Below are 55171 nucleotides of genomic sequence, written 5' to 3' on the forward strand. Positions count from 1 at the left end.
GCTGTGAGGCGTTGAGCTAACCTGTACTAATTGCCCGTGAGGCTTGACCATATAACACCCAAGCAATTTGTAACTCCAAGCCCAAAGGCAAAGAGACCAGATTGCGGTGTGTGAAGACGAAACGAACCGAAAGTTCGAGATACTCACAAGCAGCACACAAACTATCGCATACCCATTCGCTGGCACGTGACCGCAAGGCACGCACCGGCTACCGAATTTCTTGACGACCATAGAGCATTGGAACCACCTGATCCCATCCCGAACTCAGTAGTGAAACGATGCATCGCCGATGGTAGTGTGGGGTTTCCCCATGTGAGAGTAGGTCATCGTCAAGATTAAATTCCGAAACCCCTATCTGCTGATGCAGGTAGGGGTTTTGTTTTGCCCGCAGGAAAGTCATTTTGTGTTTCTATGCAACTGTCTTGTGCATGGCTATCATGCGGGCCTCATTATCAGGGCGCAGTCCGCATGCTCACGTTGCTAAAACTTCTGAAGGATGGCCGCTTTCATTCGGGGCAGGCGCTGGGTGTCGCATTGGGCATCAGTCGTAGTGCTGTGTGGAAGCAGTTGCAGCATTTGGAGGCGGATTTAGGATTGTCTGTACATAAAGTTCGAGGCAGGGGGTATCAGTTGGCTAAGCCCCTGTTGCTTTTGGATGCGGCAGAAATCTGCGCAAAAGGCCTTCATGAATGGCCTATCCATATATTTGACTCCATCGATTCCACTAACGCCGAGGCGCTGCGTTTCATCGAGCGTGGGGGGGCTGCGCCGTTCCTGGTCTTGGCTGAGCGACAGATAGCGGGTCGCGGTCGCCGCGGTCGTAAGTGGGTCAGTCCGTTTGCTGAAAACCTCTATCACAGCCTGGTGTTACGCATTGATGGCGGCATGCGGCAGATCGAAGGCCTTAGCCTGGTTGTCGGGCTTGCTGTCATGCATGTCTTGCGCGACATGGGCATCGCAGGGGCAGGGTTGAAATGGCCCAATGATGTCCTGGTGGGTGAGAAGAAGATTGCCGGCATTCTGCTCGAATTGGTGGGAGATCCTGCAGACGTTTGCCATGTCGTCCTGGGTGTAGGGATTAATGTAAACATGCAAGCGACTGATGAGGTTGATCAGCAATGGACGTCCATGTGTCTTGAGGCGGGCAGGGATTTCGATCGAAATGAGCTGGTGGCGCTATTGAGTGTGAAGCTACAACAATATCTGGAGCTTCATCATGCATCGGGGTTTGCTGCGATCCAGTCGGAATGGGAGCAATACCATCTTTGGCAGGGCCGAGCTGTGTCTCTAATTGCCGGTGTTAATAAAATTGACGGCATCGTGCTGGGCATTGATCACCAGGGTGCGCTGCGTTTGAAGGTAGATGGTGTGGAAAAAAACTTTAGCGGTGGTGAGCTCAGTTTGAGGTTGCGTGATGATTCTTGAGCTCGACTGCGGCAACAGCTTCATCAAATGGCGCGTGCTTCGCCCTGACGGAATAACACCGGTCGAGGGTGGCGTAGTCAGCTCTGACGACGATCTGCTGGCGAGTCTGACTGATGCAGGGAAATTCCAGCTCAAGAAGTGTCGTCTTGTTAGCGTGAGGACCTTGGCGGAGACGGACTCATTGGTTGCTTCGCTGGTTGATGTGTTCGGGGTGTCGGTGGTTCGTGCTGTGCCTGCCCGGGAAATGGCGGGTGTGAGGAACGGCTACGAGGATTACGAGCGGTTAGGTCTCGATCGATGGCTGGCCCTGCTTGGCGGTTTTCATCTCGCTTCAGGGGCGTGCCTGGTCCTTGATTTTGGTACTGCTGTTACGGCTGATTTCGTGGCGGCGAATGGGGAGCATCTCGGAGGATTCATTTGTCCTGGTATGCCGCTGATGCGCAATCAATTGCGTACCCACACGCGAAAAATTCGCTATGACGATATAGCGGCCGAGCGAGCCCACGAGAGCCTCGCTCCAGGTCGTGCGACTGTCGAGGCGGTCGAGCGCGGTTGCATGCTGATGCTCAGGGGATTTGTCCTGACTCAGCTTGAATTGGCGCAGCAATATTGGGGAAAGGATTTCGTGGTGTTTCTTACAGGGGGGGATGCCAATCTGGTTTCTGGGGTTGTTCCAGACGCCAGGGTGGTGCCTGACCTGGTTTTTGTTGGCTTGGCGATGGCCTGTCCTTTGTCTTGAGGTTTCTATGCGGTGGCTGTTTCTGTTGTTGCTGGTTTTGAATGTCTTCTACTACATCTGGCATCAGCAGGAGGCTCCGCTTCGCGCCAAGGATGTTACGCCGCTGAGTTTGTATCGCGGTTCGCAGCAGGATATTCATCTCTTGAGCGAAACGGCTGACGCCCTTGTCAGGCGTGATTCAGCCAGGCCCGGTGAGACGCCCCAAACCTGTGTCTACCTGGGTGGTTTTGCCCGTCCGGAGCTGGCCAGGCAGTTGGAGCAGCGTTTGGCAGCTTCGAGTGTCCTTGGTCGTTTCGTGGCGTCGGGTTCACAGAATGCCCCTGAGGGGGGAGGGTTCTGGATTCAGGTTTCCCAAGAAAGTACGGCAAAGGTGAATGAAACGCTGCTTCAAAACCTTTCTAAAGAATTCAATGAGTTAAAACATAAAATAATGCCATGCGAGGGGGTTGCACCCGCAGGGTAGTTTGCATAGAATGGCGCCCGCTTCGCAGCGAAGACCTTTCCAGGTAAGCGATACGAAGCGACGTCAACGCAGCTAACCTCAGGTTTTTAATGAGAAAATGCTTGACAGAAGGCTGGCATGATATAGAATGCCGGCTCGCTTAGGAGGGGTTCCCGAGCGGCCAAAGGGATCAGACTGTAAATCTGACGTCTACGACTTCGAAGGTTCGAATCCTTCCCCCTCCACCATTTTTAGCGTGAGCTGCAAGCTCCGCGGGTATAGTTTAGTGGTAGAACCTCAGCCTTCCAAGCTGATGATGCGGGTTCGATTCCCGCTACCCGCTCCAAGTTTGCAGGTTGTGCAAAGTGTTTTGCTCTTGTAGCTCAGTTGGTAGAGCACACCCTTGGTAAGGGTGAGGTCAGCGGTTCAAATCCGCTCAAGAGCTCCATATAACAAGGCAGATATGCAAATATCTGCCTTTGTTTTAATGGCTTGTGTGACTCGCTAAATTCTTCTCCTAGGGGTGATTTCGATGGCTAAGGAAAAGTTCGAACGTAATAAGCCGCACGTCAACGTTGGTACCATTGGTCACGTTGACCACGGTAAAACCACGCTGACCGCAGCTCTGACCCGCGTCTGCTCCGAAGTTTTCGGTTCGGCCAAGGTTGACTTCGACAAGATCGACAGTGCCCCGGAAGAGAAAGCTCGCGGTATCACCATCAACACCGCTCACGTTGAATACGATTCGGCCGTGCGTCACTACGCACACGTTGACTGCCCAGGTCACGCCGACTACGTAAAAAACATGATTACCGGTGCTGCCCAGATGGATGGCGCGATCCTGGTTTGCTCGGCCGCTGATGGTCCGATGCCGCAAACCCGTGAGCACATCCTGCTGTCCCGTCAGGTAGGCGTTCCGTACATCGTTGTCTTCCTGAACAAGGCTGACATGGTTGACGATGCTGAGCTGCTGGAACTGGTTGAGATGGAAGTGCGCGATCTGCTGAGCACTTACGACTTCCCAGGTGATGACACTCCAATCATCATCGGTTCGGCTCTGATGGCTCTGAACGGCCAAGATGACAACGAGATGGGCACCACTGCTGTCAAGAAGCTGGTGGAGACTCTGGATAGCTACATCCCAGAGCCAGAGCGCGCTATCGACAAGCCGTTCCTGATGCCAATCGAAGACGTGTTCTCGATCTCTGGTCGCGGTACTGTTGTGACTGGTCGTGTTGAGCGTGGCATTGTCCGTATCCAGGAAGAAGTTGAGATCGTTGGTCTGCGCGATACTCAGAAAACTACCTGTACTGGTGTTGAGATGTTCCGCAAGCTGCTCGACGAAGGTCGTGCTGGCGAGAACTGCGGGGTGCTGCTGCGTGGTACCAAGCGTGACGATGTTGAGCGTGGCCAGGTTCTCGTCAAGCCAGGCACCGTCAAGCCGCACACCAAGTTCACAGCGGAAGTTTACGTTCTGAGCAAGGAAGAAGGCGGTCGTCATACTCCGTTCTTCAAAGGCTATCGTCCACAGTTCTACTTCCGTACAACTGACGTGACTGGTAACTGCGAGCTGCCAGAAGGCGTTGAAATGGTAATGCCTGGTGACAACATTCAGATGACTGTTACCCTGATCAAGACCATTGCGATGGAAGACGGTCTGCGTTTCGCTATCCGTGAAGGCGGTCGTACCGTCGGCGCTGGTGTCGTAGCTAAAGTCATCGAGTAAATAGTTGTAATGTCTTTTTCGGGCCGGCATAATGGTCGGCCTGATTTTGTTTTAGGTCAGTAGCTCAATTGGCAGAGCGACGGTCTCCAAAACCGTAGGTTGGGGGTTCGATTCCCTCCTGACCTGCCAGATTCACTTGGTGTGTCTGGCTTTCTTTTCACAGGATCTTCATAGATGACTCCTAAAGCTGAAGCTCAAGGCTCTCGCTTCGATCTGCTCAAGTGGCTAGTGGTAGTCGCTTTGGTGGTTATTGGCGTTGTTGGCAATCAGTATTATTCTGCTTCGCCGATCCTGTACCGCGTACTTGCATTGCTCGCCATTGCTGCTGTAGCTGCCTTTGTAGGCCTGCAGACAGCCAAGGGCAAGTCTTTCTTTGTACTCGCTAAGGAAGCTCGCACCGAGATTCGTAAAGTCGTATGGCCGACTCGCCAAGAAACCACGCAGACCACGTTGATCGTTGTGGCTGTTGTTCTGGTAATGGCGTTGCTGTTGTGGGGGCTTGATTCCCTGCTCGGCTGGCTTGTTTCCTTGATTGTTGGCTAAGGGTGTCCCGTGGCTAAGCGTTGGTACGTTGTGCATGCTTACTCGGGTTACGAGAAGCATGTCATGCGCTCGCTGGTAGAGCGCGTAAAGCTGGCTGGCATGGAAGATGGCTTTGGCGAGATTCTGGTCCCCACTGAAGAAGTGGTTGAGATGCGTAATGGCCAGAAGCGCAAAAGTGAACGTAAGTTCTTTCCGGGCTACGTGCTGGTACAGATGGACATGAACGAAGGGACTTGGCACTTGGTCAAGGATACCCCTCGGGTGATGGGTTTCATTGGCGGTACTGCCGATAAGCCTGCGCCGATCACGGATAAAGAGGCGGAAGCGATTCTGCGTCGAGTCGCTGATGGTAGCGACAAGCCGAAGCCGAAGACTTTGTTTGAGCCGGGTGAGGTTGTACGTGTCACCGACGGTCCATTCGCTGATTTCAATGGCACGGTTGAAGAAGTTAACTACGAAAAGAGCCGGATCCAAGTGGCAGTGCTCATTTTCGGTCGCTCTACTCCGGTAGAGCTAGAGTTCAGTCAGGTCGAAAAGGTCTGATTGAGCAGGCATCCCAACCCCGCAGCCCAAGGCTGTGGGGTTTTGTCGTCACTGGGATAAACGCGCAAGTAACCGGGGAGCCTTTCGAGGCGTTCGAACCCGTAATTGGAGTGCCTCATGGCCAAGAAAATTACCGCTTACATCAAGCTGCAAGTGAAGGCCGCTCAGGCTAACCCAAGCCCACCTGTTGGTCCTGCACTGGGTCAGCACGGCGTGAACATCATGGAATTCTGTAAGGCCTTCAACGCCCGTACTCAGGGTCTTGAGCCAGGTCTGCCGACTCCAGTGATCATCACTGTCTACAGCGACCGTAGCTTCACCTTCGAAACAAAAAGCACCCCAGCTTCGGTTCTGCTGAAGAAGGCTGCAGGTTTGACCAGCGGTTCCGCTCGTCCAAACACCGTTAAGGTTGGCACCGTTACCCGTGCACAGCTGGAAGAAATCGCGAAAACCAAAAACGCGGATCTGACTGCAGCTGATATGGATGCAGCCGTGCGTACTATCGCCGGTTCTGCTCGTAGCATGGGCCTTAACGTGGAGGGTGTGTAATGGCTAAGCTGACCAAGCGTCAAAAGGCTATCGCCGGCAAAATCGAAGCAGGCAAGGCCTACAACTTTGTAGACGCCGCCGCTCTGCTGGCTGAGCTGTCGACTGTCAAGTTCAGCGAGTCGTTCGACGTTGCTGTAAACCTGGGCGTTGACCCACGTAAATCCGACCAGGTCGTTCGTAGCGCTACCGTGCTGCCACACGGCACTGGCAAGACCGTTCGTGTAGCTGTCTTCACCCAGGGCCCAGCAGCTGAAGCTGCTCTGGCTGCTGGTGCTGACCGCGTAGGCATGGACGATCTGGCTGCTGAAATGAAGGGCGGCGACCTGAACTATGACGTAGTGATCGCATCCCCGGATGCCATGCGCGTTGTGGGTCAGTTGGGTCAGATCCTCGGTCCACGTGGTCTGATGCCTAACCCTAAAGTCGGCACCGTAACGCCAGACGTAGCCACTGCGGTCAAAAACGCCAAGGCTGGTCAGGTTCGTTATCGCACCGACAAAAACGGCATCATCCACACTTCCGTTGGCAAGATCGGCTTCGACGCCGTCAAGCTGAAGGAAAACGTTGAGGCCCTGATCGCTGATCTGAAGCGTATCAAGCCAGCTTCTTCGAAAGGTATCTACGTCAAGCGCGTTACCCTGAGCACCACTATGGGCCCAGGTCTGGTCATCGATCAGAGCTCGCTCGACGCGTAAGACTCAGGTTGGCGCGAGCAATCGCGCCAATCAAAAAATTGGGGTCCCTGCCTGGCGGGGGCTGTCCAAGACCGTAGGCGACGCAAGTCTTAAACCACAAGCCTACGCAGATGGTGCTCCCGGTTCCTTACCGAATCAGACACCAAAACGACATTCGGTTTCGATCGGATGAAACGGTAACAAGCAGGAGTTAAACCCGTGGCAATTAATCTCGAAGACAAGAAGGCCATCGTCGCTGAAGTCAACGAGGCTGCCAAAGTCGCTCTGTCCGCTGTCGTGGCTGATGCCCGTGGCGTAACAGTAGGCGCAATGACCGGACTCCGTAAAGAGGCCCGTGAAGCTGGCGTTTACGTACGTGTCGTACGTAACACCCTGCTCAAGCGCGCTGTTGCTGGCACTGAATACAGTGTTCTCAACGACGTGTTCACCGGCCCGACCCTGATCGCGTTTTCCAAAGATCATCCAGGCGCTGCTGCCCGTTTGTTCAAGGAGTTCGCCAAGGGTCAGGACAAGTTCGAGATCAAGGCAGCTGCGTTCGAGGGCAAGTTCCTCGCAGCTAATCAGATCGATGTACTGGCAACACTGCCGACCCGCAACGAAGCCATTTCGCAGCTGATGAGCGTGATTCAAGGCGCCACCAGCAAGCTGGCTCGTACTCTGGCTGCAGTTCGCGAGCAAAAAGAAGCTGCCGCAGCCTAAGGCTGAGCACTTTCTTTCGCGCTTTTTTGTTTATTTCGATGGCCGCGTAGGCCGTCCCCCAATTCAGGAAATACAGTAATGTCTATCTCCCAAGACGATATCCTCAACGCCGTAGCTGAAATGTCGGTTCTGCAGGTTGTTGAGCTGATCAAAGCTTTCGAAGAAAAATTCGGCGTTTCCGCTGCTGCTGCTTCCGCTGGTCCAGCTGCTGCTGCCGCTGTTGTTGAAGAGCAAACCGAATTCAACGTCATGCTGACCGAAGCTGGCGAGAAGAAAGTAAACGTGATCAAGGCAGTACGTGAACTGACCGGTCTGGGCCTGAAAGAAGCCAAGGCTGTAGTTGACGGCGCTCCTGCCATGGTTCTGGAAGCTGTTGCCAAAGACGCAGCTGACAAAGCCAAAGCAGTTCTGGAAGAAGCAGGCGCTAAAGTCGAGCTGAAGTAAGCATCGACTTTGCGTCTCCAGCCCGAGCGTTAAGCGACAGGCTGATGGCTGGTGGCTCTTGCCACCGGCCTTTTTCCGTTATTGGCAGCCGACTGGGTCGGTGCTGATCGCGAGCTGTAACCACCCGATGTGGTGGCGCAAACCATGGGGTTTGCACGATTTTCTGGCTGCTCCCGTCGGGAGGGGCCAAACAAGCAGGTGACCAAGCTGGGGAACGCTGATGGCTTACTCATATACTGAGAAAAAACGTATCCGCAAGGACTTTAGCAAGTTGCCGGACGTCATGGATGTGCCGTACCTCCTGGCCATCCAGCTGGATTCGTATCGTGAATTCTTGCAAGCGGGAGCGACTAAAGATCAGTTCCGCGACGTGGGCCTGCATGCGGCCTTCAAATCCGTTTTCCCGATCATCAGCTACTCCGGCAATGCTGCGCTGGAGTACGTCGGTTATCGCCTGGGCGAACCGGCATTTGATGTCAAAGAATGCGTATTGCGCGGTGTGACTTACGCCGTACCTTTGCGGGTAAAAGTGCGCCTGATCATTTTCGACAAAGAATCGTCGAACAAAGCGATCAAGGACATCAAAGAGCAAGAAGTCTACATGGGTGAAATCCCCCTGATGACTGAAAACGGTACCTTCGTAATCAACGGTACCGAGCGTGTAATCGTTTCCCAGCTGCACCGTTCTCCGGGCGTGTTCTTCGACCACGACCGTGGCAAGACGCACAGCTCCGGCAAACTGCTTTACTCCGCGCGCATCATTCCTTACCGCGGTTCGTGGTTGGACTTCGAGTTCGACCCGAAAGACTGCGTATTCGTGCGTATCGACCGTCGTCGCAAGCTGCCTGCATCGGTACTGCTGCGCGCGCTCGGCTATACCACCGAAGAAGTGCTGGACGCGTTCTACACCACCAACGTCTTCCACGTGCAAGGTGAAAACCTCAGCCTGGAACTGGTGCCTCAGCGCCTGCGTGGTGAAATCGCTGTCCTCGATATCCAGGATGACAAAGGCAAGGTTATTGTCGAGCAAGGTCGTCGTATCACCGCTCGCCACATCAACCAGCTGGAAAAAGCCGGGATCAAAGAGCTGCAGGTGCCTCTGGACTACGTCCTGGGCCGCACCACGGCCAAGGTCATCGTGCATCCGGCCACCGGCGAGATCCTGGCAGAGTGCAACACCGAGCTGAACACCGAGATCCTGGCAAAAATCGCCAAGGCCCAGGTCGTTCGCATCGAGACGCTGTACACCAACGACATCGACTGCGGTCCGTTCATCTCCGACACGCTGAAGATCGACTCCACCGGCAACCAACTGGAAGCCTTGGTCGAGATCTATCGCATGATGCGTCCTGGCGAGCCGCCAACCAAGGATGCAGCCGAGACCCTGTTCAACAACCTGTTCTTCAGCCCTGAGCGCTATGACCTGTCTGCGGTCGGTCGGATGAAGTTCAACCGTCGTATCGGTCGTACCGAGATCGAAGGTTCGGGCGTGCTGAACAAGGATGACATCGTTGCGGTCCTCAAGACCCTGGTCGACATCCGTAACGGCAAAGGCATCGTCGATGACATCGACCACCTGGGTAACCGTCGTGTTCGCTGTGTAGGCGAGATGGCCGAGAACCAGTTCCGTGTTGGCCTGGTGCGCGTAGAGCGTGCGGTCAAGGAACGTCTGTCGATGGCTGAAAGCGAAGGCCTGATGCCGCAAGACTTGATCAACGCCAAGCCAGTGGCTGCGGCGGTGAAGGAGTTCTTCGGTTCGAGCCAGCTGTCCCAGTTCATGGACCAGAACAACCCGCTGTCCGAGATCACCCACAAGCGTCGTGTTTCCGCACTCGGCCCGGGCGGTCTGACCCGTGAGCGCGCAGGCTTCGAAGTTCGTGACGTACACCCGACTCACTACGGTCGTGTCTGCCCGATCGAAACGCCGGAAGGTCCGAACATCGGTCTGATCAACTCCCTGGCCGCCTATGCGCGCACCAACCAGTATGGCTTCCTCGAGAGCCCGTACCGTGTGGTGAAAGACGCCTTGGTCACCGACGAGATCGTGTTCCTGTCCGCCATCGAAGAAGCTGATCACGTGATCGCTCAGGCTTCGGCCACGATGAACGACAAGAAAGTCCTGATCGACGAGCTGGTAGCTGTTCGTCACTTGAACGAGTTCACCGTCAAGGCGCCGGAAGACGTCACCTTGATGGACGTATCGCCGAAGCAGGTAGTTTCGGTTGCAGCGTCGCTGATCCCGTTCCTCGAGCACGACGACGCCAACCGTGCGTTGATGGGTTCGAACATGCAGCGTCAAGCTGTACCCACCCTGCGTGCCGACAAGCCGCTGGTCGGTACCGGCATGGAGCGTAACGTAGCCCGTGACTCCGGCGTTTGCGTCGTGGCTCGTCGTGGCGGCGTGATCGACTCCGTCGACGCCAGCCGTATCGTGGTTCGTGTTGCCGATGACGAAGTTGAAACTGGCGAAGCCGGTGTCGACATCTACAACCTGACCAAATACACCCGCTCCAACCAGAACACCTGCATCAACCAGCGTCCGCTGGTGAGCAAGGGTGATCGGGTTCAGCGCAGCGACATCATGGCCGACGGTCCGTCCACCGATATGGGTGAGCTGGCACTGGGTCAGAACATGCGCATCGCGTTCATGGCATGGAACGGCTTCAACTTCGAAGACTCCATCTGCCTGTCCGAGCGTGTGGTTCAGGAAGATCGCTTCACCACGATCCACATTCAGGAACTGACCTGTGTGGCCCGTGACACCAAGCTTGGCCCAGAGGAAATCACTGCGGACATCCCGAACGTGGGTGAAGCCGCACTGAACAAGCTGGACGAAGCCGGTATCGTTTACGTAGGTGCTGAAGTAGGCGCAGGCGACATCCTGGTCGGCAAGGTCACTCCGAAAGGCGAGACCCAGCTGACTCCGGAAGAAAAACTGCTGCGTGCCATCTTCGGTGAAAAAGCCAGCGACGTTAAAGACACCTCCCTGCGTGTGCCTACCGGCACCAAGGGTACCGTCATCGACGTACAGGTCTTCACCCGTGACGGCGTTGAGCGTGATGCTCGTGCACTGTCCATCGAGAAGACTCAACTCGACGAGATCCGCAAGGACCTGAACGAAGAGTTCCGTATCGTTGAAGGCGCAACTTTCGAGCGTCTGCGCTCCGCTCTGGTCGGCCACAAGGCCGAAGGCGGCGCCGGCCTGAAGAAAGGTCAGGAAATCACCGACGAAGTTCTCGACGGTCTTGAGCATGGCCAGTGGTTCAAACTGCGCATGGCTGAAGATGCTCTGAACGAGCAACTCGAGAAGGCCCAGGCCTATATCGTTGATCGCCGCCGTCTGCTGGACGACAAGTTCGAAGACAAGAAGCGCAAACTGCAGCAGGGCGATGACCTGGCTCCGGGCGTGCTGAAAATCGTCAAGGTTTACCTGGCAATCCGTCGTCGCATCCAGCCGGGCGACAAGATGGCCGGTCGTCACGGTAACAAGGGTGTGGTCTCCGTGATCATGCCGGTTGAAGACATGCCGCACGATGCCAACGGCACCCCGGTCGATGTGGTCCTCAACCCGTTGGGCGTACCTTCGCGTATGAACGTTGGTCAGATCCTTGAAACCCACCTGGGCCTCGCGGCCAAGGGCTTGGGCGAGAAGATCAACCGTATGATCGAAGAGCAGCGCAAGGTCGCTGACCTGCGTAAGTTCCTGCACGAGATCTACAACGAGATCGGCGGCCGCAACGAAGAGCTGGACACCTTCTCCGACCAGGAAATCCTGGATCTGGCGAAGAACCTGCGCGGCGGCGTTCCAATGGCTACTCCGGTGTTCGACGGTGCCAAGGAAAGCGAAATCAAGGCCATGCTGAAACTGGCAGACCTGCCGGAGAGCGGCCAGATGCAGCTGTTCGACGGCCGTACCGGCAACAAGTTCGAGCGCCCGGTTACCGTTGGCTACATGTACATGCTGAAGCTGAACCACTTGGTAGACGACAAGATGCACGCTCGTTCTACCGGTTCTTACAGCCTGGTTACCCAGCAGCCGCTGGGTGGTAAGGCGCAGTTCGGTGGTCAGCGTTTCGGGGAGATGGAGGTCTGGGCACTGGAAGCGTACGGTGCTGCATACACTCTGCAAGAAATGCTCACAGTGAAGTCGGACGATGTGAACGGCCGGACCAAGATGTACAAAAACATCGTGGACGGCGATCACCGTATGGAGCCGGGCATGCCCGAGTCTTTCAACGTGTTGATCAAGGAAATTCGTTCCCTCGGCATCGATATCGATCTGGAAACCGAATAACACGTGACGCGAATCGAGAGCGGGGCTGTTTTGCCCGCTCTCTGCTCCGCCAGGAGGAAAGGCCTTGAAAGACCTACTGAATTTGCTGAAAAACCAGGGTCAAGTCGAAGAGTTCGACGCCATCCGTATTGGATTGGCCTCGCCTGAGATGATCCGTTCGTGGTCGTTCGGTGAAGTTAAAAAGCCGGAAACCATTAACTACCGTACGTTCAAACCTGAGCGTGACGGCCTGTTCTGCGCCAAGATCTTTGGCCCGGTGAAGGACTACGAGTGCCTGTGCGGTAAGTACAAGCGCTTGAAGCACCGTGGTGTGATCTGCGAGAAGTGCGGCGTTGAAGTCGCGCTGGCAAAAGTTCGTCGTGAGCGCATGGCGCACATCGAACTGGCCTCGCCAGTTGCCCACATCTGGTTCCTGAAATCGCTGCCGTCCCGTATCGGCCTGCTGATGGACATGACCCTGCGTGATATCGAGCGTGTTCTCTACTTTGAGAGCTACGTCGTTATCGACCCAGGCATGACCACCCTTGAAAAAGGTCAGTTGCTCAACGACGAGCAGTACTTCGAAGCGCTGGAAGAGTTCGGCGACGATTTCGATGCCCGCATGGGTGCCGAAGCTGTCCGCGAACTGCTGCACGCTATCGACCTGGAGCACGAGATTGGCCGCCTGCGCGAAGAAATTCCGCAAACCAACTCCGAAACCAAGATCAAGAAGCTGTCCAAGCGTCTGAAGTTGATGGAAGCCTTCCAGGGTTCCGGCAACCTGCCAGAGTGGATGGTGCTGACCGTTCTGCCGGTACTGCCGCCAGACCTGCGTCCACTGGTTCCGCTCGATGGCGGTCGCTTCGCGACTTCCGACCTCAACGATCTGTATCGTCGAGTGATCAACCGTAACAACCGCTTGAAGCGCCTGCTCGATCTGTCCGCTCCGGACATCATCGTGCGCAACGAAAAGCGTATGTTGCAGGAAGCCGTCGATGCGCTGCTCGACAACGGTCGTCGTGGCCGCGCTATCACAGGTTCCAACAAGCGTCCTCTGAAATCCCTGGCTGACATGATCAAGGGTAAGCAGGGTCGTTTCCGTCAGAACTTGCTCGGTAAGCGTGTTGACTACTCCGGTCGTTCGGTAATTACCGTAGGCCCGACCCTGCGTCTGCACCAGTGCGGTCTGCCTAAGAAAATGGCTCTGGAGCTGTTCAAGCCGTTCATTTTCGGCAAGCTGGAAATGCGTGGTCTGGCGACCACCATCAAAGCCGCCAAGAAGATGGTCGAGCGCGAGCTGCCAGAGGTCTGGGACGTTCTCGCTGAAGTGATTCGCGAACACCCGGTTCTGCTCAACCGTGCACCGACCCTTCACCGTCTGGGTATCCAGGCGTTTGAACCGGTATTGATCGAAGGTAAGGCTATCCAGCTGCACCCGCTGGTCTGTGCTGCGTACAACGCCGACTTCGACGGCGACCAAATGGCCGTGCACGTACCGCTGACGCTGGAAGCCCAGCTCGAAGCGCGTGCGTTGATGATGTCGACCAACAACATCCTGTCGCCAGCCAACGGTGAGCCAATCATCGTTCCGTCGCAGGACGTTGTATTGGGTCTGTACTACATGACGCGTGAAGCGATCAACGCCAAGGGCGAAGGTCGTGTGTTCGCGGATCTGCAGGAAGTTGACCGTGTGTTCCGTGCCGGTGAAGCCGCACTGCACGCCAAGGTCAAGGTGCGGATCAACGAAACCGTGAACGATCGTGATGGCGGCAGCGTGACCAACACTCGTATCGTCGACACCACCGTCGGCCGTGCGTTGTTGTTCCAGGTTGTGCCAAAAGGTCTGTCCTTCGACGTCGTCAACCTGCCGATGAAGAAAAAGGCGATCTCCAAGCTGATCAACCAGTGCTACCGCGTGGTTGGTCTGAAAGAGACCGTGATCTTCGCTGACCAGTTGATGTACACCGGTTTTGCCTATTCGACCATTTCCGGCGTTTCCATCGGTGTTAACGACTTCGTTATCCCGGACGAAAAAGCTCGCATCATCGGTGCTGCTACCGAAGAAGTGAAAGAGATCGAAAGCCAGTACGCCTCCGGCCTGGTAACCCAGGGCGAGAAGTACAACAAGGTAATCGACCTCTGGTCCAAGGCGAACGACGAAGTATCCAAGGCGATGATGGCCAACCTCTCGAAAGAGAAAGTCATCGATCGTCATGGCAACGAAGTCGACCAAGAGTCCTTCAACTCGATGTACATGATGGCCGACTCGGGCGCACGGGGTTCTGCTGCGCAGATCCGTCAGCTCGCCGGTATGCGTGGCCTGATGGCCAAGCCGGACGGCTCCATCATCGAGACCCCGATCACCGCGAACTTCCGTGAAGGTTTGAGCGTACTTCAGTACTTCATCTCCACTCACGGTGCTCGTAAGGGTCTTGCGGATACCGCGTTGAAAACGGCGAACTCCGGTTACCTGACTCGTCGTCTGGTAGACGTTGCCCAGGATCTGGTCGTGACCGAGATCGATTGCGGCACCGAACACGGCCTGGTAATGACTCCGCACATTGAAGGCGGTGACGTTGTAGAGCCGCTGGGTGAGCGCGTATTGGGTCGTGTCATCGCCCGTGACGTATTCAAGCCGGGTACCGAGGACGTGATCGTTCCTGCTGGCACCCTGGTTGACGAGAAGTGGGTCGAGTTCATCGAACTCAACAGCATCGACGAAGTGATCGTACGTTCGCCGATCAGTTGCGAAACCCGCTATGGCATCTGCGCCAAGTGCTACGGTCGCGACCTGGCTCGTGGTCACCAGGTGAACATCGGTGAAGCGGTCGGCGTTATCGCTGCCCAGTCCATCGGTGAACCGGGTACCCAGCTGACGATGCGTACGTTCCACATCGGTGGTGCGGCAAGCCGGACCTCTGCAGCTGACAGCGTTCAGGTGAAAAATGGCGGTACTGTCCGTCTGCACAACCTCAAGCACGTAGAGCGCGTGGACGGCCACCTGGTGGCAGTGTCGCGTTCCGGTGAGCTGGCCATCGCTGACGACTTCGGTCGCGAGCGCGAGCGCTATAAGCTGCCTTACGGTGCTGTGATTTCGGTCAAGGAAGGTGACAAGGTCGACGCTGGTGCCATCGTGGCCAAGTGGGACCCGCACACTCACCCAATCGTTACCGAAATGAAAGGTACCGTGACCTACGTGGGCATGGAAGAAGGCATCACGATCAAGCGTCAGACTGACGAATTGACCGGTATGACCAACATTGAAGTACTCGACGCAAAAGATCGTCCAGCTGCCGGCAAGGACATCCGTCCGGCCGTGAAGATGGTCGACGACAACGGCAAGGATCTGTTGCTGCCAGGCACTGACGTAATCGCTCAGTACTTCCTGCCAGCCAACGCCCTGGTCGGTGTTGCGGACGGTGCGCGGATCGCGATCGGTGATGTTATCGCCCGTATCCCGCAGGAAACTTCGAAAACTCGCGACATCACCGGTGGTCTGCCGCGTGTTGCCGACTTGTTCGAAGCCCGTCGTCCGAAAGAAGCCTCGATTCTGGCTGAAGTCAGCGGCACCATCGCGTTCGGTAAAGAGACCAAGGGCAAGCGCCGCCTGGTCATTACACCGAACGACGGTAGCGATCCGTACGAAGAGCTGATTCCAAAGTGGCGTCACCTGAACGTCTTCGAAGGCGAACAGGTAAACCGCGGCGAAGTGATCTCGGACGGCCCGAGCGATCCACACGACATCCTGCGTCTGCTGGGTGTGAGTGCGCTGGCCAAGTACATCGTGAACGAGATCCAGGACGTTTACCGTCTGCAAGGCGTGAAGATCAACGACAAGCACATCGAGACCATCCTGCGTCAGATGCTGCGTAAGGTCGAGATCGCTGAATCCGGCGACTCGAGTTTCATCAAGGGCGACCAGATGGAACTGACTCACGTACTGGTGGAAAACGAGCGCCTGGCGACCGAAGACAAGTTTGTCTCCAAGTTCACTCGCGTGCTGCTGGGTATCACCAAGGCGTCGTTGTCCACCGAATCGTTCATCTCGGCGGCTTCCTTCCAGGAAACCACTCGCGTACTGACCGAAGCGGCGGTAACCGGCAAGCGCGATTACCTGCGTGGCCTGAAAGAAAACGTGGTCGTGGGTCGTCTGATCCCGGCCGGTACCGGTTTGGCCTATCACAGCGAACGCAAGCGTCGCCGTGATGCCGACAAGCCGTTGCGCGTAAGCGCCAGTGAAGTGGAAGCTGCACTGACCGAAGCACTGAACTCGAGTGGTAACTGAGTTCTGCGGTAATTGAGTGCCTGGCCCTGGTCGCCCCGTTCTGCGGATCGAGACAAATTGTCGAGATCCGGCGAGCGGGGAGGTCGGGGCCTTGCCTTGACTGGGGACAAGATCCTCTTTAGACTCTTGATCCCCTAAATTTGGCGGGAATTCGTTCCTGCCATTTTGCTTTTCTTGTAAGACAATAGCGTCGCAAGACAACAGTGGAGCTAGTAGATGGCAACTATCAACCAGCTGGTACGTCAGCCGCGTAAGCGTATCGTCGAGAAATCCGACGTGCCTGCGCTGCAGAACTGCCCGCAACGTCGTGGCGTATGCACCCGTGTGTATACCACCACGCCGAAAAAACCTAACTCGGCACTGCGTAAAGTATGCCGTGTGCGTCTGACCAACGGTTTCGAGGTTTCCTCGTACATCGGCGGTGAAGGCCACAACCTGCAAGAACACAGCGTGGTACTGATCCGCGGCGGTCGTGTAAAAGACTTGCCAGGTGTTCGTTACCACACCGTTCGCGGCTCTTTGGATACTTCCGGCGTTAAAGGTCGTAACCAAGGTCGTTCGAAGTACGGTACCAAGCGTCCGAAATAATCGGCCGTTTAGCAGTTTTTAATTTTATTGAGTCGATAAGAGTAAGGTCGGGCACGCATCTGCTGTCCCGGGCTAACCTGAAGACCGTTTGAGGGCTTATCAATGCCAAGACGTCGCGTAGCAGCCAAACGTGAGATTCTGGACGATCCGAAATACGGAAGCCAGATTCTCGCCAAGTTCATGAACCACGTAATGGAAAGCGGCAAGAAAGCCGTTGCCGAGCGTATCGTTTATGGCGCACTGGACAAAGTTAAGGAACGCAAGAACAGCGATCCCCTGGAAATCTTCGAGAAAGCTCTCGACGCCATCGCTCCGCTGGTCGAAGTAAAGTCGCGCCGTGTAGGCGGTGCTACTTACCAGGTTCCGGTCGAAGTTCGTCCGTCCCGTCGTAACGCCCTGGCAATGCGCTGGCTGGTAGACTTCGCCCGCAAGCGCGGCGAGAAGTCCATGGCTCTGCGTTTGGCTGGTGAACTGTTGGACGCTGCTGAAGGTAAAGGTGCTGCAGTTAAGAAGCGTGAAGACGTGCACCGTATGGCTGAAGCCAACAAGGCTTTCTCGCACTACCGCTTCTAATTTTAGCGTCACTCAATTTGCGAGGGCTTTATGGCTCGTACTACACCGATTAACCGCTACCGTAACATCGGTATCGTTGCTCACGTGGATGCTGGTAAAACCACCACCACCGAGCGCGTCCTTTTTTACACTGGCAAAAGTCACAAGATGGGCGAGGTGCATGATGGCGCCGCGACCACCGACTGGATGGTGCAGGAGCAGGAGCGTGGTATTACCATTACTTCTGCTGCCATTACCGCTTTCTGGAAGGGTTCCGAGAAGCAGTACAAGGACGAGCACCGCTTCAACGTCATCGATACCCCGGGCCACGTTGACTTCACCATTGAAGTAGAACGTTCCCTGCGCGTACTCGACGGTGCCGTGGTTGTATTCTGCGGTACCTCGGGTGTTGAGCCTCAGTCGGAAACCGTATGGCGTCAGGCCAACAAATACGGCGTTCCACGTCTTGTTTATGTGAACAAGATGGACCGTGCTGGTGCCAACTTCCTGCGCGTGATCGGTCAGATCAAGCAGCGTCTGGGTCACACTCCGGTGCCGATCCAGTTGGCTATCGGTTCCGAAGACAACTTCCAGGGTCAGATCGATCTGATCAACATGCAAGCTGTCTACTGGAACGATGCTGACAAAGGCATGGTCCCTGTTCGCAAGGACATTCCTGCAGAGTTGCTGGAAGAAGCCGAGAAGTGGCGCGGCAACATGGTTGAGGCTGCGGCCGAAGCCAATGAAGAGCTGATGAACAAGTACCTCGAAGGTGAAGAGCTCACCAACGAGGAGATCAAGGCTGCTCTGCGTCAGCGTACCATCGCTGGCGAGATCGTCCTGGCTGTTTGTGGTTCTTCCTTCAAGAACAAGGGTGTTCCCCTGGTTCTCGACGCCGTTATCGACTTCCTGCCTGCGCCAACCGACATTCCTGCCATCAAGGGTACTGACCCGGATGACGAGTCTGTCGAGCTGGAGCGTCATGCAGACGACAACGAGCCGTTCTCGGCTCTGGCGTTCAAGATCGCTACCGACCCATTCGTGGGTACCTTGACCTTTGTCCGTGTTTACTCGGGCGTGTTGAACTCCGGCGACGGCGTGATCAACTCTGTAAAAGGCAAGAAAGAGCGCGTGGGTCGTATGGTGCAAATGCACGCAAACGCTCGCGAAGAGATCAAGGAAGTACGCGCTGGTGACATCGCGGCCTTGATCGGCATGAAGGACGTCACCACTGGTGAGACTTTGTGCAACGGCGACAAGCCAATCATCCTGGTTCGCATGGACTTCCCGGAGCCGGTTATTTCGGTTGCCGTTGAGCCTAAGACCAAGGACGACCAGGAAAAAATGGGTATCGCTCTGGGCAAGCTTGCTCAGGAAGACCCGTCTTTCCGTGTCAAGACTGATGAAGAGACTGGTCAAACGATCATCTCCGGCATGGGCGAGTTGCACCTGGACATCCTGGTTGACCGGATGCGCCGTGAGTTCAACGTCGAAGCCAACATCGGTAAGCCTCAGGTTTCCTATCGTGAGCGCATCACGAAGAACTGTGAAATCGAAGGCAAGTTCGTTCGTCAATCCGGTGGTCGTGGCCAGTTCGGTCACTGCTGGATCCGTTTTGCACCTGCTGACGAAGGTCAGGAAGGTCTGCAATTCGTGAACGAAGTCGTAGGTGGTGTGGTTCCTAAGGAATACATCCCGGCGATCCAGAAGGGTATCGAAGAGCAGATGAAGAACGGCGTTGTTGCCGGCTATCCGCTGATCGGCCTGAAGGCAACAGTGTTCGATGGTTCTTACCACGACGTCGACTCCAACGAGATGGCGTTCAAGGTGGCTGCTTCCATGGCAACCAAGCAACTGGCCCAGAAGGGCGGTGGTGAGTTGCTCGAGCCGATCATGGCAGTAGAAGTCGTTACGCCTGAAGACTACATGGGTGATGTCATGGGCGACCTTAACCGTCGTCGTGGCATGATTCTGGGTATGGAAGATACGGTTTCCGGCAAGGTTATTCGTGCCGAGGTTCCGTTGGGTGAAATGTTCGGTTACGCGACCGACGTTCGTTCCATGTCTCAGGGTCGCGCAAGCTACTCTATGGAATTCAAAAAATACAATACAGCTCCGTCGCATATCGTCGAGACTGTTACCAAAAAGCAAGGCTGATTCAGCCCTTTAGGCAAGGAGTTAATTGTCGTGGCTAAAGAAAAATTTGATCGTTCCCTACCGCACGTCAACGTTGGCACCATTGGTCACGTTGACCACGGTAAAACCACTCTGACTGCTGCTCTGACTCGCGTCTGCTCCGAAGTTTTCGGTTCGGCCGTTGTTGCTTTCGACAAAATCGACAGCGCTCCGGAAGAAAAGGCTCGTGGTATTACCATCAACACCGCGCACGTTGAGTACAACTCTTCGATTCGTCACTACGCTCACGTTGACTGCCCAGGTCACGCTGACTACGTGAAGAACATGATCACTGGTGCTGCCCAGATGGACGGCGCTATCCTGGTTTGCTCGGCCGCTGATGGTCCGATGCCACAAACCCGTGAGCACATCCTGCTGTCCCGTCAGGTAGGCGTTCCGTACATCGTTGTCTTCCTGAACAAGGCTGACATGGTTGACGACGCTGAGCTGCTGGAACTGGTTGAGATGGAAGTGCGCGATCTGCTGAGCACTTACGACTTCCCAGGTGATGACACTCCAATCATCATCGGTTCGGCTCTGATGGCTCTGAACGGCCAAGACGACAACGAAATGGGTACCACCGCTGTCAAGCGTCTGGTAGAAACTCTGGACAGCTACATCCCAGAACCAGTTCGTGTTATCGACAAGCCGTTCCTGATGCCAATCGAAGACGTGTTCTCGATCTCCGGTCGCGGTACTGTTGTGACTGGTCGTATCGAGCGCGGTATCGTCAAGGTTCAGGATCCACTGGAAATCGTAGGTCTGCGTGACACCACCGTCACCACCTGCACCGGTGTTGAAATGTTCCGTAAACTGCTCGACGAAGGTCGTGCTGGCGAGAACTGCGGCGTTCTGCTGCGCGGTACCAAGCGTGACGACGTTGAGCGTGGCCAGGTTCTGGTCAAGCCAGGTTCGGTCAAGCCGCACACCAAGTTCGAAGCTGAAGTGTACGTTCTGAGCAAAGAAGAAGGCGGTCGTCACACTCCGTTCTTCAAAGGCTACCGTCCACAGTTCTACTTCCGGACCACTGACGTGACCGGTAACTGCGAACTGCCGGAAGGCGTTGAAATGGTAATGCCAGGCGACAACATCAAAATGGTTGTCACCCTGATCAAGACCATCGCAATGGAAGACGGTCTGCGCTTCGCTATCCGTGAAGGCGGTCGTACCGTCGGCGCTGGCGTCGTAGCCAAAATCATCGAGTAAGCTCTTTTTGAGTCAGCTTCGATGAGCTGAAAAAGCCCCCGCCCAGCGGGGGCTTTTTTATTGGGTTGACACCTATATGGGGCGTCTATAGAATTGCGCCTCCTTTTAACGGGCGTATTGCGCTCGGTGGGAATAGCAGCCGGAGTCTGAAATCCAATGCAAAATCAGCAAATCCGTATCAGGTTGAAGGCTTTCGACCATCGCCTGATCGACCAATCCACCCAGGAAATCGTGGAAACCGCGAAACGTACTGGTGCTCAAGTGCGTGGTCCAATTCCACTGCCTACCCGTAAAGAGCGGTTCACCGTTCTGGTCTCCCCGCACGTCAACAAAGACGCGCGTGACCAGTACGAGATCCGTACTCATAAGCGCGTTCTGGACATCGTCCAGCCAACGGATAAAACCGTTGATGCACTTATGAAGCTCGATCTTGCGGCCGGTGTGGAAGTGCAGATCAGCCTCGGCTAAGACTCGGTCTTAGTCGTGTAACGCTCTGAAATGGGCGGCCATAGCGGGTGAAAGCCCCGTACACTCATGAGGTTTACAACATGACTATTGGTGTAGTCGGTCGTAAATGCGGTATGACCCGTATTTTCACCGAAGAAGGTGTCTCCATTCCGGTCACGGTCATTGAGATCGAGCCGAATCGCGTCACCCAGTTCAAAACTGAAGAGACCGATGGCTATCGTGCAGTGCAAGTCACTGTCGGCGAGCGTCGTGCTTCGCGTGTAACAGCAGCTCAGGCTGGCCACTTCGCCAAGGCGAACGTTGCCGCTGGTCGTACCGTAATGGAATTCCGCCTTGAAGAAGGCGAGTACCAGGCCGGCGATCTGATCAACGCTGAAATCTTCGCCGCTGGCCAACTGGTTGATGTAACCGGTCAGTCCAAGGGTAAAGGCTTCCAGGGTACGATCAAGCGTTGGAACTTCCGCGGGCAAGATAACACCCACGGTAACTCCGTATCCCACCGCGTTCCAGGCTCTATCGGCCAGTGCCAGACTCCTGGTCGTGTATTCAAGGGCAAAAAAATGTCCGGTCATATGGGCGCTGAGCGCGTGACCGTGCAGTCCCTCGAAGTAGTGCGCGTGGACGCTGAACGCAATCTGTTGTTGGTCAAGGGCGCTGTTCCTGGCGCTACTGGCGGCAACTTGGTTGTACGTCCAGCAGCCAAGGCTCGCGGTTAAGGGGAAGCTGACATGCAATTAAATGTAAATGACGCTCAAGCGATCGAAGTTTCCGAACTGACATTTGGCGGCGAATTCAACGAGACGCTGGTTCACCAAGCAGTCGTGGCCTACATGGCCGGCGGCCGTCAAGGTAGCAAGCAGCAAAAGACCCGTTCCGACGTTTCCGGTGGCGGCAAGCGCCCATGGCGTCAGAAAGGTACTGGCCGTGCTCGTGCCGGTACTATCCGTAGCCCAATCTGGCGTGGCGGCGGTACCACTTTCGCAGCTCGTCCTCAGGATCACTCCCAGAAGCTGAACAAGAAGATGTACCGCGCAGCAATGCGTTCCATCCTTGCTGAGCTGGTGCGTACTGATCGTCTGGTCGTGGTTCAGGACTTCGCTGTTGAAGCACCGAAAACCAAAGATCTGCTGAACAAGCTGAACGGCATGGGCCTGACTGACGTCCTGATCGTGTCTGACGCTGTTGATCAGAACCTGTACCTGGCTGCTCGCAACCTGCCACACGTCGACGTTCGTGACGTGCAGGGTTCCGATCCGGTCAGTCTGATCGCATACGACAAGGTGTTGATCACCGTGTCGGCCGTGAAGAAATTCGAGGAGCTGCTGGGATGAACCAGGAACGCGTATTTAAAGTTCTGCTTGGCCCGCACGTTTCCGAGAAGGCTACGGTTCTGGCAGACAAGAAAGGCCAGTTCGTTTTCAAGGTTGCTACTGACGCAACCAAGCTGGAAATCAAGAAGGCCGTCGAAAGCCTGTTCAGCGTGAAAGTAGAGCGCGTGACTACCCTGAACGTTCTGGGTAAAAGCAAGCGCACTGCTCGCGGTCTGGGCAAGCGTAATGACTGGAAGAAGGCAGTTATCTCCCTTCAGCCAGGCCAAGATCTCGATTTCAGCAGCAGTGCTGAGTAAGGAAGGGGTGCATCATGGCAATCGTTAAATGCAAACCGACTTCCCCTGGCCGCCGTTTTGTGGTCAAGGTGGTCAACCAGGAGCTGCATAAAGGCGCTCCTCACGCACCGCTGCTCGAGAAAAAATCGAAGTCTGGTGGTCGTAACAACAATGGCCGTATTACCACTCGTCACATCGGTGGTGGTCATAAGCAGCATTATCGTCTGGTCGACTTCCGTCGCAACGACAAGGATGGCATCGCTGCCACCGTCGAGCGTATCGAATACGATCCAAACCGTACTGCTCACATCGCTCTGCTGCTGTACGCAGATGGCGAGCGTCGCTACATCATCGCGCCTAAGGGCGTGAGTGCTGGCGACCAGCTGATCGCAGGTGCCCTGGCACCGATCAAGCCGGGCAACGCTCTGCAACTGCGTAACATTCCAGTTGGTAGCACCGTACACGGCATCGAATTGAAGCCAGGTAAAGGCGCACAGATCGCTCGTTCCGCTGGTGCTTCGGCTCAGCTGATCGCTCGTGAAGGTGTCTACGTGACCCTGCGTCTGCGTTCTGGTGAGATGCGTAAAGTACTGGCTGAATGCCGTGCGACCCTGGGCGAAGTCTCGAACTCCGAGCACAGCCTGCGTTCGTTGGGTAAAGCTGGTGCCAAGCGCTGGCGTGGCGTTCGCCCAACCGTTCGTGGTGTTGCCATGAACCCGGTTGACCACCCACATGGTGGTGGTGAAGGTCGTACCTCTGGTGGTCGTCATCCGGTATCGCCATGGGGCTTCCCGACTAAGGGCGCGAAGACTCGTGGTAATAAGCGTACCGACAAAATGATCGTCCGTCGTCGCAAGTAAATAGAGGGATACGACAGTGCCACGTTCTCTGAAAAAAGGTCCTTTTATTGATCTTCACCTACTGAAGAAGATCGAAGTGGCGGCGGAAAAGAACGATCGCAAACCAGTTAAGACCTGGTCGCGTCGTTCGATGATCCTGCCACAAATGGTCGGTCTGACCATCGCAGTACACAACGGTCGTCAACACGTCCCAGTTCTCGTGAACGAAGACATGGTCGGCCACAAACTGGGCGAGTTCGCCGGTACCCGCACTTATCGCGGGCACGTGGCAGACAAGAAAGCCAAGCGTTAAGGGGTTAGGAAATGGAAGTAGCCGCTAAGTTGTCGGGCGCTCGAATCTCCGCCCAGAAAGCCCGCTTGGTCGCCGACCAGATCCGCGGGAAGAAGGTGGGCGAAGCGCTCAACCTGTTGGCTTTCAGCAGTAAGAAAGCCGCCGAGATCATGAAGAAAGTGCTGGAGTCGGCCGTAGCCAACGCCGAGCATAACGAAGGCGCAGACGTTGATGACCTGAAGGTCAGCACCGTTTTCGTCAACGAAGGGCGTTCGCTGAAGCGCATCATGCCACGTGCCAAAGGCCGTGCTGATCGCATCGTCAAGCGGTCTTGCCATATCACTGTCAAGGTTGCTGACAAGTAACGGAGTCGAAGAGATGGGTCAGAAAGTACATCCCATTGGCATTCGCCTGGGAATCGTCAAGGAGCACACCTCCGTCTGGTACGCAGACGGTCGGACTTATGCGGACTACTTGTTCGCTGATCTGAAGGTGCGTGAGTATCTCCAAGACAAACTAAAAAGCGCGTCCGTAAGCCGTATCGATATCCATCGTCCGGCGCAGACTGCACGTATCACCATCCACACCGCTCGTCCAGGTATCGTTATCGGGAAGAAAGGTGAAGATGTTGAGAAACTGCGTCAGGACCTGACCAAGCAAATGGGTGTGCCTGTGCACATCAATATCGAAGAGATCCGCAAGCCGGAGCTCGACGGTATGCTGGTTGCGCAGAGCGTAGCTCAGCAGCTGGAGCGTCGCGTAATGTTCCGTCGCGCTATGAAGCGCGCTGTACAGAACGCCATGCGCATTGGTGCCAAAGGCATCAAAATCCAAGTGAGCGGTCGTCTCGGCGGTGCTGAAATCGCACGTACTGAATGGTATCGCGAAGGTCGTGTGCCACTGCACACCCTGCGTGCCGACATCGACTATGCCAACTACGAAGCTCACACCACTTACGGTGTGATCGGTGTAAAGGTTTGGATCTTCAAAGGCGAAGTAATTGGTGGTCGCCAAGAAGAACTGAAACCACAAGCACCAGCGCCTCGTAAAAAAGCTGCTAAGTAAGGGGTACGCCAAATGTTGCAACCAAAGCGTACGAAGTTCCGCAAGCAGATGACCGGCCACAACCGTGGCCTGGCATTGCGCGGTAGCAAAGTCAGCTTCGGCGAGTTCGCGCTGAAGTCTGTTGCTCGTGGTCGTCTCACCGCTCGTCAGATCGAGTCAGCGCGTCGTGCTCTGACCCGTCACGTAAAACGTGGCGGCAAGATCTGGATCCGTGTATTCCCGGACAAGCCTGTCACCAAGAAGCCACTCGAAGTTCGGATGGGTAAAGGTAAGGGTAACGTGGAGTACTGGGTTGCCCAGATTCAGCCAGGCAAAGTCCTGTATGAAATCGAGGGTGTTTCTGAAGAGCTGGCGCGTGAGGCTTTCGCCCTGGCTGCTGCAAAGCTGCCGCTCGCCACCTCCTTTGTTAAACGGACGGTGATGTGATGAAAGCGAATGAACTTCGTGAAAAATCAGCACAGCAGCTGAACGAGCAACTGCTCGGCCTGCTGCGCGACCAGTTCAATCTGCGTATGCAGAAAGCAACTGGCCAGTTGGGGCAGTCTCATCTGCTCTCGCAAGTTAAGCGTGACATCGCTCGCGTGAAAACTGTGCTCAACCAGCAGGCAGGTAAGTAATCATGGCTGAAGCCGAAAAAACTGTCCGTACGCTGACTGGCCGTGTTGTCAGCGACAAGATGGACAAAACCATCACCGTTCTGATCGAGCGTCGCGTTAAGCACCCGATCTACGGTAAATACGTTAAGCGTTCGACTAAGCTGCACGCGCACGACGAAACCAATCAGTGCCACATCGGCGACAAAGTCACTATTCGTGAAACTCGTCCGATGGCCAAGACCAAGTCTTGGGCGCTGGTTGATGTTCTCGAACGCGCTGTGGAAGTCTAAGGGCTAGGGGTCGGAGAAATTATATGATTCAGACTCAATCCATGCTCGATGTGGCCGATAACAGCGGCGCTCGCCGTGTTATGTGCATCAAGGTGCTGGGTGGCTCCCATCGTCGTTACGCTGGTATCGGTGACATCATCAAAGTTACCGTCAAGGAAGCAATTCCTCGCGGTAAGGTGAAAAAAGGCCAAGTGATGACTGCTGTTGTAGTCCGCACCCGCCATGGCGTTCGTCGTGCTGACGGCTCCATCATCCGCTTTGATGGCAACGCTGCTGTTCTGTTGAACAACAAGCAAGAGCCGATCGGCACCCGTATCTTTGGGCCAGTGACCCGTGAACTTCGTACTGAGAAGTTCATGAAGATCGTCTCGCTCGCCCCAGAAGTGCTGTAAGGAGATCCGACATGCAAAAGATTCGTCGTGACGACGAGATCATCGTGATCGCCGGCAAAGACAAAGGTAAGCGCGGTAAGGTGCTGAAGGTTCTTGCTGACAACCGTCTGGTTGTTGGTGGTCTGAACCTGGTCAAGCGTCATACCAAGCCTAACCCGATGTCGGGCGTACAGGGCGGTATCGTCGAGAAAGAAGCGCCACTGCACGCTTCCAACGTCGCCATCTTCAACGGCGAAACCAACAAGGCTGACCGCGTTGGTTTCAAAGTAGAAGACGGTAAGAAAATTCGTGTCTTCAAGTCGACCCAAAAAGCGGTTGATGCTTGAACACTGCTAGGTAGAAGACCATGGCACGACTAAAAGAGATTTACCGGAAGGAAATCGCACCGAAACTTAAGGAAGAACTTAAGCTTTCGAACGTGATGGAAGTTCCGCGCGTTACCAAAATCACCCTGAACATGGGTCTGGGCGAAGCGATCGGTGACAAAAAAGTCATCGAGCACGCTGTTGCTGACCTGGAAAAGATCACCGGTCAGAAAGTCGTCGTGACTTACGCTCGGAAATCCATCGCTGGCTTTAAAGTCCGTGAAGGTTGGCCGATCGGCGTCAAAGTGACCCTGCGCCGTGAGCGTATGTACGAGTTCCTGGATCGTCTGCTGTCGATCTCCCTGCCTCGGGTTCGCGACTTCCGCGGCCTGAATGCCAAGTCCTTCGATGGTCGTGGCAACTACAGCATGGGCGTTAAAGAGCAGATCATTTTCCCGGAAATCGATTACGACAAGATCGACGCTCTCCGCGGTCTGGACATTACCCTGACCACCACTGCTCGGACGGATGACGAAGGTCGCGCACTGCTGCGCGCTTTCAAATTCCCGTTCCGCAACTGATTGGAGTAGGAAAATGGCCAAGAAGAGCATGAAGAACCGTGAGCTGAAGCGTCAGCTCACCGTTGCCAAGTACGCCACCAAGCGTGCAGCGCTGAAAGCTATCATCGTTGATCTGAACGCAAGTCCAGAAGCGCGTTGGGAAGCTACCGTAGCCCTGCAGAAGCAGCCACGTGACGCAAGCGCCTCGCGCATGCGTAACCGCTGCCGCCTGACTGGTCGTCCGCACGGCGTGTACCGCAAGTTCGGCCTTGGCCGTAACATGCTGCGTCAAGCTGCAATGCGTGGTGACGTTCCAGGTCTGGTTAAAGCCAGCTGGTAAGCACTGTCAAAGTCGCGACGTGCGGGATTGCAAGATCCTGACCGTCGGTGACCTTGAACTTGAATCAAGCCCCTATTGGGGCTTGATTCATTTGTGGGGTGTGTCTAGAATACCCGGCTCGCCTGAGCCCGTGTTTTTGTTGCACGGATGCGCTCGGCGACACGTACTAGCCGAAAGGCTAATTTTTTGTGTATTAGGAGCGTCTAGCCCATGAGTATGCAGGACCCGTTAGCGGACATGCTAACTCGTATCCGTAATGCCCAGATGGCTGAAAAGTCCGTCGTAAGCATGCCATCTTCTACGTTGAAGGTAGCTGTTGCCAAAGTCCTGAAGGACGAAGGTTACATTGCGGGTTATCAGATCAGCAGCGAAATCAAGCCTCTGCTGTCCATCGAGCTGAAGTACTTCGAAGGCCGTCCGGTCATCGAGGAAGTGAAGCGCGTTAGCCGTCCAGGCCTGCGTCAGTACAAGTCCGTCGATGATCTGCCAAAAGTTCGTGGCGGTCTCGGTGTGTCTATCGTCTCCACCAACAAAGGTGTGATGACGGATCGTGCTGCGCGCGCTGCCGGTGTCGGCGGCGAAGTTCTTTGCACTGTGTTCTAAGGGGGGATAAGCATGTCACGCGTCGCTAAGAACCCCGTTAAGCTGCCAGCCGGTGTCGAAGTCAAATTCGCAGGCCAACAGCTTTCGGTGAAGGGTGCCAAGGGCACTCTGCAACTGAACATCCATTCGTCCGTTGAGATCGTTGAAGAAGCTGGTGAGCTGCGTTTCGCTGCTCGCAATGGCGATCAACAGACTCGCGCAATGGCTGGTACCACTCGTGCGTTGGTAAACAACATGGTCCAAGGCGTAAGCCAAGGCTTCGAGCGCAAGCTCCAGCTGGTCGGTGTTGGTTATAAAGCGCAAGCAAAAGGCACAGTGCTGAACCTGGCTCTTGGCTTCTCGCACCCAGTGGATTATGAACTGCCGGAAGGCATCACCGCTGAGACTCCTAGCCAGACCGATATCCTGATCAAGGGCATCGACAAGCAGCTGGTAGGTCAAGTGGCCGCCGAGATCCGCGACTTCCGTCCACCAGAGCCGTACAAAGGCAAAGGTGTGCGCTACGCGGACGAAGTCGTCCGTCGTAAAGAAGCCAAGAAGAAGTAGGGCATAGCAAATGACCGACAAAAAAGTTACTCGACTGCGTCGCGCTCGCAAAGCACGCCTGAAAATGCACGAACTCGAAGTCGTGCGTCTCTGCGTGTTCCGCTCGTCGCAGCACATCTACGCCCAGGTCATTTCGGCCGACGGCAACAAAGTCCTGGCAAGTGCCTCGACTTTGGATAAAGAACTGCGTGATGGCGCCACTGGCAACATCGACGCGGCCACTAAGGTTGGCCAGCTGGTCGCTACGCGTGCTAAAGCCGCTGGCGTCTCGCAGGTGGCTTTCGACCGCTCTGGCTTCAAGTACCACGGCCGCGTCAAGGCGCTGGCTGATGCTGCTCGTGAAGCTGGGCTGGAGTTCTAAGTTATGTCAAATAACGACCAAAAGCGCGACGAAGGCTACATCGAGAAGCTGGTTCAAGTTAACCGCGTAGCCAAAACCGTTAAAGGCGGCCGTATCTTCACTTTCACTGCGTTGACCGTAGTGGGTGATGGTAAAGGCCGTGTTGGCTTCGGCCGTGGCAAGTCGCGTGAAGTGCCTGCTGCGATCCAGAAGGCAATGGAAGCTGCTCGCCGCAACATGATCCAGGTTGATCTGAACGGCACCACTCTGCAGTACGCAATGAAGTCCGCCCATGGCGCTTCGAAGGTGTACATGCAGCCTGCTTCTGAAGGTACCGGTATCATCGCTGGCGGCGCTATGCGTGCTGTCCTCGAAGTTGCTGGCGTTCAGAACGTTCTGGCCAAGTGCTATGGCTCGACTAACCCAGTAAACGTGGTTCACGCCACTTTCAAGGGTTTGAAAGCAATGCAGTCTCCTGAATCCATTGCCGCCAAGCGTGGCAAAAGCGTCAAGGAGATCTTCTGATCATGGCTACCGTAAAAGTTACGCTGATCAAAAGCATGACCGGCCGCATCCCTAACCACAAACTGTGCGTTAAGGGTCTGGGTCTGCGTCGCATCGGTCACACTGTAGAAGTCCTGGATACTCCCGAAAATCGCGGGATGATCAACAAGGCTTACTACATGCTGCGTGTCGAGGGTTAATCGATGAAACTCAATGATCTGAGTCCAGCGCCGGGTTCCCGTCGCGAAAAGCATCGTCCGGGCCGTGGTATCGGTAGTGGTTTGGGCAAGACCGGTGGCCGTGGCCACAAAGGTCAGACCTCCCGCTCCGGTGGCACCATTGCTCCAGGCTTTGAAGGCGGTCAACAGCCGCTGCATCGTCGCCTGCCGAAGTTCGGTTTCGTTTCCCTGAAAGCCATGGACCGCGCAGAAGTGCGTCTGTCCGAGCTGGCCAAAGTGGACGGCGACATCGTCACCGTGCAGTCCCTGAAGGATGCCAACGTGATCAACCAGAACGTTCAGCGTGTGAAAATCATGCTGTCGGGCGAAGTTGCTCGTGCTGTCACCATCGGAAAGGGAATCGGCGCCACCAAAGGTGCGCGTGCGGCTATCGAAGCAGCTGGCGGCAAGTTCGAGGAATAAATGGCTAAGCAAGGTGCTCTCTCTGCGCTCGGCAAAGGCGGTATGTCTGAACTCTGGGCTCGTCTGCGTTTTCTGTTCCTGGCGATTATCGTCTACCGAATAGGCGCACACATCCCGGTTCCAGGTATCAACCCGGACCGACTCGCGGACCTGTTTCGACAGAATGAGGGGACCATTCTTAGCTTGTTCAACATGTTTTCCGGCGGCGCGCTGGAGCGGATGAGCATCTTTGCACTGGGGATCATGCCGTACATTTCGGCATCGATCATCATGCAATTGATGTCCGCTGTCAGCCCGCAGCTGGAGCAGTTGAAGAAGGAAGGTGAAGCTGGCCGTCGCAAGATCAGCCAGTACACCCGCTACCTCACTGTCGTCCTCGCTCTTGTTCAAGCTGTTGGCATGTCCATCGGCTTGGCGGGGCAGGGCGTAGCGTTCACTGGTGACTTTGGCTTCCATTTCGTCGCGGTAACCACTTTTGTGGCGGGTGCGATGTTCATGATGTGGCTGGGTGAGCAGATTACTGAGCGTGGTGTTGGCAACGGTATCTCGATGTTGATCTTCGCAGGTATCGTCGCCGGTCTTCCGAGAGCGATCGGGCAGTCTTTCGAGTCTGCGCGTCAGGGTGATATCAACATCTTTGCCCTGGTTGCCATCGGTTTGCTGGCAGTAGCGATTATCGGTTTCGTGGTGTTCATTGAGCGTGGCCAGCGTCGTATTGCTGTTCACTACGCCAAGCGTCAGCAGGGCCGCAAGGTATTTGCTGCGCAGACCAGCCACTTGCCGTTGAAAGTGAACATGGCCGGCGTTATCCCGGCTATTTTCGCGAGCAGCATCTTGCTGTTTCCGGCTTCGTTGGGTGCCTGGTTCGGCCAGTCTGAAGGTATGGGCTGGTTGCAGGACATCTCGCAGTCGATCGCTCCTGGTCAGCCGTTGAATATTCTGCTGTTTAGTGCAGGGATTATTTTCTTCTGCTTCTTCTATACGGCGTTGATGTTCAATCCGAAAGACGTAGCGGAAAACCTGAAGAAGTCCGGTGCCTTTATTCCGGGCATCCGTCCAGGTGAGCAGTCGGCGCGCTACATTGATGGCGTTCTGACTCGTTTGACCTTGTTCGGTGCTCTTTACATGACGGCCGTCTGCTTGCTTCCCCAGTTCCTGGTGGTTGCGGCAAACGTACCGTTCTACCTTGGCGGGACCTCGTTGCTGATCGTGGTCGTGGTTGTGATGGACTTCATGTCCCAAGTACAATCGCACCTCGTTTCGCACCAGTACGAATCCCTGATGAAGAAAGCCAACCTGAAGGGCTACGGCAGCGGCATGTTGCGCTGAGTAGCGTCCATAAGGTTCGAGGAGTTGGTGATGAAAGTTCGTGCATCGGTGAAAAAGCTGTGCCGTAACTGCAAGATTATTCGCCGCGAAGGTGTTGTTCGGGTAATTTGCAGCGCGGAACCGCGTCACAAACAGCGCCAAGGCTGAGTGTGATTGTGCTTTAAGCCCGGCAGCTAGTGCGCTGCCGGGTTGATTATTTGTTATTACAGCGATATTATCTCGCGCCCTATTTCTTGGCTTCCGGGGCGTAGGTAGCTGTCAATTGGAGTCCCACTGAATGGCCCGTATTGCAGGCGTCAACATTCCAGATAACAAGCATACTGTTATCTCGCTGACCTACATCTATGGTGTTGGTCGCACTACTGCACAGAAAATTTGTGCAGTGACTGGGGTCAACCCAGCGGCAAAGATCAAAGATCTGAGCGACGAGCAGATTGAACAGCTGCGTGGCGAAGTGGCGAAGTTCACCACTGAAGGTGACCTGCGTCGCGAAATCAACATGAAAATCAAGCGCTTGATGGACCTCGGTTGCTATCGCGGTCTGCGTCATCGTCGTGGTCTGCCAGTACGCGGTCAGCGTACCAAGACCAACGCGCGTACCCGTAAAGGTCCGCGTAAGCCGATCCGCAAGTAATCGCCCCAGCGAATCGACAGGAATTTAATCATGGCAAAACCTGCTGCTCGTCCTCGTAAAAAAGTTAAAAAGACAGTGGTTGATGGCATCGCCCACATCCATGCTTCTTTTAACAACACCATCGTGACCATTACCGACCGTCAAGGTAACGCTCTTTCCTGGGCTACCTCCGGTGGTTCGGGTTTCCGCGGTTCCCGCAAGTCCACCCCGTTCGCTGCTCAAGTAGCTGCTGAGCGTGCTGGTCAAGCTGCGCTGGAATATGGCCTGAAAAACCTCGACGTCAACGTCAAAGGTCCAGGTCCAGGTCGTGAATCCGCAGTCCGCGCTTTGAACGGCTGTGGCTACAAGATCGCCAGCATCACCGACGTGACGCCAATCCCGCACAACGGGTGCCGTCCGCCGAAGAAGCGCCGCGTGTAATCCAGGAGATTGTAAAGAATGGCTCGTTACATTGGTCCAAAATGCAAACTCGCTCGTCGCGAAGGCACCGATCTTTTTCTGAAGAGCGGCGTGCGCGCGATCGAATCGAAGTGCAACATTGAAGCAGCACCTGGTATCCACGGCCAACGCCGCGGTCGCCAGTCCGATTACGGCACCCAACTGCGTGAAAAGCAGAAGGTCCGTCGTATCTACGGCGTTCTCGAGCGTCAATTCAGCGGCTACTACAAAGAAGCTGCTGGCAAGAAAGGCGCAACCGGCGAAAACCTGTTGCAGCTGCTCGAATGCCGTCTGGACAACGTTGTATACCGTATGGGTTTCGGTTCTACTCGTGCCGAATCCCGTCAGCTGGTATCGCACAAGTCGATCAGCGTTAACGGTCAGACCGTAAACGTTCCGTCCTACCAGGTTCGTGCTGGTGACGTGGTTGCTGTTCGCGAGAAAGCAAAGAACCAACTTCGCATTGTCCAAGCTCTCGATCTGTGTGCCCAACGTGGCCGCGTAGAATGGGTAGAAGTAGACACTGAGAAGAAGTCGGGCGTTTTCAAGAACGTTCCTGCTCGCAGTGATCTGTCCGCCGACATCAACGAAAGCCTGATTGTCGAGCTCTACTCCAAGTAAGGGCTAGAAAATAGGTGCATCCATGCAGATTTCGGTAAATGAGTTCCTGACACCCCGCCATATTGATGTGCAGGTTGTCAGTCCAACCCGCGCCAAGATCACTCTCGAGCCTCTCGAGCGTGGTTTCGGCCACACCCTGGGCAACGCGCTGCGCCGCATCCTGTTGTCCTCAATGCCCGGCTGTGCAGTAGTCGAGGCCGAGATTGACGGTGTGCTCCACGAGTACAGCGCCATCGAAGGTGTACAGGAAGACGTAATTGAAATCCTGTTGAACCTGAAAGGTCTGGCTATCAAGCTGCACGGTCGTGACGAAGTTACGCTGACCTTGTCGAAGAAGGGTTCGGGGGTGGTTACCGCTGCCGATATTCAGCTGGATCATGATGTCGAGATCGTTAACCCCGATCACGTAATCGCTAACCTGGCGTCTAACGGCGCCCTGAACATGAAGCTCACCGTAGCTCGTGGTCGTGGTTATGAACCGGCAGACTCGCGTCAGAGCGATGAAGACGAAAGCCGCAGCATCGGTCGCTTGCAGCTTGACTCTTCGTTCAGCCCAGTTCGCCGTATCGCATACGTGGTGGAAAACGCCCGTGTCGAACAGCGTACCAACCTGGACAAGCTGGTTATTGATCTGGAAACCAACGGTACCCTGGATCCTGAAGAGGCTATCCGCCGTGCTGCAACCATTCTGCAACAGCAGTTGGCTGCGTTCGTCGACCTCAAGGGTGACAGTGAGCCAGTGGTTGTCGAGCAGGAAGACGAGATCGATCCGATCCTGCTTCGCCCGGTTGACGATCTGGAACTGACTGTACGTTCGGCTAACTGCCTTAAGGCGGAAAACATCTACTACATCGGCGACCTGATTCAGCGTACCGAAGTAGAGCTGTTGAAGACTCCGAACCTTGGCAAGAAATCCTTGACTGAAATCAAGGACGTTCTGGCCTCCCGCGGTCTGTCCCTCGGCATGCGCCTCGACAACTGGCCGCCTGCAAGTCTTAAGAAGGACGACAAGGCGACTGCCTGATCGTCGTAATCACCGAACGTTGTGTTTGGTAAGGAATGAACCATGCGTCATCGTAAAAGTGGTCGTCACCTGAGCCGCACCAGCTCGCACCGCAAGGCCATGTTCCAAAACATGGCGGTGTCGCTGTTCGAGCACGAGCTGATCAAAACTACACTGCCGAAAGCCAAAGAACTGCGTCGCGTTGCTGAGCCGCTGATCACTCTGGCCAAGACAGATAGCCTGGCTAACCGCCGTCTGGCTTTCGACCGTACTCGTTCGAAAGCTATCGTTGGTAAGCTCTTCAACGACCTGGGCAAGCGTTACGCTACCCGTGAGGGTGGCTACCTGCGCATCCTCAAGTGCGGTTTCCGCGCTGGCGACAACGCGCCTATGGCGTACGTCGAGTTGGTTGATCGTGCTACCAGCGGTGAAGCTGTATCCGCTGAGTAAGTCGGCAACAAACAAAGAACCGGGCCTTGTGCCCGGTTTTTTGTGTCTGCTGAAAAAGCACCAAGCCGTTTCGCCTGGCTTGGCTATCGGCAAGTCTTCATCATTAGATAATGACTATCGATGTCCATGATTTAATGAATTTGGATACTGTCACTAACATGATCAATACTCCTTTCCAGCCGATTAGCCGGCAGTTTGAAGACCGACCTAGGAAGATTGAGCATGAGCCAAATCAAAACGCTTACGACCGCCAGTGGCGCTCCAGTCGCCGATAACCAGAACTCTCGTTCCGCCGGCCCGCGGGGCCCGCTGCTGCTCGACGATTTTCACCTGATCGAAAAGCTTGCTCACTTCAACCGCGAGAACATCCCCGAGCGTCGCGTGCACGCCAAAGGGTCGGGGGCCTACGGCACCTTTACCGTCACCCAGGACATCACCCAGTACACCAGCGCCAAGTTGTTCGAGTCGGTCGGCAAGCAGACACCGACCTTCCTGCGGTTTTCCACCGTGGGTGGCGAACGTGGTTCGGCCGACACTGAACGCGATCCACGCGGTTTTGCCCTGAAGTTCTACACCGAGGAAGGCAACTGGGACATCGTCGGCAACAACACGCCGGTCTTCTTCATCCGTGATCCGTTGAAATTTCCAGACTTTATCCACACCCAGAAACGTCTGCCGCAAAGCAACCTGAAAAGTGCCCAGGCGATGTGGGATTTCTGGTCGCATTCGCCTGAGGCGCTGCACCAGGTCACTATTCTGTTCTCTGATCGCGGCATTCCGGATGGCTATCGCCACATGCACGGCTTCGGCAGTCATACCTACAGCCTGATCAGCGGGCAGGGTGAGCGGCATTGGGTGAAGTGGCACTACAAGACCCTGCAAGGCATCAAGAACCTCGCGCCGGCCGAAGCGGCACGTCTGGCCGGTACCGATCCGGATTACGCTCAGCGTGACTTGTTCGAGGCCATCGAGCGCGGTGACTTCCCGAAATGGCGCGTTTGCATCCAAATCATGAGTGAGGCCCAGGCGGCGGCTCATTACGAGAACCCATTCGACGTGACCAAGACCTGGTCGCAGAAAGAATTCCCGTTGATCGAAGTAGGTGTGCTGGAGCTCAACCGTAACCCGCTGAACTACTTTGCTGAAGTCGAACAGGCGGCGTTTGGCCCGAGCAACATGGTGCCAGGGGTTGGCCTCTCACCGGATCGCATGCTGCAGGGGCGTGTCTTCGCCTACGCCGATGCGCACCGCTACCGTGTGGGCACCAATCACCAGCAATTGCCCGTGAATGCGCCACGTAGCCCGGTTAACACTTACCAGCGCGACGGCGCCATGGCGTTTGGCAGCAATGGCGGGGCGGCACCGAACTACGAGCCTAATAGCTATGTGGAAGCGCCGAAGCAGGCCCCGCGTTATGCGGAGCCGGCACTGGCCCTCAGTGGCGCGGCGGACCGTTACGACCATCGCGAAGACACCGACTACTACAGCCACGCCGGTGCGCTGTTCCGCTTGATGAGCGATGAGCAGAAAGCCCTGCTGATCAACAACATCGCAGGGGCGATGAGCGGTGTGTCGGCGGATGTGGTTGACCGTCAGTTGCAGCATTTCTTCAAGGCGGATGTCGCTTATGGAGAAGGCGTCGCAAAAGCCTTGGGCGTAGCGCTTAACTAAGTCTAAACGAGAAGCAGAACCGCCCTCATTAGGGCGGTTTTTGCGTTATTTAGCTTGGTTTTCTCGGATTTTCTTCGCTTTTATTGCGTTGAGGCCGTGACCTTGCGGTCAGCTTGGTTCAAACTACAACCTTTAAAAGCTTGTGGAGATGTAGGGCGATGCAAGGTCACCCAGACGTAATCGATTACCTCAACACGTTGCTGACTGGCGAGCTGGCAGCCCGTGATCAATATTTCATCCATTCGCGGATGTACGAGGATTGGGGTTTTACCGAGCTCTACGAACGTATCAACCACGAGATGGAAGAAGAGACCCAGCATGCCGATGCACTGATGCGCCGGATCCTGATGCTCGAAGGCACGCCACGCATGCGCGCCGATGACCTGGATGTCGGGACCACCGTGCCCGATATGTTGGCCGCTGACCTGCGCTTGGAATACAAAGTTCGCGCCGCGCTGTGCAAAGGCATTGAGCTCTGCGAGCAGCACAACGACTACGTGACCCGCGAGATTTTGCGGATCCAGCTCAACGACACCGAAGAAGACCACACCTACTGGCTGGAGAAGCAGTTGGGTCTGATCAAGCTGATCGGGTTGGAGAACTATCTGCAATCGCAGTTCTGACGCACTCATTGTGGGAGCGAGCTTGCTCGCGATAGCGGTGGGTCAGTCAGCAGAAATGTGGCTGACATACTGATCCCGAGCAGGCTCGCTCCCACAGGGAAACAAACAAAAAGCCCCTGCCATCGATGAGATGACAGGGGCTTTTTCGTGCTCGGGTGGAATCAGTCCCGATCACGCTCCAGCAGCGGCTTGAGGTAGTAACCGGTGTAGGACTGCTTCATCTCGGCCACTTGTTCCGGCGTACCCACGGCAATGATCTGGCCACCCTTGGAACCGCCTTCCGGCCCCAGGTCTACCAACCAGTCCGCGGTCTTGATCACGTCCAGGTTGTGTTCGATCACCACCACGGTGTTGCCGTGGTCGCGAAGGCGATGCAGCACGTCGAGCAATTGCTGGATATCGGCGAAGTGCAGGCCAGTGGTCGGTTCGTCGAGGATGTACAGGGTCTTGCCAGTGTCGCGCTTGGACAACTCGCGGGACAGCTTGACCCGCTGGGCTTCACCACCGGACAGCGTGGTTGCCGACTGCCCCAGCTTGATGTACGACAGGCCGACATCCATCAGCGTCTGGAGCTTGCGCGCCAGGGCCGGCACCGCGTCGAAGAACGCCCGGGCCTCTTCGATGGTCATCTCGAGGGTTTCGTGAATGTTCTTGCCCTTGTATTTGATCTCCAGGGTTTCGCGGTTGTAGCGCTTGCTCTTGCACACATCGCACGGCACGTAGATGTCGGGCAGGAAGTGCATTTCCACCTTGATCAGGCCGTCGCCCTGGCAAGCCTCGCAGCGCCCACCCTTGACGTTGAACGAGAAACGCCCCGGGCCATAACCCCGTGAACGGGACTCCGGCACGCCGGCGAACAGTTCACGGATCGGTGTGAACAGCCCGGTATAGGTCGCCGGGTTGGAGCGCGGTGTGCGGCCAATCGGGCTTTGGTCGATGTCGACCACCTTGTCCAGGTGCTCCAGGCCCTTGATGCTGTCGTGAGCGGCGGCTTCCAGGGTGGTGGCGCCGTTCAGGGCCGTGGCGCTGAGGGGGAACAGGGTGTTGTTGATCAGCGTCGACTTGCCGGAGCCGGATACACCGGTAACGCAGGTCAGCAGGCCGATGGGGATTTCCAGGTCGACGTTGCGCAGGTTGTTGCCGCGAGCGCCCTTGAGGGTCAGCGACAGCTTTTTGTTGCGCGGCGTACGCTTGGCCGGGACCTTGATCTTGACCCGGCCCGACAAGTATTTGCCCGTTAGCGAGTCGGGGTGCGCCATGACTTCGGCGGCCGTGCCCTGAGCAACGATATGCCCGCCATGCACGCCCGCGCCGGGACCGATATCCACCACGTAGTCGGCCAGGCGGATGGCATCCTCGTCGTGCTCGACCACGATCACCGTGTTGCCGATGTCCCGCAGGTGTTTCAGGGTCCCGAGCAGGCGATCGTTATCCCGCTGGTGCAAGCCGATGGACGGCTCGTCGAGGATGTACATCACCCCCACCAGACCGGCGCCGATCTGGCTGGCGAGGCGGATACGCTGGGCCTCGCCGCCGGACAAGGTGTCTGCGCTGCGATCGAGGGTCAGGTAGTCCAGGCCGACGTTCACCAGGAACTGCAGGCGCTCGCGGATTTCCTTGAGGATCTTGTCGGCGATTTCGCCACGCCGACCGGTGAGCTTCAAGCCGCCGAAGTAATCGGTGGCGTCGCCAATCGGCAGGTTGGTCACCGCCGGCAGCGTCTTCTCGCCGACCCACACATGCCGCGCTTCGCGACGTAGGCGGGTGCCACGGCAATCGGGGCAGGGCTGGGTGCTGAGGAACTTGGCCAGTTCTTCGCGCACGCTGGCCGACTCGGTCTCGCGGTAGCGTCGCTCCAGGTTCGGCACGATGCCTTCGAACGGGTGGGAGCGCTTGACGATATCGCCACGGTCGTTGAGGTATTTGAAGTCGACGTTCTGCGAGCCGCTGCCGTGCAGGATGAATTTCTGCTGGTCGGCGGGCAACTCGTTGAATGGCTTGTCCAGGCTGAACTTGTAATGAGCCGCCAGCGAACCGAGCATCTGGAAGTAATAGACGTTACGCCTGTCCCAGCCACGAATCGCCCCTTCGGCCAGGGTCAGCTCGCCATTGACCAGCCGCTTGGTGTCGAAGAACTGCTTGACCCCCAAACCGTCGCAAGTCGGGCAGGCGCCTGCCGGGTTGTTGAAGGAGAACAGCTTGGGTTCCAGCTCGCTGATGGCATGGCCGCAGATCGGGCAAGCGAAGCGTGCGGAGAAAATAATCTCTTCGCCGGGCTCGTCGTCCATCGGGGCGACCAGGGCGATGCCATCGGCCAGTTTCAGCGCGGTCTCGAAGGATTCTGCCAGCCGCTGTTGCAAGTCGGCGCGGACCTTGAAGCGGTCGACCACGACATCGATCGAATGCTTCTTCTGTTTATCCAGCTTCGGCAGTTCGTCCAGCTCGCACAGCTTGCCGTTGACCCGGGCCCGCACGAAGCCCTGGGCGCGCAGTTCTTCGAAGACCATCAGGTGTTCGCCCTTGCGCTCGCGAATCACCGGCGCCAGCAGCATCAGCTTGCTGCCTTCGGGCAGGGCCAGCACCAGGTCGACCATCTGGCTGACGGTCTGGGCTTCCAGGGGAATGTCGTGGTCGGGGCAGCGGGGGATACCCACCCGTGCATACAGCAGGCGCAGGTAGTCGTAGATCTCGGTGATGGTGCCGACCGTCGACCGGGGGTTATGGGAGGTCGACTTCTGTTCGATGGAAATGGCCGGCGACAGGCCTTCGATGGTGTCGACGTCGGGTTTTTCCATCATCGACAGGAACTGCCGGGCGTAGGCCGACAGCGACTCGACATAGCGTCGCTGGCCTTCGGCGTACAACGTGTCGAAGGCCAGGGATGATTTGCCGGATCCGGACAGGCCGGTGATGACGATCAGCTTGTCCCGTGGCAGGGTCAGGTCGATGTTCTTCAGGTTGTGGGTACGGGCCCCACGAATCAGGATCTTGTCCAAAGTGGCCTCGCTCGGCGGGCGTCGAAAACGTAGGAGTATACGGGCAAATACTGGATGGATGCACACTATTGCAGGCGCGATTGCAGCCATACATGAAGACTGCGCGGCAAACGGTCGCCATATACCCTCTCAATCGATGGGACTGGTAGAATCGCCGCCGGTTCACATGAGGTTTTTCCATGCAAGATCCCCACAGCGAACGCATGAGTCGTGGTGAGACACGCGCAGCAAGCGGTCTGGCCCTGGTGTTCGCCTTCCGTATGCTGGGCATGTTCATGGTGTTGCCGGTGCTGGCGACCTATGGCATGGACCTGGCGGGCGCGACCCCGGCCCTCATCGGCTTGGCGATTGGCGCTTACGGCCTGACCCAGGCGATTTTCCAAATTCCGTTCGGGGTCATTTCCGACCGCATCGGCCGGCGTCCGGTGATCTACCTGGGGTTGATCGTCTTCGCCCTCGGCAGCGTGCTGGCGGCCAATGCCGACTCGATTTGGGGCGTGATCGCCGGACGCATCCTACAGGGCGCCGGGGCTATTTCCGCGGCCGTCATGGCGCTGCTGTCAGACTTGACCCGCGAACAGCATCGGACCAAGGCCATGGCCATGATCGGCATGACCATCGGTCTGTCGTTCGCCGTGGCCATGGTGGTCGGTCCCTTGCTGACCCGGGCCTTTGGCTTGTCCGGCCTGTTCCTGGCGACTGGGGCCATGGCGCTTGTGGGGATCCTGATCGTGGCGTTCATGGTGCCGCACGCCACCGGGCCGTTGCAGCACCGGGAATCCGGGGTGGCGCGCCAGGCATTGATCCCGACGCTCAAGCACCCGGACCTGTTGCGCCTGGACTTGGGCATTTTCGTGCTCCACGCCATGCTGATGTCCAGCTTCGTGGCCTTGCCGCTGGCCTTGGTCGAGAAGGCCGGCCTGCCCAAGGAACAGCACTGGTGGGTCTATTTGACCGCGCTGCTGATTTCGTTCTTCGCCATGATTCCTTTCATTATCTATGGCGAGAAACGACGCAAAATGAAACGAGTTTTGCTCGGCGCCGTCGTGACGCTGATGCTCACTGAGCTATTCTTCTGGCAGTTCGGCGATAGCCTGCGGGCCCTGGTGATCGGCACGGTGGTGTTCTTCACCGCGTTCAATCTGCTGGAAGCATCGCTGCCATCGCTGATCAGCAAGGTTTCGCCGGCGGGCGGCAAGGGCACGGCGATGGGGGTCTACTCCACCAGCCAGTTCCTGGGCTCGGCGTTGGGCGGGATCCTCGGCGGCTGGCTGTTCCAGCATGGCGGTTTGTCGGTTGTGTTCCTGGGATGTGCCGCGCTGGCTGCACTTTGGTTAGCCTTTGCTGTTACCATGCGCGAACCTCCCTATGTGACGAGCCTGCGCTTGCCCTTATCGCCCGAGGCGATTCGTGAGGCTGGCCTGACCGAGCGTCTGAAGGCCGTCGTTGGAGTAACCGATGCAGTGGTGGTCGCCGACGAAGCGGCCGTTTATATCAAACTGGACACCGAATTATTGGATCGCGCGACGCTCGAGCGCCTGGTGAACAACCCGGCCCCGACCACGTGCGAAGCCTAGGAGAACGTTATGGCCCGTGGGGTTAACAAAGTCATATTGGTCGGTACTTGCGGCCAGGATCCCGAAGTTCGCTACCTGCCGAACGGCAACGCCGTGACCAACCTGAGTCTGGCGACCAGCGAGCAGTGGACCGACAAACAGACCGGCCAGAAGGTCGAGAAGACCGAATGGCACCGCGTGTCGATGTTCGGCAAGGTGGCCGAGATTGCCGGCGAATACCTGCGCAAGGGTTCGCAGGTGTACATCGAAGGCAAGCTGCAGACCCGCGAGTGGGAAAAAGACGGCATCAAGCGCTACACCACCGAAATCGTGGTCGACATGCAAGGCACCATGCAATTGCTGGGTGGCCGTCCTCAGGGCGACCAGCAGCAAGGTGGCAACAACTACCAGCAGTCGGCCCCGCGTCAGCAGGCTCCTCGTCCGCAGCAGTCGGCCCCACAGCCACAGCGCGAGCGCCCGGCGGCTCCACAGCAGGCCGCGCCGCAGCCGGCTCCGGATTTTGACAGCTTCGACGACGATATCCCGTTCTGATCTGCATAAGATCCAGTGGTAACGGCGCATGAGGCGTTTTAGTCGATGAGGCACCTCACTCGCTGATACTTTAAAGTTCGATAAAAGCCCTCTTCGCTGCAAAGCCAGGAGGGTTTTTTTCGCCCTGTATAAAGCCGAGATATCGCGAGATGGACCCAGGTGATGAGCAGCGCGGATTAACGGACTATGCCGCGAATTGATTAGTCATAAATAACCTTCTGATAGACCGGCGTTTGCTTGGCGCTGTGCTTGATGCGTCGTACTGAGCTGCCGGTGATGAGTTGCCCGCCGAGAAGAAGATTGCCACGAGGAGATCGCGGTTCGAAAAGCTGTTGTCTCAATACCCTTATCGCTTCTGCACCTAATTCATCGCGGGGCACGTGAAGCGTGGTGAGCGGTATATCGTTGATGTCCGCCAGGTTGAACCCGTCCATGCTCATCACTGAAACATCGTGAGGAACCCTCAAGCCGGCATTCTGGAGCGCTTTAACTGCCCCGGCTGCCATAAAGTCACCCCCGGCCAGGATGGCAGTTGGTCGGTCGTCAGGTGCGCAGTTTTCGATGAAGGCCGCTATCCGCGCTTCAGATTCAGCACTGCCGAAACCCTCGCAAACCATTAGGTGTCTTGCTTCGACAAATTCGAGATTCTGCTCCTTCCATGCATCACGAATTCCACGTATCCGCAGGTCCATCGTGTACCGCCTGAGGCACTGGAGGGTCAGTACATTTCGGTGCCCCATCTGAAACAGATAATTTATCGAATAATGACCGATTAAAAAGTGGTCGGGCGATATCGAGGGCAGGCGCATGCTGCGATCAATGCAGTTGATCAGCACCGTCGGCTTGCTGAGGTCGGCGGCAAGTTGGTGTATGTGCGGATCATCAATACCAATCAGGATCGCCGCACCCGTGTCCTTCTGGTTCATCTTTTCCAAAAACAGTAATGCGTCGCTATCGACCTCTTCAAGCTCGCAGTAGCGGACTCGAACATCATGTTGCGCGACCGCCTGCGTGATGCCCTGGATCACTTTGTAGTAGAAGATATCAGAGCGTACGTTGAAGGCCCGCGAGGGCGCGAAGATGGTCAGCCCGTTGAGCAGGAAACGACCCTTGGCGAGGCTTTCCATCACGCCCTGCTGACGAGCCGCCGCTAAGACTTTTTCTCTCGTGGCCGGGCGTGTATTTGATTTGCCAGCAAGCACCCGCGACACCGTTGCGATGGACAGGCCGGTCTGTGCCGCGATTTCAGCAATGTGTAATTTCCCCACTGCGGCTTATCCATTGAGACAATTTATGTAAAAGCTTTCATAGCAGAAACGGGCCACCAATCCTAGCGTCCATGGATTTCTACCTGGCTGTGGTGGAGGAGAATGTAAATTTATACACGCTTGCTTCTGTACGAATCATGAGCAGGTGCCATAGCGTCAAGCCTCAAATAAAAACAAAACGCCGGAAAATCCGGTGACAGGCGAAGACTTGATGACTATCGATATCGAACGCAATGCTCGACTTTCGGCCAAGCTAAAATTCATCCCGCATCTGCGTTGGTGGATGCTTTCCCTGTTTTTGCTCGGCGTCACTGTCAACTATATAACCCGCAACTCATTAGGCATCTTGGCCCCGGAACTGAAAACCACGTTCAGCATGTCGACTGAACAATACTCGTGGGTGGTCGCCTCTTTCCAACTGGCTTATACGGTTTTCCAACCCATCTGCGGGTGGTTGATCGATGCGATCGGGCTCAAGCTCGGCTTCGTGATATGCGCCGTCGTATGGTCAGTGATGTGCCTTCTTCATGCTGGGGCTGCGAGTTGGGTGCATCTGGCGATTCTGCGTTTTTTTATGGGCGCTTCGGAGGCTGCGGCGACACCCGCCAATGCCAAGGCGATAGGGGACTGGTTTCCAAAAAAAGAACGACCTATCGCCGCGGGCTGGGCGGGGGTTGGCTTTTCTTTGGGGGCGATGCTCGCCCCTCCCATCATCTATCTGGCTCATGTATCGCTGGGCTGGCAGGGCGCATTTCTAATCTCCGGGGGGATCGGACTGGTATGGGCTGCCGTCTGGGGATGGCTCTACCACGCCCCCAATATCCACCCGCGCTTGTCGCCCAATGAGTTGAAGCACATCCAACAAGACGGCGAAAAAATCGGCCAGCAGATGCCGTTCTTTAAAGCGTTGAAAAAGATTGGCCGGGACAAGCGATTTTACGGTATCGCGCTTCCCGCCTTCATGGCAGAACCAGCATGGGCCGTCATGAGTTTTTGGGTGCCGCTGTATCTGGCCAACGAAAGAGGAATGGACCTTAAGCAAATCGTACTGTTTGCCTGGGTTCCGTTTCTGGCGGCGGATCTGGGCAGTATCGCCAGCGGTTATCTATCACGCGCTTACCATCGTTTTTTCAAATGCACCCGGGTGAACTCGATCGTCGCCAGTTCAATCACCGGCGCCTTCCTGATGTTTTCGTTAGCCGTGATGACACAGGTGCAAGACCCTTATGTTGCGATTGCGCTTATTTCAGTCGGCGGTTTTGGCCACCAGATTATTTCCTGCATGTTAAGTGCACTGGTCGTCGAAACGTTCGATCGGGATGAGTTGGCGACTGTGAACGGAATGCGAGGCTCATGCGCGTGGATTGCCAGCTTTATTTTCTCGCTGATCATCGGTGTCAGCGTGGACAAAATAGGATTCAACCCATTGTTCATTGCAATGGGGCTCTTTGATTTTATAGGTGCGTTTTTCATGATTTTGTTTATCGCAGACAGAGCGTCCAAACCTAAAGCGGTGCGTGCACAATGAAGTCACTTAAAGTCTGGACGTTACAGGCCCAGGAAAAAGGCTACATCGAGCTGCTGGTTGAGGGCCGGCATCTATTTCGAATCTATATCCTTGAAGACGGTTTGGCGCGTGTTCTGCTTATGCGTGCAGGCGCGTTGGCACTGGATCGGACCTGGAGCATTGCGCCCCGGGAGGACGTCGCCTGGCAGGGCCGGGCCCGCGAGTCGGTAGCGGATTTCTCTTTGCCCGCGTACCGGGTCGAAACGCTTCAGGACCGGTTGGTGCTCACCACCCAAAAACTACGCATCACTGTGCATCAGCCGCTGTGGTTACAGTGGGAATACCATGATGGCCAGGCCTGGAGGCCGTTGGTCTCGGATCGGCCCACCGGTGCCTATTCGCTTGACGCTCATGGTGAAGGCCTGGAGCACTACCAGCTTCGCGCGCCTGAACATCGCTACTACGGGCTCGGCGAAAAAACCGGCGATCTGAACCGCACCGGCAGACGTTTTGAAATGCGTAACCTGGATGCAATGGGATATGACGCTGCGAGCACCGACCCGCTGTACAAGCATATTCCCTTTGTCATCACGCACCAGGAACACGCCAGCTTCGGGATGTTTTATGACAACCTGAACACCAGCCTGTTTGATCTGGGTAACGAGCTGGATAACTATCACCGGCCCTATCGTCGGTACAAAGCGGAGGCCGGCGACCTCGACTACTGGGTACTTGCAGGCCCGCGCATACTGGATGTGACGAAGGCTTTCGTTCGTCTGACCGGACGCACCTTGTTTCTGCCTAAATGGAGCCTGGGCTACAGCGGCTCAACCATGCATTACACCGACGCCGAAAATGCTCAGGAACAGTTGCTGGAGTTTCTTGATCTGTGCCGTCAGCACGATATTCCTTGTGACTCTTTTCAACTGTCATCCGGGTACACCTCCATTGGCGAAAAGCGCTATGTGTTCAACTGGAACCATGAAAAAGTCCCGGACCCCAAGGCGCTGGCCCAGGCCTACCGAGAGGCCGGCGTCAGGCTGATTGCCAACATAAAGCCTTGTCTGCTGCAGGACCACCCGCGCTACGCCGAGGTGGCCAAGCAAAAGATGTTCATTACCGACTCTGAGCACAACAGGCCAGAGCGGTCGGTCTTCTGGGACGATGAGGGCTCTCATCTGGACTTCACCAACCCGGACGCTGTCAGTTGGTGGCAGTCAAATGTCACGTCACAGCTTTTGGAACTGGGCATTGAATCTACATGGAACGATAACAATGAATTCGAAGTGTGGGACGGCGAGGCGCGCTGCCAAGGCTTTGGGCGCGAGATAGCAATCAAACATATCCGGCCCGTCATGGCATTGCTGATGATGAGAGCGTCTTTAGAGGCCCAACAGCGCTTCTGCCCGTCAGAGCGGCCCTACCTCATCTCACGCTCAGGTTGCGCTGGCATGCAGCGCTATGTTCAGACCTGGAGCGGTGATAACCGAACCAACTGGAAAACTCTTCGCTACAACACCCGCATGGGCCTGGGCATGAGCCTGTCGGGGTTGTACAACGTGGGGCACGACGTGGGTGGGTTCTCCGGTAATAAACCGGATCCCGAGCTGTTTGTCCGTTGGGTCCAGAATGGTGTGATGCACCCGCGCTTCACCATTCACTCCTGGAACGACGATGGCACCGTCAATGAGCCATGGATGCATCCAACGGTCACCGATGCGGTCCGTGACGCTATTGGCCTCAGATATAGGTTGATGCCTTATTTCTATACCTTGCTGTGGCAAGCCAGTCACGAAGATGAGCCCATTTTGCGACCTACGTTTCTTGACCACGAGCACGACCTTCAAACGTTCAAGGAAAACGACGAGTTCCTTCTGGGTCGAGACGTTCTCGTCGCCAGCGTTGTAGAGGAGGGCGCACGCGAGCGCGAGGTGTGGCTACCCCTGAACACGACCGGATGGTGCGACTGGCACACCGGTGACTGGTACGAAGGCGGCCAGTACGTTTCGCTGGATGCGCCTTTGGAACGTTTGCCATTGTTAGTGCGAGGGGGCGCTGCGATAGCGACCGGTGAGTGCCACAAGCTTAACGATCCCTCGCTTGATCGACGTCGCGAGCTGGTGATTTTTCCTGCACCTTCAGGCACCTCCAGCGGCGTGTTATTTGAAGATGACGGCATCAGTCATGGCTGGAAAAACGGCAATAGCCTGGAGATCAGATGGTCCATTGAATATGGTCTGGACTTCATTGATTTGAAGATCTCTAAAACGGGGGATTTTTGTCCGGCGTGGGAGCAGCTCGAGGTGTCCTTGAAGGGAGCGGACGCGAGAACCCTGCGAATCAACGGCCATAGCGGCTGGGCTTTAAAATTGGCCGACATTGCGGAGCATGAACTTCATTGATCACCTGAGAAATCTTTGCCCTCCCAGTTCGGGAGGGCAAATCCAAGGGGCATCGGAGGCTTTCATATCTCCTAGGAACCGTGCATACGAGTTTCCCTGCCTCAGCTCACAAATCCAGATCCAATACCTCCTGCATCCTCTCGCCAATCGACCGTCTCAACCACTCGGCATGGAACGCCATGTCCCGCACCGTTACATCCCCAAACCGCAGTGCGATCGGTTTGCCATTGGCTCCGGCGAAGCACACCTCAAAGTGACAAACGTTGGCGGAAGCGGTCGTTATGTAAGGCCGGATGGAATGGATGTCACTGTACGGCACGCATTCTTCGGTGGTTGGTCGGGCAGGGCGGCGTTGGGTGAAGGTCAGGCGTTGCTGGCGCTCATCAAAGCAGAAGCCAAGCACTTCAGGCCCGGAGGCGAGCCAGTTGAGCATGCAGACGGCGACGAATGCGCTGATGAACATGAGGACTAAAAACAGGGGATCTTCGATCACGCTTGTGTGAATGGGCGACAGGCCTTGTCCGACATGAAACAGCTCCATCGATAGCACGGCGAGTCCGTAGACCGGCAATGCCAGCAACACCACCACGGCATACAGCATGGTACCCAGGTATCCCGGCCTGGATGCTTCGCTTGAGCAATCCCACGTAGATGGGTGCCGTGGCGCCGATGCCGCAGTGTCGGTCAGGAAGGGAGATTCAACCAGGCGCAGCGGGCGTTTGCGTTTCATGCGGCTGGCTCTTGGGAAAAATACCCGGCCATTCTTATCGTGATTGCCCAGCGACGACTAGTCGCGTCAGTCATCGCAAGCAAATAAAAACCGCGCTTTGGTACTCGAAGCGCGGTTCCCTTTGCCGGCCATTGGGGTGGGATTGCACCTCAGCGGCTGGTCGTCAGAAATTGCTCGGTGCTCACCACACTCGCGTAGGCAAACCCCAGCGACGCCATGAACGCCGCGTGCACCTGGGCGGCCGGTACAACGACGCCGTTGAATTCCAGATCGAGGGTGGCGCAGGCATCGTGGATCACCGTAACGCCGTAGCCCAGGTCCGCCGCTGCCCGCACCACGCCATCGACGCACATGTGGCTCATGCTGCCGACCACCACCAGTTGCTCGATGCCGTGCTGGGTGAGGAGGGCTTGCAGTTCGGTTTCGCGAAACGCATTGACGAAGTGCTTGAGGACCACCGGTTCGTCGGCGCGGTTGAGCACTTTGGGGTGCAATTGTGCGCCTTCGGAGCCTGGGGAGAAGAAGGGCGCGTCGTCGGAGGTGAATTCGTGGCGGATGTGCACCACGCTGTTGCCAGCCTGGCGAAAGGCTTCGATCAACCGTACGGCGTTATCAGCGGCGGCGTCGGCACCGACCAGTGGCCATTTTCCCTGGGGGAAGTAGTCGTTCTGGATATCGACTACGATGAGCGCTTGCTTGGACATGAGGGCTTCCTTGATCAGGTGGGGTAGGGCGCCAGTATTGGCGTTTACCGCCGGGTCGAGGATTGGCCGCAACGACAATAAGCGAGGGAAAACTGACAATGGCGCAACAAAGGGCAGTCGCCGAGCTTGGGGTGCTCATCTACCCCGGCGCGCAAATGGCGGCGGTGCATGGCTTGACCGATCTGTTCGCCGTGGCCCAGCGGATCGCGGCCGAGCACGCCAGTGCACCATTGCCACGGTTGCGGGTCAGTCACTGGCAGACCGACAACGGCGAGACGCCGCGGCGGGTGTTCGACAGCGAAACCGGCCCGGCGGGCCCGTTGGTGGCGTTGCTGATTCCGCCGTCCCTCGCCGGTTTCGACGACGACCTGGCCTCGCCAACGCTGATGGATTGGTTGCGTGCGCAGCATGCGGGCGGCACCGTGCTGGGCGGTGTGTGTGTCGGCTCGATCCTGTTGGCTGAAAGCGGCCTGCTCGATGGGCGCAGCGCCACCACCCATTGGACCTCCGCCAAGGATTTCGCCGCCCGTTACCCGAAGATCAAGCTCAACGCCGACAAACCGATTGTCGACGACGGCGACCTGATCACCACCGCCGGGCTGATGGCCTGGTCGGAACTGGGGCTGCGCCTGGTGGACCGCCTGCTCGGGCCCAGCATTGCCACGCGCACCGCGCAATTCCTGGTGATCGAGCACAGCGACAGCGCGAGCCAGTGCGGCAGTAACTTCGCGCCCATCCTTGGCCATGGCGACGGGGCGATTCTCAAGGTCCAGCATTGGTTGCAAAGCAACGGTGCGGTGGAGGTTTCCCTCGGCGCGATGGCCGAAAGGGCCGGGCTGGAAGAGCGCACCTTCCTGCGCCGGTTCCGTGCCGCCACCGGGCTCAAGCCCACCGAGTACTGCCAGCACCTGCGGGTTGGCAAGGCCCGGGAAATGCTGGAGTTCACCAATGGCACCATCGACCACATTGCCTGGACCGTTGGCTACCAGGACCCCAGTGCCTTTCGCGCGACGTTCAGGAAAATCACCGGGTTGGCGCCGAGTGATTATCGGGCGAGGTTTGGGGTAAGCCCGCCGGGTTCTTCAAAGCAGCAGTGACTCCTTTGTGGCGAGGGGGATTTATGTGGGAGCAAGGCTTGCCCGCGAACAGGCGCCTCGATTTCTGAAAGACCGCAGCGCCTTCATCGCGGGCAAGCCTTGCTCCCACATAAATCCCCTCGCCACAGAGGGCTGCGTATGTAGCCCGCCATCGTGCAATTTGCCAGATGCCGGCCGTATGTCGTGCAGAATGAAACAGGCTCGGTGCTATCAACTGCTCACAATCCGCCCGCTTGGCTGACCATCATCGCCCTTCACCTCGTTGGCCTGATCTCTGCACCTCCCTTGTCCAAAGCCATCGAGCGCAGGAAAAAGGGCACCGCATGACATCAGTCAATCGCAACAAACGGGTCGTGGCCTATTCGGTCAATCCACAAGCGCCGCGCCATGAGGTCGAGACCAACCGTGCACTGGCCCAGTGGCTGGCACAGATCCTGGGATGGGCGTACGGCGACAGTCATGACCCCCAGTCCGGTCACGATCTTTATCTGTTGCCCACGCAAACCCTGATCGGCACAGAAGCCTTGATGCGCCTGGGGGTGAAGGGGCCGGAGGATGTGTGGGGTGGCTATGTCGAGCATGATTTTATCTGCACCAAGGCGATTACCCACGGTCTGTTGAATAAGGACGCCGAGGCCCCCAAAGGCTGGTCGCCGCTGTTTGCCAAGCTCACCCGAGGCGCAGTGCTCGATGGCGTGACGGTGTTTTCGCTCAAGGACGCCCGCCCGGCCGCCGAACATTTGCTCTACACCGGGCCGATCCGCATCAAGCCGATCCATGCCTGTGCCGGACGCGGCCAACGGCTGATCAAGAGCCTGGCGCAATTCGATGAAATCGTCGCCGCGCCTGACGCCCAGGCGTTGTTTGGTGAAGGGGTGGTGTTGGAACAGCACCTCAACGAGGTCAAGACCCAGAGCGTTGGCCAGAGCTTCATCAACGGCAAGGTCCTGAGCTACTGCGGCGTGCAACACCTGACCCACGACAGCGAAGGGGTGGAAGTGTACGGCGGGTCGGACCTGCTGGTGGTGCAGGGCGGCTATATCGAGTTGCTCAGGCTCGAACTGCCCGACGATGTGCGCGAAGCGGTGCGGTTGGCGCAAGTGTTCGATGACGCCGCCAACCAGGCCTTCCCGAGCTTTTTCGCGTCGCGGCGCAATTACGACATCGCCCAGGGACTGGATGCCGCTGGCCAGCCCCGTGGCGGTGTGCTGGAACAGTCGTGGCGCATGGGCGGGGCCAGCAGCGCCGAACTGGCGGCATTGCAGGTGTTCGTCGAAACGCCTGAAACCAGCGCGGTGCGAGTGTCCTCGGTGGAGACCTACCTCGACCAACCGCTGCCAGCCGGCGCCAGGGAGGTGTATCGCGGCGCGGCGGAAAATGGTGATTTCCTACTCAAATACGTAACGGTTCAATCCTATGACGGCTAGAAGCGAAACGATCCAGATTGCAATTGATGACGAGCATATGAATGGGACCTTCCTGAGTCCCAAATCGAAGGTACCAGGCGTGTTGTTCGTACACGGCTGGGGCGGCAGTCAAGAGCGGGACCTGGAACGGGCCAAAGGCATCGCCGGCCTCGGTTGCGTGTGCCTGACCTTCGACTTGCGCGGGCACACCGGCGGGGCGGGTATCCCGTTGTCGCGGGTCACCCGTGAGGACAATTTGCGGGATCTGTTGGCGGCATACGACCGCCTGCTCGCGCACCCAGCCTTGGATACCTCGGCGATTGCCGTGGTGGGTACCAGCTATGGCGGTTACCTGGCCTCGATCCTGACGTCGCTGCGCCCGGTGCGCTGGCTGGCCCTGCGGGTCCCGGCGCTGTACCGCGACGAGCAATGGCACACGCCCAAGCGCGACCTGGACAAGACTGACCTGCTGGATTACCGCAGTACCCTGGTGCACGCGGGCACCAATCGCGCCTTGCACGCGTGCTCGCAGTTCACCGGCGATGTGTTGCTGGTGGAATCGGAGACCGATACCTATGTGCCCCACGCCACGATCATGAGCTACCGGGCGGCGTGCCAGCAGACCCATTCGCTGACGCACCGGATCATCGACGGCGCCGACCATGCCCTGAGCGACCCCGTGTCACAGCAGGCTTACACCTCGATCCTGGTGGACTGGATCACGGAAATGGTGGTGGGAGAGCGGTTGAGCATTATTCAGGCGCGGTGATCGTGGGGTGTCTGTGGGGGCCTCATCGCGAGCAAGCTCGCTCCCACAATGGACCTGTGTGAACTCAATATTTCGAACCCTACACATCCCCTGTGGGAGCGAGCTTGCTCGCGATGGGGCCAGTCCAGGCAACCCATCACTTGAGCCCGGGCTTGACCCGCAACGCCTTGGCCTTCGCCTCTATCACCAGGTACATCACCACGGTAATCAGCAACGGTAGGATGAAATAGATCGCCCGGTAAGCGATCAGCCCCGCCAACAGGCTGCCCCGCGATACCTCATGTTGCAGCAGGGCAACGAACACCGCTTCCAACACCCCAAGCCCCGCCGGAATGTGGGTGATGACCCCGGCGATGCTGCTGATCAGCAATACCCCGAGTACCACCGGGTAATCCAGTTTGCTGGGCAGCAAGGTGAAGATCACCGCCGCCATCAACGACCAGTTCAGCGCACCCAACGCCAGTTGCAGCACCGCCATGCGCAGCGACGGCAGGTTGATTTCCATGCCGCGAATCGTCCAGGCCCGACGCTTGGAAAATCGACAGGCCACGAGATAACCAGCGCTCACCAGCAACAACAGCGCGCCGACACCTTGCAGCGCGTCGCTGCTGAGTTTCCAGCCCGGTGGCATGGTCACCAGGCCGCTGCTGAACACCACACCGGCCAGGGTCATGTAGCCGAACCAGTTGGTGGCCAGGCTCAGGCCGAGGATCTTGGCGATGTTCCCGCTGCTGACCCCCAGCCGCGAATACAGCCGATAGCGCATGGCGATGCCACCGACCCAGGCGCTGAGGTTGAGGTTGAAGGCATAACTGATCACCCCCACCGGCAAGATCTGCCGCCAACCGAGTTTCTGGCGGATGTAGGTGCGTCCGATCAGATCGAAGCAGGCATAGGTGATGAAGCTGGTGACGGTCAGCGCGGCGGCGATGATTAAGGTACGCACCTTGAAATCGGCCAGGGTGGCCAACACTTCGGACCAATCGATACGCCGGGCCAAGGCCGTGAACAGTACAATCAGCAGCAGGAAAAACGCCAGGGTCAGCGGTCTTTTCCAGCGGCTCCAGCGGGATTTGGGCTTGGCCTGTTCCGGCGCATGGGCATCTCTCGGCGCGGTGTGCGCTTCAGAGTGGTTCATGGGGTTCGCTCCGGACCGCCGTCGGCGGCGAAAAAGGTTTCAGACGCGGTTTATGGGCCGGCAGCCAGCCGGCCCAGGCCGGGAAATGGCGCAAAAAGTGGAACACCATGAAACCGATGGTCATGCGCCACAGCAGGCCCCGCGGCGCATGGTTTTCAGGCATGGCGGTGCAGTGTTCGCGACTCAGGTGGTCGAGGCGTTCGAACAGCTCGCGGTTGAACGTCCGGTCGCGGATCAGCACGTTGGCTTCCAGGTTCAGCGACAGGCTCAACGGGTCGAGGTTGCTCGAACCGACGGTGCTCCAGTCCTCATCCACCAGGGCCACTTTGCCGTGCAGCGGCCGCTCGCAATATTCATAGATTGTCACGCCAGCCTTGAGCAGATAGTCGTAGAGCATCCGCGCCGCGAGCTTGGCGATCATCATGTCCGGCTGCCCTTGCAGGATCAGCCGCACCTCCACGCCGCGCCGGGCGGCGTTGCGGATCTCGCGCAGTAATCGGTAGCCGGGGAAGAAATAGGCGTTGGCGATCACCACCCGCCGCTGGGCGCTGCGCAGCACTTGCAGGTAGACCTCTTCGATGTCGGTCTGATGCTCGTGGTTATCCCGGTAGACCAGGCGCACCTGGCCGTCATGGTCGCTGAACGCCAGCTCGTTGCGACGGCTGCGGCGGCGTTGCCACCAGTATTTGGCCCGGGCGGGGCGGCCGCTCTGCAACAGCGCGAAGTGATGGATATCCACCACTGCCGGGCCTTTGACTTCCACGGAATAATCCTGCTTGGCCTCGGGGCCGAAATCCCCCAGGTGGTCGGCGGAAAAATTGATCCCGCCGATGAACGCAATCACCCCGTCCACCACCACAATCTTGCGGTGCAGGCGGCGAAACCAGTTGGTGCGGATCCCCAAGTGCCGGGGCGCAGGGTCGAACATCTGCAAACGCACCCCGGCGTCGCTCAACGAGGCCAGGAAATCGGTGGTCAACTCACCGCAGCCGAAGCCATCGAGGCTGACGGTGATGCGCACGCCACGCTGGGCCGCTTCCACCAGCAGGTCCCGCAGTTCGTAGCCGACCTTGTCCTCGAACAGAATGAAGGTCTCAAGAAGGATTTCTGTCTCGGCCCGGCGAATGGCCTCGAAGACCCTGGGGAAATACTCCTCGCCATTTTCCAGCAGCGTGACGCGATTGTTGCCGTGCCAGCCGTATTCGATATCGGCCAGCGCCGGGTTGCGTTCGGTGGGCGTCGTGTCGACCTGTTCCACGGTCGCTTTGTCCATCGTCGCGCTCATAATTCGATCTCCACCGACAGCGGTGCGTGGTCGGAAAGGTGCGACCAGGGCCGTACGTTCAATACCTTGGGATGACGGGCCTTGAGGTTGCGCACGTAGATGCGGTCCAGGCGCAGGATCGGCAGGCGGGCCGGAAAACTGCGGGCCGGTTTGCCCCACTGTTCGGCGAACACTTCCCGCAGGCCGCAGGGCTCGAGCAGTTCACTGGCTTTGCCGCGCCAGTCGTTGAAGTCGCCAGCGACGATCACCGGTGCGTCGGGCGGCAATTCGCTCACGCGCTGGCAAAGCAGCTTGAGTTGCTCGACACGATGACCTTCGCGCAGCCCCAAGTGGACGCAGATGGCATGCACATCCTGTCCATCGCCCGGCAGGCGCAGCACGCTGTGGAGCATGCCGCGGTTTTCATGGCCGCTGATGGACACGTCCAGGTTGTCGTGGCGGATGATCTGGAATTTCGACAACAACGCATTGCCATGGTCGCCCGCCGGGTACACCGCGTTGCGACCATAGGCGAACTGTGGCCAGAGGGTGTCGGCGAGGAATTCGTATTGCGGCATGCTCGGCCAGTTGCTGTAGCGTTGGGGATGGTGCTCGTGGGTGCCGTGGACTTCCTGCAAAAACACCACATCGGCGGACACACTGCGCACCGCTTCACGCAGTTCCGGCAGGATGAAGCGCCGGTTCAGGGCGGTGAAGCCCTTGTGGGTGTTGACGGTCAGTA

The 55171-nt window shown here is 56.9% G+C and carries 60 protein-coding genes, 4 tRNA genes and 1 rRNA gene (1 of these 65 cut by a window edge); 58 read left to right on the plus strand and 7 right to left on the minus strand.

The annotated features are described in order from the left end of the window. The first annotated feature begins 219 nt into the window (after positions 1-219). From rrf to bfr, 51 genes are all read left to right on the plus strand, one after another. A 5S ribosomal RNA gene (rrf, locus tag AC3A5O_RS17055) occupies positions 220-335 on the plus strand. 133 nt (positions 336-468) lie between these two features. Further along, positions 469-1425 (plus strand): bifunctional biotin--[acetyl-CoA-carboxylase] ligase/biotin operon repressor BirA, encoded by a 957-nt coding sequence (gene birA / locus AC3A5O_RS17060; protein ID WP_305491199.1) that lies wholly within the window; start codon positions 469-471, stop codon positions 1423-1425. Next, positions 1415-2164: a pantothenate kinase gene (locus AC3A5O_RS17065; RefSeq protein ID WP_305491198.1), complete on the plus strand. Its 750-nt coding sequence runs from the start codon at positions 1415-1417 to the stop codon at positions 2162-2164. The genes birA and AC3A5O_RS17065 overlap by 11 nt, the downstream gene beginning before the upstream one ends. 7 nt (positions 2165-2171) lie before the next feature. Then, positions 2172-2627 carry a hypothetical protein gene (locus AC3A5O_RS17070; RefSeq protein WP_487753477.1) on the plus strand — a complete coding sequence of 152 codons (456 nt, stop codon included), beginning with the start codon at positions 2172-2174 and terminating at the stop codon, positions 2625-2627. A 142-nt stretch (positions 2628-2769) separates the two neighbouring features. Further along, positions 2770-2854, plus strand: a tRNA-Tyr gene (locus AC3A5O_RS17075). A gap of 24 nt (positions 2855-2878) precedes the next feature. Then, positions 2879-2952 (plus strand) — tRNA-Gly (locus AC3A5O_RS17080). Between the two features lie 26 nt (positions 2953-2978). Continuing rightward, positions 2979-3054 (plus strand) — tRNA-Thr (locus AC3A5O_RS17085). An 84-nt stretch (positions 3055-3138) separates the two neighbouring features. After that, the gene (gene tuf, locus AC3A5O_RS17090; RefSeq protein WP_003186103.1) at positions 3139-4332 is read left to right on the plus strand and encodes an elongation factor Tu; all 1194 of its coding nucleotides are present in this window, start codon (positions 3139-3141) and stop codon (positions 4330-4332) included. A gap of 53 nt (positions 4333-4385) precedes the next feature. Continuing rightward, positions 4386-4461 (plus strand) — tRNA-Trp (locus AC3A5O_RS17095). A gap of 45 nt (positions 4462-4506) precedes the next feature. Further along, a complete protein-coding gene (gene secE / locus AC3A5O_RS17100) occupies positions 4507-4875 on the plus strand; it encodes a preprotein translocase subunit SecE (RefSeq protein ID WP_003206102.1) in 369 nt (122 codons plus the stop codon). 9 nt (positions 4876-4884) lie between these two features. Beyond that, entirely contained in the window at positions 4885-5418 is a 534-nt protein-coding gene (gene nusG, locus AC3A5O_RS17105) for a transcription termination/antitermination protein NusG (RefSeq protein WP_003186097.1), read from the plus strand. 117 nt (positions 5419-5535) lie between these two features. After that, entirely contained in the window at positions 5536-5967 is a 432-nt protein-coding gene (rplK, locus tag AC3A5O_RS17110) for a 50S ribosomal protein L11 (RefSeq protein ID WP_003176435.1), read from the plus strand. After that, positions 5967-6662, plus strand: a complete 696-nt coding sequence (rplA, locus tag AC3A5O_RS17115) for a 50S ribosomal protein L1 (RefSeq protein ID WP_003186095.1) — start codon at positions 5967-5969, stop codon at positions 6660-6662. The genes rplK and rplA overlap by 1 nt, the downstream gene beginning before the upstream one ends. 198 nt (positions 6663-6860) lie before the next feature. Further along, positions 6861-7361 carry a 50S ribosomal protein L10 gene (rplJ, locus tag AC3A5O_RS17120; protein WP_122566146.1) on the plus strand — a complete coding sequence of 167 codons (501 nt, stop codon included), beginning with the start codon at positions 6861-6863 and terminating at the stop codon, positions 7359-7361. A 78-nt stretch (positions 7362-7439) separates the two neighbouring features. Further along, a complete protein-coding gene (rplL, locus tag AC3A5O_RS17125; protein ID WP_053125869.1) occupies positions 7440-7805 on the plus strand; it encodes a 50S ribosomal protein L7/L12 in 366 nt (121 codons plus the stop codon). A 220-nt stretch (positions 7806-8025) separates the two neighbouring features. Further along, a complete protein-coding gene (rpoB, locus tag AC3A5O_RS17130; protein WP_053125867.1) occupies positions 8026-12099 on the plus strand; it encodes a DNA-directed RNA polymerase subunit beta in 4074 nt (1357 codons plus the stop codon). Positions 12100-12163: 64 nt separating this feature from the next. Then, positions 12164-16363: a DNA-directed RNA polymerase subunit beta' gene (gene rpoC, locus AC3A5O_RS17135; RefSeq protein WP_047230482.1), complete on the plus strand. Its 4200-nt coding sequence runs from the start codon at positions 12164-12166 to the stop codon at positions 16361-16363. A 216-nt stretch (positions 16364-16579) separates the two neighbouring features. Beyond that, positions 16580-16951: a 30S ribosomal protein S12 gene (gene rpsL / locus AC3A5O_RS17140; protein WP_003186084.1), complete on the plus strand. Its 372-nt coding sequence runs from the start codon at positions 16580-16582 to the stop codon at positions 16949-16951. Positions 16952-17053: 102 nt separating this feature from the next. Further along, on the plus strand, positions 17054-17524 hold the full coding sequence (gene rpsG / locus AC3A5O_RS17145; protein ID WP_003186074.1) for a 30S ribosomal protein S7: 471 nt from the start codon (positions 17054-17056) through the stop codon (positions 17522-17524). Positions 17525-17554: 30 nt separating this feature from the next. Then, on the plus strand, positions 17555-19660 hold the full coding sequence (gene fusA, locus AC3A5O_RS17150; protein ID WP_014340475.1) for an elongation factor G: 2106 nt from the start codon (positions 17555-17557) through the stop codon (positions 19658-19660). Positions 19661-19690: 30 nt separating this feature from the next. Continuing rightward, positions 19691-20884, plus strand: a complete 1194-nt coding sequence (gene tuf / locus AC3A5O_RS17155; protein WP_003186071.1) for an elongation factor Tu — start codon at positions 19691-19693, stop codon at positions 20882-20884. A gap of 156 nt (positions 20885-21040) precedes the next feature. Continuing rightward, entirely contained in the window at positions 21041-21352 is a 312-nt protein-coding gene (gene rpsJ, locus AC3A5O_RS17160; protein WP_003186070.1) for a 30S ribosomal protein S10, read from the plus strand. An 80-nt stretch (positions 21353-21432) separates the two neighbouring features. Then, entirely contained in the window at positions 21433-22068 is a 636-nt protein-coding gene (gene rplC / locus AC3A5O_RS17165) for a 50S ribosomal protein L3 (protein ID WP_003186059.1), read from the plus strand. Between the two features lie 12 nt (positions 22069-22080). Beyond that, positions 22081-22683, plus strand: a complete 603-nt coding sequence (gene rplD, locus AC3A5O_RS17170; protein WP_003186057.1) for a 50S ribosomal protein L4 — start codon at positions 22081-22083, stop codon at positions 22681-22683. Further along, the gene (gene rplW, locus AC3A5O_RS17175; RefSeq protein WP_002555488.1) at positions 22680-22979 is read left to right on the plus strand and encodes a 50S ribosomal protein L23; all 300 of its coding nucleotides are present in this window, start codon (positions 22680-22682) and stop codon (positions 22977-22979) included. Before rplD ends, rplW begins: the two co-directional genes overlap by 4 nt. Positions 22980-22993: 14 nt before the next feature. After that, complete coding sequence (gene rplB, locus AC3A5O_RS17180) at positions 22994-23818, plus strand: 50S ribosomal protein L2 (protein WP_003186055.1); 825 nt, start codon at positions 22994-22996, stop codon at positions 23816-23818. A gap of 16 nt (positions 23819-23834) precedes the next feature. After that, entirely contained in the window at positions 23835-24110 is a 276-nt protein-coding gene (gene rpsS / locus AC3A5O_RS17185; protein ID WP_002555486.1) for a 30S ribosomal protein S19, read from the plus strand. An 11-nt stretch (positions 24111-24121) separates the two neighbouring features. Continuing rightward, positions 24122-24454, plus strand: a complete 333-nt coding sequence (gene rplV, locus AC3A5O_RS17190) for a 50S ribosomal protein L22 (RefSeq protein WP_003103908.1) — start codon at positions 24122-24124, stop codon at positions 24452-24454. A gap of 13 nt (positions 24455-24467) precedes the next feature. Then, positions 24468-25154 carry a 30S ribosomal protein S3 gene (rpsC, locus tag AC3A5O_RS17195; protein ID WP_003176422.1) on the plus strand — a complete coding sequence of 229 codons (687 nt, stop codon included), beginning with the start codon at positions 24468-24470 and terminating at the stop codon, positions 25152-25154. Between the two features lie 12 nt (positions 25155-25166). Continuing rightward, positions 25167-25580, plus strand: a complete 414-nt coding sequence (rplP, locus tag AC3A5O_RS17200; RefSeq protein WP_003186052.1) for a 50S ribosomal protein L16 — start codon at positions 25167-25169, stop codon at positions 25578-25580. Further along, on the plus strand, positions 25580-25771 hold the full coding sequence (rpmC, locus tag AC3A5O_RS17205) for a 50S ribosomal protein L29 (RefSeq protein ID WP_002555481.1): 192 nt from the start codon (positions 25580-25582) through the stop codon (positions 25769-25771). The genes rplP and rpmC overlap by 1 nt, the downstream gene beginning before the upstream one ends. A gap of 2 nt (positions 25772-25773) precedes the next feature. Further along, complete coding sequence (gene rpsQ / locus AC3A5O_RS17210) at positions 25774-26040, plus strand: 30S ribosomal protein S17 (RefSeq protein ID WP_003194644.1); 267 nt, start codon at positions 25774-25776, stop codon at positions 26038-26040. 23 nt (positions 26041-26063) lie between these two features. Beyond that, positions 26064-26432, plus strand: a complete 369-nt coding sequence (rplN, locus tag AC3A5O_RS17215; protein WP_002555479.1) for a 50S ribosomal protein L14 — start codon at positions 26064-26066, stop codon at positions 26430-26432. Between the two features lie 11 nt (positions 26433-26443). Beyond that, positions 26444-26758 carry a 50S ribosomal protein L24 gene (rplX, locus tag AC3A5O_RS17220; RefSeq protein WP_003186046.1) on the plus strand — a complete coding sequence of 105 codons (315 nt, stop codon included), beginning with the start codon at positions 26444-26446 and terminating at the stop codon, positions 26756-26758. Positions 26759-26778: 20 nt separating this feature from the next. Then, the gene (gene rplE, locus AC3A5O_RS17225; protein WP_003186044.1) at positions 26779-27318 is read left to right on the plus strand and encodes a 50S ribosomal protein L5; all 540 of its coding nucleotides are present in this window, start codon (positions 26779-26781) and stop codon (positions 27316-27318) included. A 13-nt stretch (positions 27319-27331) separates the two neighbouring features. Beyond that, a complete protein-coding gene (rpsN, locus tag AC3A5O_RS17230) occupies positions 27332-27637 on the plus strand; it encodes a 30S ribosomal protein S14 (RefSeq protein ID WP_003186042.1) in 306 nt (101 codons plus the stop codon). A gap of 210 nt (positions 27638-27847) precedes the next feature. After that, positions 27848-28240, plus strand: coding sequence for a 30S ribosomal protein S8 (rpsH, locus tag AC3A5O_RS17235; RefSeq protein WP_003186040.1), 393 nt, complete (start codon positions 27848-27850; stop codon positions 28238-28240). A 12-nt stretch (positions 28241-28252) separates the two neighbouring features. Continuing rightward, positions 28253-28786, plus strand: a complete 534-nt coding sequence (rplF, locus tag AC3A5O_RS17240) for a 50S ribosomal protein L6 (RefSeq protein WP_003186039.1) — start codon at positions 28253-28255, stop codon at positions 28784-28786. Positions 28787-28796: 10 nt separating this feature from the next. After that, positions 28797-29147 carry a 50S ribosomal protein L18 gene (gene rplR, locus AC3A5O_RS17245; protein ID WP_003186037.1) on the plus strand — a complete coding sequence of 117 codons (351 nt, stop codon included), beginning with the start codon at positions 28797-28799 and terminating at the stop codon, positions 29145-29147. A 3-nt stretch (positions 29148-29150) separates the two neighbouring features. After that, a complete protein-coding gene (gene rpsE, locus AC3A5O_RS17250; RefSeq protein WP_003186035.1) occupies positions 29151-29651 on the plus strand; it encodes a 30S ribosomal protein S5 in 501 nt (166 codons plus the stop codon). Positions 29652-29653: 2 nt separating this feature from the next. Continuing rightward, positions 29654-29830 (plus strand): 50S ribosomal protein L30, encoded by a 177-nt coding sequence (gene rpmD / locus AC3A5O_RS17255; RefSeq protein ID WP_003186033.1) that lies wholly within the window; start codon positions 29654-29656, stop codon positions 29828-29830. A 3-nt stretch (positions 29831-29833) separates the two neighbouring features. Further along, on the plus strand, positions 29834-30271 hold the full coding sequence (rplO, locus tag AC3A5O_RS17260; RefSeq protein ID WP_003186032.1) for a 50S ribosomal protein L15: 438 nt from the start codon (positions 29834-29836) through the stop codon (positions 30269-30271). Further along, complete coding sequence (gene secY / locus AC3A5O_RS17265; protein WP_018612224.1) at positions 30272-31600, plus strand: preprotein translocase subunit SecY; 1329 nt, start codon at positions 30272-30274, stop codon at positions 31598-31600. A gap of 30 nt (positions 31601-31630) precedes the next feature. After that, positions 31631-31747, plus strand: a complete 117-nt coding sequence (gene rpmJ / locus AC3A5O_RS17270) for a 50S ribosomal protein L36 (RefSeq protein WP_002555468.1) — start codon at positions 31631-31633, stop codon at positions 31745-31747. 130 nt (positions 31748-31877) lie between these two features. Further along, the gene (gene rpsM, locus AC3A5O_RS17275; RefSeq protein ID WP_003186020.1) at positions 31878-32234 is read left to right on the plus strand and encodes a 30S ribosomal protein S13; all 357 of its coding nucleotides are present in this window, start codon (positions 31878-31880) and stop codon (positions 32232-32234) included. Between the two features lie 30 nt (positions 32235-32264). Continuing rightward, positions 32265-32654, plus strand: a complete 390-nt coding sequence (gene rpsK / locus AC3A5O_RS17280; protein WP_002555466.1) for a 30S ribosomal protein S11 — start codon at positions 32265-32267, stop codon at positions 32652-32654. 18 nt (positions 32655-32672) lie between these two features. Further along, positions 32673-33293, plus strand: a complete 621-nt coding sequence (rpsD, locus tag AC3A5O_RS17285; protein WP_003176404.1) for a 30S ribosomal protein S4 — start codon at positions 32673-32675, stop codon at positions 33291-33293. A 22-nt stretch (positions 33294-33315) separates the two neighbouring features. Further along, positions 33316-34317, plus strand: coding sequence for a DNA-directed RNA polymerase subunit alpha (locus tag AC3A5O_RS17290; protein WP_003186012.1), 1002 nt, complete (start codon positions 33316-33318; stop codon positions 34315-34317). 42 nt (positions 34318-34359) lie between these two features. After that, on the plus strand, positions 34360-34746 hold the full coding sequence (gene rplQ, locus AC3A5O_RS17295; RefSeq protein WP_003186009.1) for a 50S ribosomal protein L17: 387 nt from the start codon (positions 34360-34362) through the stop codon (positions 34744-34746). 222 nt (positions 34747-34968) lie between these two features. Next, a complete protein-coding gene (locus AC3A5O_RS17300) occupies positions 34969-36417 on the plus strand; it encodes a catalase (RefSeq protein ID WP_487753478.1) in 1449 nt (482 codons plus the stop codon). Between the two features lie 158 nt (positions 36418-36575). Continuing rightward, positions 36576-37040, plus strand: coding sequence for a bacterioferritin (gene bfr / locus AC3A5O_RS17305; protein WP_014340470.1), 465 nt, complete (start codon positions 36576-36578; stop codon positions 37038-37040). Positions 37041-37201: 161 nt separating this feature from the next. Here bfr and uvrA read toward each other — a convergent pair whose 3' ends face one another. Continuing rightward, on the minus strand, positions 37202-40036 hold the full coding sequence (uvrA, locus tag AC3A5O_RS17310) for an excinuclease ABC subunit UvrA (RefSeq protein ID WP_305468656.1): 2835 nt from the start codon (positions 40034-40036) through the stop codon (positions 37202-37204). Positions 40037-40215: 179 nt separating this feature from the next. Here uvrA and AC3A5O_RS17315 point away from each other — a divergent pair, with 179 nt between their 5' ends. Together AC3A5O_RS17315 and AC3A5O_RS17320 are read left to right on the plus strand one after the other, a co-directional pair. Beyond that, entirely contained in the window at positions 40216-41613 is a 1398-nt protein-coding gene (locus tag AC3A5O_RS17315) for an MFS transporter (RefSeq protein WP_122566149.1), read from the plus strand. 9 nt (positions 41614-41622) lie between these two features. Continuing rightward, positions 41623-42144: a single-stranded DNA-binding protein gene (locus AC3A5O_RS17320; protein ID WP_122566150.1), complete on the plus strand. Its 522-nt coding sequence runs from the start codon at positions 41623-41625 to the stop codon at positions 42142-42144. 200 nt (positions 42145-42344) lie between these two features. Here AC3A5O_RS17320 and AC3A5O_RS17325 read toward each other — a convergent pair whose 3' ends face one another. Then, positions 42345-43412 carry a LacI family DNA-binding transcriptional regulator gene (locus AC3A5O_RS17325; RefSeq protein ID WP_487753479.1) on the minus strand — a complete coding sequence of 356 codons (1068 nt, stop codon included), beginning with the start codon at positions 43410-43412 and terminating at the stop codon, positions 42345-42347. 211 nt (positions 43413-43623) lie between these two features. On the opposite strand from AC3A5O_RS17325, the gene AC3A5O_RS17330 reads away from it, so the two are divergent. Further along, a complete protein-coding gene (locus AC3A5O_RS17330) occupies positions 43624-44940 on the plus strand; it encodes an MFS transporter (protein WP_122566152.1) in 1317 nt (438 codons plus the stop codon). Next, positions 44937-47321, plus strand: coding sequence for a glycoside hydrolase family 31 protein (locus AC3A5O_RS17335; protein ID WP_487753480.1), 2385 nt, complete (start codon positions 44937-44939; stop codon positions 47319-47321). The genes AC3A5O_RS17330 and AC3A5O_RS17335 overlap by 4 nt, the downstream gene beginning before the upstream one ends. A 106-nt stretch (positions 47322-47427) precedes the next feature. Here AC3A5O_RS17335 and AC3A5O_RS17340 read toward each other — a convergent pair whose 3' ends face one another. Both AC3A5O_RS17340 and AC3A5O_RS17345 read right to left on the minus strand, forming a co-directional pair. Then, on the minus strand, positions 47428-48051 hold the full coding sequence (locus AC3A5O_RS17340; protein WP_305481975.1) for a hypothetical protein: 624 nt from the start codon (positions 48049-48051) through the stop codon (positions 47428-47430). 149 nt (positions 48052-48200) lie between these two features. Further along, positions 48201-48755 (minus strand): cysteine hydrolase family protein, encoded by a 555-nt coding sequence (locus tag AC3A5O_RS17345; protein WP_122566155.1) that lies wholly within the window; start codon positions 48753-48755, stop codon positions 48201-48203. Positions 48756-48853: 98 nt separating this feature from the next. On the opposite strand from AC3A5O_RS17345, the gene AC3A5O_RS17350 reads away from it, so the two are divergent. The 3 genes from AC3A5O_RS17350 to AC3A5O_RS17360 all read left to right on the plus strand — a co-directional run bounded on the left by AC3A5O_RS17350 (position 48854) and on the right by AC3A5O_RS17360 (position 52027). Continuing rightward, positions 48854-49852, plus strand: coding sequence for a GlxA family transcriptional regulator (locus AC3A5O_RS17350; protein ID WP_122566156.1), 999 nt, complete (start codon positions 48854-48856; stop codon positions 49850-49852). Positions 49853-50175: 323 nt separating this feature from the next. Next, the gene (locus AC3A5O_RS17355; RefSeq protein ID WP_487753481.1) at positions 50176-51279 is read left to right on the plus strand and encodes a DUF3182 family protein; all 1104 of its coding nucleotides are present in this window, start codon (positions 50176-50178) and stop codon (positions 51277-51279) included. Next, the gene (locus tag AC3A5O_RS17360; protein ID WP_122566158.1) at positions 51269-52027 is read left to right on the plus strand and encodes an alpha/beta hydrolase family protein; all 759 of its coding nucleotides are present in this window, start codon (positions 51269-51271) and stop codon (positions 52025-52027) included. The genes AC3A5O_RS17355 and AC3A5O_RS17360 overlap by 11 nt, the downstream gene beginning before the upstream one ends. 136 nt (positions 52028-52163) lie before the next feature. Here the strand turns inward: AC3A5O_RS17360 and AC3A5O_RS17365 are convergent, their stop codons facing one another. The 3 genes in view from AC3A5O_RS17365 to AC3A5O_RS17375 are tightly spaced (each overlapping or abutting the next) and all read right to left on the minus strand, a layout consistent with a single transcriptional unit that may run on beyond the window. Beyond that, on the minus strand, positions 52164-53165 hold the full coding sequence (locus AC3A5O_RS17365) for a lysylphosphatidylglycerol synthase domain-containing protein (RefSeq protein ID WP_122566159.1): 1002 nt from the start codon (positions 53163-53165) through the stop codon (positions 52164-52166). Then, on the minus strand, positions 53152-54450 hold the full coding sequence (gene clsB, locus AC3A5O_RS17370; RefSeq protein ID WP_122566160.1) for a cardiolipin synthase ClsB: 1299 nt from the start codon (positions 54448-54450) through the stop codon (positions 53152-53154). The genes AC3A5O_RS17365 and clsB overlap by 14 nt, the downstream gene beginning before the upstream one ends. Next, positions 54447-55171, minus strand: partial view of an endonuclease/exonuclease/phosphatase family protein gene (locus AC3A5O_RS17375; RefSeq protein ID WP_122566161.1) — the 3' portion only. 85 nt of this gene lie beyond the right edge of the window; only the last 725 of its 810 coding nucleotides appear in the window; its start codon lies beyond the right edge, outside the window; it ends in the stop codon at positions 54447-54449. Before AC3A5O_RS17375 ends, clsB begins: the two co-directional genes overlap by 4 nt.

Source organism: Pseudomonas sp. Soil_N_39 (genome assembly GCF_057655955.1).

Excerpts from the sequence above, each read along its gene's own strand:
- rplV (WP_003103908.1), top strand. The coding sequence starts at position 24,122 with ATGGAAGTAGCCGCTAAGTTGTCGGGCGCTCGAATCTCCGCCCAGAAA.
- rpsN (WP_003186042.1), top strand. The coding sequence starts at position 27,332 with ATGGCCAAGAAGAGCATGAAGAACCGTGAGCTGAAGCGTCAGCTCACC.
- AC3A5O_RS17365 (WP_122566159.1), bottom strand. The coding sequence starts at position 53,165 with ATGAACCACTCTGAAGCGCACACCGCGCCGAGAGATGCCCATGCGCCG.
- secY (WP_018612224.1), top strand. The coding sequence starts at position 30,272 with ATGGCTAAGCAAGGTGCTCTCTCTGCGCTCGGCAAAGGCGGTATGTCT.
- rpmJ (WP_002555468.1), top strand. The coding sequence starts at position 31,631 with ATGAAAGTTCGTGCATCGGTGAAAAAGCTGTGCCGTAACTGCAAGATT.
- AC3A5O_RS17320 (WP_122566150.1), top strand. The coding sequence starts at position 41,623 with ATGGCCCGTGGGGTTAACAAAGTCATATTGGTCGGTACTTGCGGCCAG.
- rpsE (WP_003186035.1), top strand. The coding sequence starts at position 29,151 with ATGTCAAATAACGACCAAAAGCGCGACGAAGGCTACATCGAGAAGCTG.
- birA (WP_305491199.1), top strand. The coding sequence starts at position 469 with ATGCTCACGTTGCTAAAACTTCTGAAGGATGGCCGCTTTCATTCGGGG.
- AC3A5O_RS17335 (WP_487753480.1), top strand. The coding sequence starts at position 44,937 with ATGAAGTCACTTAAAGTCTGGACGTTACAGGCCCAGGAAAAAGGCTAC.
- rplA (WP_003186095.1), top strand. The coding sequence starts at position 5,967 with ATGGCTAAGCTGACCAAGCGTCAAAAGGCTATCGCCGGCAAAATCGAA.
- rplO (WP_003186032.1), top strand. The coding sequence starts at position 29,834 with ATGAAACTCAATGATCTGAGTCCAGCGCCGGGTTCCCGTCGCGAAAAG.
- secE (WP_003206102.1), top strand. The coding sequence starts at position 4,507 with ATGACTCCTAAAGCTGAAGCTCAAGGCTCTCGCTTCGATCTGCTCAAG.
- rpsQ (WP_003194644.1), top strand. The coding sequence starts at position 25,774 with ATGGCTGAAGCCGAAAAAACTGTCCGTACGCTGACTGGCCGTGTTGTC.
- rpsD (WP_003176404.1), top strand. The coding sequence starts at position 32,673 with ATGGCTCGTTACATTGGTCCAAAATGCAAACTCGCTCGTCGCGAAGGC.
- rpsC (WP_003176422.1), top strand. The coding sequence starts at position 24,468 with ATGGGTCAGAAAGTACATCCCATTGGCATTCGCCTGGGAATCGTCAAG.
- AC3A5O_RS17340 (WP_305481975.1), bottom strand. The coding sequence starts at position 48,051 with ATGAAACGCAAACGCCCGCTGCGCCTGGTTGAATCTCCCTTCCTGACC.
- rplL (WP_053125869.1), top strand. The coding sequence starts at position 7,440 with ATGTCTATCTCCCAAGACGATATCCTCAACGCCGTAGCTGAAATGTCG.
- rplW (WP_002555488.1), top strand. The coding sequence starts at position 22,680 with ATGAACCAGGAACGCGTATTTAAAGTTCTGCTTGGCCCGCACGTTTCC.
- rplQ (WP_003186009.1), top strand. The coding sequence starts at position 34,360 with ATGCGTCATCGTAAAAGTGGTCGTCACCTGAGCCGCACCAGCTCGCAC.
- bfr (WP_014340470.1), top strand. The coding sequence starts at position 36,576 with ATGCAAGGTCACCCAGACGTAATCGATTACCTCAACACGTTGCTGACT.
- AC3A5O_RS17065 (WP_305491198.1), top strand. The coding sequence starts at position 1,415 with ATGATTCTTGAGCTCGACTGCGGCAACAGCTTCATCAAATGGCGCGTG.
- AC3A5O_RS17345 (WP_122566155.1), bottom strand. The coding sequence starts at position 48,755 with ATGTCCAAGCAAGCGCTCATCGTAGTCGATATCCAGAACGACTACTTC.
- rplF (WP_003186039.1), top strand. The coding sequence starts at position 28,253 with ATGTCACGCGTCGCTAAGAACCCCGTTAAGCTGCCAGCCGGTGTCGAA.
- AC3A5O_RS17360 (WP_122566158.1), top strand. The coding sequence starts at position 51,269 with ATGACGGCTAGAAGCGAAACGATCCAGATTGCAATTGATGACGAGCAT.
- rplN (WP_002555479.1), top strand. The coding sequence starts at position 26,064 with ATGATTCAGACTCAATCCATGCTCGATGTGGCCGATAACAGCGGCGCT.
- rpsJ (WP_003186070.1), top strand. The coding sequence starts at position 21,041 with ATGCAAAATCAGCAAATCCGTATCAGGTTGAAGGCTTTCGACCATCGC.
- AC3A5O_RS17070 (WP_487753477.1), top strand. The coding sequence starts at position 2,172 with ATGCGGTGGCTGTTTCTGTTGTTGCTGGTTTTGAATGTCTTCTACTAC.
- rplC (WP_003186059.1), top strand. The coding sequence starts at position 21,433 with ATGACTATTGGTGTAGTCGGTCGTAAATGCGGTATGACCCGTATTTTC.
- rpsL (WP_003186084.1), top strand. The coding sequence starts at position 16,580 with ATGGCAACTATCAACCAGCTGGTACGTCAGCCGCGTAAGCGTATCGTC.
- rpoB (WP_053125867.1), top strand. The coding sequence starts at position 8,026 with ATGGCTTACTCATATACTGAGAAAAAACGTATCCGCAAGGACTTTAGC.
- rplR (WP_003186037.1), top strand. The coding sequence starts at position 28,797 with ATGACCGACAAAAAAGTTACTCGACTGCGTCGCGCTCGCAAAGCACGC.
- AC3A5O_RS17315 (WP_122566149.1), top strand. The coding sequence starts at position 40,216 with ATGCAAGATCCCCACAGCGAACGCATGAGTCGTGGTGAGACACGCGCA.
- tuf (WP_003186103.1), top strand. The coding sequence starts at position 3,139 with ATGGCTAAGGAAAAGTTCGAACGTAATAAGCCGCACGTCAACGTTGGT.
- rpsM (WP_003186020.1), top strand. The coding sequence starts at position 31,878 with ATGGCCCGTATTGCAGGCGTCAACATTCCAGATAACAAGCATACTGTT.
- rplD (WP_003186057.1), top strand. The coding sequence starts at position 22,081 with ATGCAATTAAATGTAAATGACGCTCAAGCGATCGAAGTTTCCGAACTG.
- rpmC (WP_002555481.1), top strand. The coding sequence starts at position 25,580 with ATGAAAGCGAATGAACTTCGTGAAAAATCAGCACAGCAGCTGAACGAG.
- rplB (WP_003186055.1), top strand. The coding sequence starts at position 22,994 with ATGGCAATCGTTAAATGCAAACCGACTTCCCCTGGCCGCCGTTTTGTG.
- rpmD (WP_003186033.1), top strand. The coding sequence starts at position 29,654 with ATGGCTACCGTAAAAGTTACGCTGATCAAAAGCATGACCGGCCGCATC.
- rpsG (WP_003186074.1), top strand. The coding sequence starts at position 17,054 with ATGCCAAGACGTCGCGTAGCAGCCAAACGTGAGATTCTGGACGATCCG.
- rplX (WP_003186046.1), top strand. The coding sequence starts at position 26,444 with ATGCAAAAGATTCGTCGTGACGACGAGATCATCGTGATCGCCGGCAAA.
- rplP (WP_003186052.1), top strand. The coding sequence starts at position 25,167 with ATGTTGCAACCAAAGCGTACGAAGTTCCGCAAGCAGATGACCGGCCAC.
- fusA (WP_014340475.1), top strand. The coding sequence starts at position 17,555 with ATGGCTCGTACTACACCGATTAACCGCTACCGTAACATCGGTATCGTT.
- AC3A5O_RS17330 (WP_122566152.1), top strand. The coding sequence starts at position 43,624 with ATGACTATCGATATCGAACGCAATGCTCGACTTTCGGCCAAGCTAAAA.
- rplK (WP_003176435.1), top strand. The coding sequence starts at position 5,536 with ATGGCCAAGAAAATTACCGCTTACATCAAGCTGCAAGTGAAGGCCGCT.
- rpsH (WP_003186040.1), top strand. The coding sequence starts at position 27,848 with ATGAGTATGCAGGACCCGTTAGCGGACATGCTAACTCGTATCCGTAAT.
- rplE (WP_003186044.1), top strand. The coding sequence starts at position 26,779 with ATGGCACGACTAAAAGAGATTTACCGGAAGGAAATCGCACCGAAACTT.
- clsB (WP_122566160.1), bottom strand. The coding sequence starts at position 54,450 with ATGAGCGCGACGATGGACAAAGCGACCGTGGAACAGGTCGACACGACG.
- AC3A5O_RS17350 (WP_122566156.1), top strand. The coding sequence starts at position 48,854 with ATGGCGCAACAAAGGGCAGTCGCCGAGCTTGGGGTGCTCATCTACCCC.
- rpsK (WP_002555466.1), top strand. The coding sequence starts at position 32,265 with ATGGCAAAACCTGCTGCTCGTCCTCGTAAAAAAGTTAAAAAGACAGTG.
- AC3A5O_RS17300 (WP_487753478.1), top strand. The coding sequence starts at position 34,969 with ATGAGCCAAATCAAAACGCTTACGACCGCCAGTGGCGCTCCAGTCGCC.
- AC3A5O_RS17290 (WP_003186012.1), top strand. The coding sequence starts at position 33,316 with ATGCAGATTTCGGTAAATGAGTTCCTGACACCCCGCCATATTGATGTG.
- AC3A5O_RS17355 (WP_487753481.1), top strand. The coding sequence starts at position 50,176 with ATGACATCAGTCAATCGCAACAAACGGGTCGTGGCCTATTCGGTCAAT.